The sequence below is a fragment of the Streptomyces sp. NPDC031474 genome (assembly GCF_055581185.1).
In genome coordinates, this window is the sequence record NZ_JBVIJX010000010.1 from 292,404 (window position 1) to 350,074 (window position 57,671).

Genomic DNA, 57,671 nt, shown 5'->3' on the forward strand with positions numbered 1-57,671 from the left:
CGGGTCGCGCCCTGTCTCCAGACCTGGGCCGAGCGGCGGGCCGCGCTCCGTCCCGGGGCCGCGCCCCGGCCCGAGCCCGGGGCTGAGACCCGGGCCGGACCCCGGCCCGCGCTCCGTCCCGGGGCCGCGCCCCGGCCCGAGCCCGGGGCTGAGACCCGGGCCGGACCCCGGCCCGCGCCCCGGCTGGACCCCGGCCCGCGCCCCGGCCTGAGACCGGCCCGCGCCCCGGCCTGAGATCGGGGCGGACCCCGGCCTGAGGCCCGGGCCGGACCCTCCCCCCGGTTCTGGGCCGCGGCCCGGGCGTAGAACGTCCTGCTCGCCCCCCGTGCCGGGTTCCGGGGCCTACGTTGGGTTTGCCAGTTCTTGTGCTGTTGTTTCTCGTAGTTCTCCGTCCAGGAGCAGCCACCGGGTGATGCCGATGGACTCCAGGAACGGCAGGTCGTGTGAGGCCACGATCAGGGCGCCCTCGTACGACTCCAGGGCTGTGGTGAGCTGGCGGACGCTGGCCATGTCGAGGTTGTTGGTCGGCTCGTCCAGCATCAGCAGCTGTGGCGCCGGCTCGGCCAGCATCAGGGCCGCCAGGGTCGCCCGGAAACGCTCCCCGCCGGACAGTGTGGCCGCCTTCTGGTCGGCGCGGGCGCCCCGGAACAGGAAGCGGGCCAGCCGGGCCCGGACCCGGTTGTTGGTGGCGCCCGGCGCGAACCGGGCCACGTTCTCGGCGACCGTGAGCTCGCCGTCGAGGACGTCCAGGCGCTGCGGCAGAAAACGCAGCGGCACGTGCGCGTGCGCCTCGCCCGCCTGGGGCGCCAGTTCCCCGGCGATCGTGCGCAGCAGCGTCGTCTTGCCCGCGCCGTTGCGCCCGACCAGCGCCACCCGCTCGGGGCCGCGCAGGTCGAACCCGCCCGCCACGCGCGCGCCGTAGGCGAGCCGCAGGTCCATGAGCGTGAGGACGTCCCGGCCGGGCGGGACGGCCGTGTACGGCAGGTCGACGCGGATCTCGTCGTCGTCCCGGACGGCCTCCACCGCGTCGTCGAGCCGCTCCCTGGCCTCGGCGAGCCTCTCCTCGTGCATGATCCGGTGCTTGCCCGCGGACTCCTGCGCCGCGCGCTTGCGCGCCCCCATGACGATCTTCGGTTCGCGTTTCTGATCGAACATCTTCTGTCCGTACCGCTTGCGGCGGGCCAACTTCACCTGGGCGTCGACCAGTTCGCGTTTCTGTTTCTTCAGGTCGGCCTCCGCGACGCGCACCATCCGCTCGGCGGCCTCCTGCTCGGTGGCCAGGGCCTCCTCGTAGGCGGAGAAGTTGCCGCCGTACCAGGTGACCTCCCCGGACCGCAGGTCGGCGATCTGGTCGACGAGGTCCAGCAACTCCCGGTCGTGGCTGACCACGACCAGTACGCCCGGCCAGGACGCGACGGCCGCGTACAGGCGACGCCGCGCGTACAGGTCGAGGTTGTTGGTCGGCTCGTCCAGCAGCAGGACGTCGGGGCGACGCAGCAGCAGGGCCGCCAGCCGCAGCAGGACGGACTCGCCGCCCGACACCTCGCCGATGGTGCGGTTCAGGTCGACATGGCCGAGCCCGAGCTCGCCGAGGGTGGCCAGGGCGCGCTCCTCGACGTCCCAGTCGTCGCCGACGATCTCGAAGTGGGCCTCGGACACGTCGCCGGCCTCGATGGCGTGCAGGGCGGCCCGCTGTGCGGCGATGCCGAGCGCTTCGTCGACCTTGAGCGCCGTGTCCAGGGCGACGTTCTGCGGGAGGTGGCCGACCTCGCCGGTGAGGCGCACGGCGCCGTCGAGGGGGGTGAGTTCTCCGGCGATCAGCTTCAGCAGGGTCGACTTGCCGGAGCCGTTGACGCCGACCAGTCCGGTCCGGCCGGGGCCGAAGGCGACGTCCAGCCCCTCGAAGACGGGGGTGCCGTCCGGCCAGGAGAAGGCGAGGGAGGAACAGGTGATGGAATGAGTCAAAGCGGGCCTCGCGGTTGCGTGTGCGGTCAGGGCAACGCGTGTCGAGACACCGGAAGGCGGCGACCACCGCAGCAGCGGGGAGCGCGGAGGCAGGGAGAAGGTCCCGTTCCGCAGGGACGGCTCGCAGGCCGAGGTCGCACGCGGCATCCACACGCAAGACGTGTGGCGCGGTGTCTCAAGACCTCAGACGAGCAACGTCCTTCTCCAATCGGCGGCAACAGAACCGTTGAACACCGTAGGAGGGCCCGGGAGGAGTGTCAAAGGATTAAAACGGCCTCAGCAGGCGTCCCGCATCAGCTCTGCCAGGTCGTGGTCGAGGTCGAGCTGCCGGTACTCCGTGCCGGCGGGCACCAGGTCGCTCGTGGCCTGGAGGAAGCGGCGGATCTCCGCCGAGTGGACGTGCACGACGGCGGTGCCCTCGGGCGCGTGGAACTCCAGCACCGTACGGTCGTACCCGTAGGGGCGGACCCGGACGTCGCCGTGGCCCTCTGCCTCGTGCAGGCCGGCGGCGAGCAGGTCGCGGGCGAACGTCCAGCAGACCTCGACGCCCTCCAGGGTGGCCGGGGCGGGGAAGGTCATGCGCACGGCGAAGGGGTCGTGACGGTCGTAGCGCAGCGTGGCGGGGATGCTCGGCATCCGGGGCGCAGCGGCGACCAGACGGGCCTCTACGGGCTGCTCGATGACGGTGGACATCGCCTTGCTCCCTCGTGACGGCGGGACGAACTTCCGGGCGGTGCGTCCGGACACTGCTAGAGACGCCGGAACCGGCCGATCCGTGCACACCGATTTCGAGTGACCTCGGTCACCGCTTTTCATGCACGGGAGTGACTCAGCTCTCCTCCCGTGCCGTATAAGGCGGTTGAGGTGATCGCGGGCCTCTGGACGGCACCGAAAGCCGTGGACTAGTTTCGCCCGCCATGAGGCGCTTGGGGAACACGCGACGCACGGTATGGACAGCACGTAGAGGCGGCCGCGCGGCCGCGGCGGTCTGCGGGGCGGCGCTCGCCGTCCTGACCGCCCTGCCGGCCCAGGCGCACACACCGGGCCCGGCGGCGCCACGCTGGGACCTCAAGGACACCGGCGCCACCGCCGTACGGTTCCGTGGCCTCGCGGCGGTCGACCGCCGCACCGCGTGGGTCGCCGGCACCCAGGGCACCGTCCTGCGCACCGCCGACGGCGGCGAGAGCTGGCGCAACGTTTCGCCGCCCGGCGCGGCCGACCTGCAGTTCCGGGACATCGAGGCGTTCGACACGCGCCGCGCCGTGGTGCTCGCCATCGGCGAGGGCGAGGCCTCGCGCGTCTACCGCACCGAGGACGGCGGGACGACCTGGACGGAGTCCTTCCGCAACACCGACGCGCACGCCTTCTACGACTGCATGACCTTCTTCGACCGTCGCCACGGCCTCGCCATGAGCGACCCGGTCGACGGCAAGTTCCGCATCCTGTCGACCGACGACGGCGGCCGCTCCTGGAAGGTGCTGCCCAACGAGGGCATGCCGGCCGCCCAGGACGGCGAGGCGGGCTTCGCCGCCAGTGGCCAGTGCCTGGTCGCCTCCGGGGCCCACGACGTGTGGCTGGCGACCGGCGGAGCCGCACGCGCGCGGGTGCTGCACTCGTCCGACCGGGGGAGGACCTGGACGGCCACCGACACCCCCATCCCCGCGGGGGATCCCGCGCGCGGGGTCTTCGCCCTCGCCTTCCGCGACCGCACCCACGGCCTCGCCGTCGGCGGAGACTACCGCGCGGACCAGCCCTCCCCGCTCGCCGCCGCCACGACCGGCGACGCGGGGCGCACCTGGCGGCCCGCCGCCACACCCCCGCCCGCCTACCGCTCGGGCGTCGCCTGGCTCCCGCACAGCCGCACCGCCGCCCTCGCGGTCGGCCCCACCGGCACCGACCTGACCACCGACGCCGGCCGCACCTGGCGCACCCTCGACACGGGCTCGTACGACACCGTGGACTGCACCCCCGACCTCGGCTGCTGGGCCGCCGGCGAACAGGGGCGCGTGGCCCGTCTGGAGGGCTGAGCGGCTTTTCGGGGTACCCGTTGGGCGCGAACACGAAGGGAGTGAGCGCCCATGCCACGCGGGTCCAGCCCCAAGCGGGAGCGCCAGTACGAGCACATCAAGAAGAGCGCGCAGGACCGGGGCGAGAGCACCGGCCGTGCGGAGGAGATCGCCGCCCGGACGGTCAACAAGGAGCGCGCCCGGTCCGGCGAGTCGAAGACCGCCAGCCGCACCTCCACGCAGGACATGTCGTCCGGCAGGCGCGGCGGCCAGCGGTCCGGCAAGGGCTCCCAGGGGCCCACCTACGACCAGCTCTACGAGGAGGCCAAGCGGCGCGGCGTCAAGGGCCGCTCGGACATGAACAAGAGTCAGTTGGAGCGCGCGCTCGGCGGCAAGAGCTGAGTCGGCAGCCGCTTCGGGACACGATCGCGGGCCGGACCCCGGGAGCCGTACGCTCGTCCTCACCATGACGACCGTAGACATTCCCGCGGGCTGGCCCGCGACCGAGGAAGAGGCCCGCGCCGTCCAGGACGGACTGCGCGCGCGGGTGGTGCTCGACGAGCCGGGCCCGCCGCCCGGGACGGGGTACGTCACGGGGGTCGACGTGGCCTACGACGACGAGCGGGACGTCGTCGCGGCGGCGGCCGTCGTCCTCGACGCGGCGAGCCTCGAAGTCGTCGCCGAGGCCACCGCCGTCGGGCGGATCTCCTTCCCGTACGTGCCCGGACTGCTCGCCTTCCGCGAGATGCCCACCGTGCTCGCCGCCCTCGACGCCCTGCCCCGCCCGCCGGGGCTGGTCGTCTGCGACGGCTACGGCCTGGCCCACCCGCGCCGCTTCGGCCTCGCCAGCCACCTCGGGGTCCTCACCGGCCTGCCCACGATCGGCGTCGCCAAGAACCCGTTCACCTTCACGTACGACGACCCGGGAGCCCCTCGCGGTGCGGCGTCCCCGCTGCTGGCGGGCGACGACGAAGTGGGTCGGGCGCTGCGCACGCGGGCGGGCGTGAAGCCGGTCTTCGTGTCCGTCGGCCACCGCGTCACCCTGGACGTCGCCTGCGCGCACACGCTCGCCCTCACCCCGCAGTTCCGCCTCCCGGAGACGACCCGCCGCGCGGACTCCCTCTGCCGGCGCGCGCTCCAGGAGGCGACGACGACCAGCGCCTGACCCCTCCTCATCTCCTGAGTACGTCGTTTGAGCACGTCGTCTGAGCACGTCGTCTGAGTACGTTGTCTCAGTACGTCGTCTGAGTACCTGTACGGATGTGCGCCCCGCCCCGCGCTCGGCAGGCTGGCCCGCATGACGACGCACCGTGCTCCCAAGCCCCTCGCCGACCCCGGCCGTCCTGTCGAGCGTGCCGTGAACGCCGCGCTGATCCTCGCCGTCCTGGCCGGGCTGGGCTGGATCGTCGGGATGATCTACACGCTGGTGCAGTGGCCCCTGTAGGGCGCGTTCAGCGCCGCGCCGCCACCCGGAACCGGATGCCCGCCCGGGTCAGCCGCTCGGTCAGCGCGTCGCCCATCGCCACCGCCGTCGTGACCTGCCCCGCCGTCGGCGGGAGGTCGTCGCAGGCCAGGGACAGCGCCGCCTCGGCGAGCATCTTCGCCGTCTCGTCGTAGCCGGGGTCGCCGCCCGCGACCTCGGTGCACACCCGTCGGCCGCCGCCCTCGCCGACGAACCGCACGGAGAACCAGCTCTTCGCCCGCTTCTGCGCGCTCGGCCCCTCCCCGGGCTTCAGCCGGTCCGACAGCCAGCGCCGGGCGGGCGGCAGTTGGGCCGCCGCGACGAGCGTCCCGACCGCCGCCACCGCTCCCACGGCGACGGGCAGCCGTCGTACGGCCGCGTAGTGCCGGTAGCGGAAGTCCGGCCCGTAGCGCGGCAGCGCCCGCGCCGACCGGAGCACGATCTGTGGGTCGACTGTCGGCAGCGGCAGCGCCCAGGCGCCGGCCTCCGGGGCGAACCGGGGCACGCCCACCGGTGCGGCGGCCCGGCGGCCCAGCAGCCGCGGTTCGTGCCGCCCCCGCTCCCGCGCGGCGGCCACCATCTGCCGGCCGCGCGCGAACTGGCCCAGCGCGGAGGCGAAGGTGCCGCCCGAGAAGGTGGCGTCGGCTGTCACGAAGCCGTCCACGGTCAGCGGCACGCCCTCCGGGAGCTGCCGGACGGTGAAGTACACGCCCAGGTCGTGCGGGACGGAGTCGAAGCCGCACGCGTGGATCAGGCGCGCGCCCGTCTCACGCGCGCGTGCGTCGTGCCGGACATACATCAGGTCGACGAACTCCGGCTCCCCGCTGAGGTCGAGATAGTCGGCGCCGGTGTCCGCGCAGGCGGCGACGAGTTCCTCGCCGTGCGTCACATAGGGGCCGACGGTCGTGGCCACCACGCGCGCGTGCTCCGCGAGGGCGCGCAGCGACGCCGGGTCCGAGACGTCGGCCCGTACCACCCCGACGTCCACGCCGAGCCGTTCGCGCAGCCGCTCCAGCTTCTCCGCGCCGCGGCCGGCGATCGCCCAGCGCAGTCCCGCGGGCGCGTGGGCGGCGAGATACTCCGCGGTGAGCGTTCCGGCGAAGCCCGTGGCCCCGAAGAGCACGATGTCGTACGGACGGTCCGACCTTTTCAGCCTGCTCATGACACCCCTTTGCCGTGCAGCCCGCGCCGCTGTCGGTGGCCGAGGCTAGCGTGAGGGGTACGGAGGCCAACGACAGGTGTCCCCAAACTGGCTAAGCGCTTGCTCGTTCTCCTCTTGTGTCCGCTGGAACGTGTTCTTAGCATCGCTGGTGTTACATCGGTTGTGTCACAGCAAGGGGGCTGGATGACGACGGGACGGACGGACGGCCACGGCCCGCTGGCGGGGGTGCGTGTGGTGGAACTCGCCTCGATCGGCCCCGGCCCCTTCGCGGGCATGCTCCTGGCCGACCTCGGCGCCGACGTCGTCCGCGTGGACCGCCCCGGCGGGATGTCTCTCGCCATCGACCCCGCCCACGACGTCACCAACCGAAACAAGCGCTCGGTCGTCGTCGACCTCAAGGCACCCGACGGCCCCGCGCGCGTGCTCGACCTCGCCGCCCGCGCCGACGTGCTCATCGAGGGCAACCGGCCCGGCGTGGCCGAACGGCTGGGCGTCGGACCCGAGGACTGCCACGCCCGCAACCCCCGGCTGGTCTACGGCCGGATGACCGGCTGGGGCCAGGAAGGCCCCCTCGCCCACCGCGCGGGCCACGACGTCACCTATCTGGCCCTCACCGGCGCCCTCGGCATGATCGGCGCCCCCGACCGGCCGCCGCCGCCCCCCGCCAACCTGCTCGGCGACTTCGCAGGCGGCTCCCTCTACCTCGTCGTAGGCATCCTCGCCGCGCTGCACCACGCGCACACGCACGGCACCGGCCAGGTCGTCGACGCGGCCATCGTCGACGGCGCCGCCCACCTGTCGGCGATGATCCACGGCATGCTCGCCGCCGGCGGCTGGCAGGACCGGCGCGCCGCCAACCTCCTCGACGGCGGTTGCCCGTACTACGGCGCCTACGAGACCGCCGACGGCGGGTACATGGCCGTCGGCGCCCTGGAACCGCAGTTCTACGACGAGTTCGTGGACCTGCTGGGCCTCGGGGACTTCCGCGAGGCCCGCAAGGACTGGACCCGCTGGGGAGAGCTGCGCGAGGCCGTCGCCGCCCGCTTCAGCACCCGCACCCGTCAGGAGTGGACGGCTCTCTTCGAGGGCTCCGACGCGTGCGTGGCGCCCGTCCTGTCGCTGCGCGAGGCCCCGCACCACCCGCACCTCGCGGCCCGCGGCACCTTCACCGACCACGGCGGCATCACCCAGCCGGCCCCCGCACCCCGCTTCTCCGCGACGCCCACCGCCGTCCGGACCGGACCCGCGCAACCGGGCGCCGACACGCGCGCGGTCGCCCGTGACTGGGACATACCGGGGCTCGTGACGGACCTTGAGAAGACCCCCGTGACCCCCGTGAGCACGGAAGAGACCCTCGAGAAGACCCCTGCGAAGGACTTCCCGCACCAGGGCGCCTGACCCCGCCCCGCTCGGCCCACCCTCCCGAAAGGCCTGCCAGTGAGCACCGAAGCGTACGTGTACGACGCGATCCGCACCCCGCGCGGACGCGGCAAGGCGGACGGCGCCCTGCACGGAACGAAGCCCATCGACCTCGTCGTCGGTCTCATCCACGAACTCCGCGGCCGCTTCCCCGGCCTCGACCCGGCCGCGATCGACGACATCGTGCTCGGCGTCGTGGGGCCCGTCGGCGACCAGGGCTCCGACATCGCCCGCATCGCCGCGCTCGCGGCCGGCCTGCCGGACACCGTGGCGGGCGTGCAGGAGAACCGCTTCTGTGCCTCGGGTCTGGAGGCCGTCAACCTGGCCGCCATGAAGGTCCGTTCCGGCTGGGAGGACCTGGTCCTCGCGGGCGGCGTGGAGTCGATGTCCCGGGTGCCGATGGCCTCGGACGGCGGCGCATGGTTCAACGACCCGATGACCAACCTGGCCGTCAACTTCGTGCCGCAGGGCATCGGCGCCGACCTGATCGCCACGATCGAGGGCTTCTCCCGTCGTGACGTCGACGAGTACGCGGCCCTCTCCCAGGAGCGGGCGGCGACGGCCTGGAAGGAGGGCCGCTTCGACCGGTCCGTCGTCCCGGTGAAGGACCGCGCCGGCCTCGTCGTCCTCGACCACGACGAGCACCCCCGCCCCGGCACCACCGCCGACTCCCTCGCCCGGCTGAAGCCGTCCTTCGCCGACATCGGCGAACTGGGCGGCTTCGACGCCGTGGCCCTGCAGAGGTACCACTGGGTGGAGAAGATCGACCACGTCCACCACGCGGGCAACTCCTCCGGCATCGTCGACGGCGCCTCCCTGGTCGCGATCGGCTCGAAGGAGGTCGGCGAGCGGTACGGGCTCACCCCGCGCGCGCGGATCGTCTCCGCCGCCGTCTCCGGTTCCGAGCCGACCATCATGCTCACCGGGCCCGCGCCCGCCACCCGCAAGGCCCTCGCGAAGGCCGGCCTGACCATCGACGACATCGACCTCGTCGAGATCAACGAGGCGTTCGCGGCGGTCGTCCTGCGTTTCGCGCGGGACATGGGCCTGTCCCTGGACAAGATCAACGTCAACGGCGGCGCGATCGCGCTCGGTCACCCGCTCGGCGCCACCGGCGCGATGATCCTCGGCTCGCTCGTCGACGAACTGGAGCGCCAGGACAAGCGCTACGGCCTTGCCACCCTGTGCGTGGGCGGCGGCATGGGCATCGCCACCGTCGTCGAGCGCGTCTGACCACCCCAGCGCAGCCAGAGACTTCTACGGAGACCCCGTCATGACACAGAGCACCGTCATCCGCTGGGAACAGGACCGCACCGGCCTCGTCACCCTCGTCCTCGACGACCCCAACCAGTCCGCGAACACCATGAACCAGGCGTTCCGCGAGTCGCTCGCGGTCGTCACCGACCGACTGGAGGCCGAGCAGGACTCCATCCGCGGCGTCATCTTCACCTCCGCCAAGAAAACCTTCTTCGCCGGCGGCGACCTGCGCGACCTGATCCGCGTGACGCCCGAGACCGCCCAGGAGCTCTTCGACGGCGGACTGGAGATCAAGCGCAACCTCCGCCGCATCGAGACCCTCGGCAAGCCGGTCGTCGCCGCCCTCAACGGCGCGGCCCTCGGCGGCGGGTACGAGCTCGCGCTCGCCTGCCACCACCGTGTCGCCCTCGACGCCCCCGGCTCGAAGATCGGCTGCCCCGAGGTGACCCTCGGCCTGCTCCCCGGAGGCGGCGGCGTCGTGCGCACCGTCCGCCTCCTGGGCATCGCCGACGCCCTCCTCAAGGTCCTCCTCAAGGGCACCCAGTACAGCCCGCAGCGCGCCCTGGAGCACGGCCTGATCCACGAGGTCGCCGCCACCCCCGACGAGCTCCTCGCCAAGGCCCGCGCCTTCATCGACGCCAACCCCGAGTCGCAGCAGCCCTGGGACAGGCCCGGCTACCGCATCCCCGGCGGCACTCCCGCCAACCCCCGGTTCGCCGCCAACCTGCCCGCCTTCCCGGCCTCCCTGCGCAAGGAGACCAACGGCGCCCCCTACCCGGCCCCGCGCAACATCCTCGCCGCGGCCGTCGAGGGCGCCCAGGTCGACTTCGAGACCGCGCAGGTCATCGAGGCCCGCTACTTCGTCGAACTGGCCGCCGGACAGACGTCGAAGAACATGATCCAGGCGTTCTTCTTCGACCTCCAGGCCGTCAACTCCGGCGTCAGCCGCCCCCAGGGCATCGAGCCCCGCCCGGTCCGCAGGGTGGCGGTCCTGGGCGCCGGGATGATGGGCGCCGGCATCGCCTACTCGTGCGCCCGCGCGGGCATCGACGTCGTCCTCAAGGACGTGTCCGCCGAGGCCGCCGCCCGCGGCAAGGGCTACTCCGAGAAGCTGTGCGCCAAGGCCGTCTCCCGGGGCCGCAGCACGCGGGAGAAGGCGGACGCGTTGCTCGCCCGTATCACGCCCACCGCGGACCCGGCCGACCTGGACGGCTGCGACGCGGTCATCGAGGCCGTGTTCGAGGACACCTCCTTGAAGCACAAGGTGTTCCAGGAGATCGAGCAGATCGTCGCCCCCGACGCCCTGCTGTGTTCCAACACCTCCACCCTCCCCATCACCGTCCTCGCCGAAGGCGTCGAGCGGCAGAGCGACTTCATCGGCCTGCACTTCTTCTCGCCCGTCGACAAGATGCCCCTCGTCGAGATCATCAAGGGCGAGCGCACCGGCGACGAGGCGCTCGCGCGCGCCTTCGACCTGGTCCGGCAGATCAGGAAGACGCCGATCGTCGTCAACGACTCGCGCGGCTTCTTCACCTCACGGGTGATCGGCCACTTCATCAACGAGGGCGTCGCCATGGTCGGCGAGGGCATGGAGCCCGCCTCCGTCGAACAGGCGGCGGCGCAGGCGGGCTACCCGGGCAAGGTGCTCGCCCTGATGGACGACCTGACGCTCACCCTGCCGCAGAAGATCCGGGCCGAGTCGAAGCGGGCCGTTCTGGAGGCGGGCGGCACGTGGCCCGGGCACCCCGCCGAGACCGTCATCGACCGCATGGTCGACGAGTTCGGCCGGACCGGCCGCAGCGGGGGAGCGGGCTTCTACGAGTACGGGGAGGACGGCAAGCGCGGCGCACTCTGGCCGGGGCTGCGCGAGCACTTCACGCGCGCGGGCGGCGAGATCCCGTTCGAGGACATGCAGGAGCGCATGCTCTTCTCCGAGGCCCTCGACACGGTCAGGCTCCTCGAAGAGGGCGTGCTGACGTCCGTCGCGGACGCCAACATCGGCTCCCTCTTCGGCATCGGCTTCCCCGGCTGGACCGGCGGAGTGCTCCAGTACATCAACGGCTACCAGGGCGGGCTGCCCGGCTTCGTGGCACGCGCGCGTGAGCTCGCCGAACGCTACGGCGACCGCTTCGCGCCGCCCGCTCTGCTGGTGGCGAAGGCGGAACGGGGGGAGACCTTCACCGACGCACGCTGAGCCACCGGCCCGTCAGAGCTCACCAGGGCTCATCAGGCCTTATCTGGGCTCATCAGGCCTCATCAAGGGGAGCCGTCCGCGGGCGGCTCCCCGAGCCACTCCCGCAGCTCCGAGGTGAGCGACCGCTGGAAGGCCGTCAGCAGGGCCTGGACCACCAGGGGCTGCATGTGCACCGACAGCGACCGCACCGCCTGCGCGTCACGCTCCGGCACCTCCTCACGCAGCAGCCGCGACAGCTCGTGGGCCGCGGCGCGCGCATGATCGAGCAGGACGCTCCTGGCCGCGAGGATCGCCTCCTGCGACAGCGGTACGTCGAGCAGGCGGACGCCCAGCCTCAGCAGCCCGAGGTCGACCCCGTACGCGTCCTGGTCACGCCGGACCACGCCCATCGCGACGAGCCGCTCCACGTCCTCCTCGCCGAGCGCCCGCCCCGCCTTCCGCGCGAGCTCCTCCCGGCTCACCGTCTCCACGGCGTCCGGCGCCCAGGAGGCGACCACGGCCCGGTGCACGGCGAGGTCGTGGGCGTCGAGTCCGGGCGGCAGCCGGTCCAGGTAGCGCTCGATCGCCGCCAGCGTCAGGCCCTGCTGTTGCAGCTCCTCGATCAGCGCGAGACGCGCGAGATGCCCGGGGCCGTAGTGGCCCACCCGACGCGGACCGATGACGGGCGGGGGCAGGAGCCCCTTGGCGCTGTAGAAGCGCACCGTCCGCACCGTGATCCCCGCCCGGGCGGCCAGTTCATCGACCGTGAGGTCCGGCTCCTCGGTCTCGATTGTCATGTGCAGCAGTATCGCTGTGCCACCAGTGCTGTGAAACCCGCGCGGCCCGCAGCAGGGGTGTTCCGCAAGAACTGGGCGAAGGACGCCGTACGCAGACCGCGGCACGGTGAACGAGCAGCGCGAATACGACCCGCCCGAGCCGCCTCCCGTAACCTGACGCGAGCGGCAGATCTCTGGGTACGTCCTCCGCTGGTCCGCCGATCCCCTGGGTATGTCAGGAGTCCCCTTCCCTGGCCCCGCACACGTTCGCGACCGGCGCGCCCGGACGGCTCCGTTCCGCAGGTCTCACTCCGCCACGGGCAGGCACTCGGCGAGCAGGCCCACGACATCGCGCCAAGCGCGCTGGGCGTGCCGAGGGTGGTAGCCGACTCCGGGGACCACCACCTGGTCGACGGGAGGATGGTGGAAGGCGTGCACCGCGCCCCCGTACAGCACGAGACGCCAGTCGACACCCGCGCCCTGTATCTCGGCGACGAACGCCTCGCGCTGCGCCGGCGGCATGATCGGGTCCTCCGACCCGACCCCGGCCCACACCGGGCACCGGATGCGCGCCGCCTCGCCCGGTCGGCCGGTGGTGAGTGCGTTGACCGTGCCGATTGCACGCAGGTCGGCGCCGTCACGGCCGAGTTCCAGCGCGATCGCACCTCCGGTGCCGTATCCGACGGCGGCGATCCGGTCGGGGTCGGTGCGCGGTTCGGCGAGCAGGACGTCGAGTGCCGCGTGGCCGATGTCCCGCATACGCAGGGGGTCGCGGAGTAGCGGGGTGATGCGGGCCAGCATCTCTTCGGGGTCGGTGAACCAGCGCCCTCCATTGATGTCGAAGGCCAAGGCGACGTAGCCGAGTTCGGCCAGTGCGTCGGCCCGGCGCCGTTGGAAGTCGTTCAGCCCTGGTCCCTCGGGCCCGATGAGAACCGCAGGCAGACGGCCGCTACCAGCCGGGAGCGCAAGGTGACCGACCATGGTCAGGCCGTCGGCCGGATAGGTGACCGTGCGTGTAGTAACCGTCGTCATGCACACGGACTGTAATGACTACACAACTGCTCCCGGCGTCCACACGCCGACGCCAACGGAATCTTGGTGTGCGCCTGAGGTGCAGTCTTCTCCCGCCGACCATCGTGACGGGCACTACTTCTGTGCGGGTCTCGAGATCATGAAGTCGTCGTTGGTGAACGTTTGGCGCGCTAGATCCCGAGAGACGCGACGGTGTGCGTCCGGATCCGGGGAAAGCGCGCCGGGAGCTACACCCGAGAGGTCACCACGTGGGGGTCGATGACCAGCCAGGTGCCGAAGCTGCGTGACTTCCTGCTCGAACTGTAGGTCTCACTGGTCGTCATGGAGGCAGTCGGCGACTACTGGAACCAGTTCCACTACCTGCTGGAGGACATGCTCCCGGTGCAGTTGGTCAGGGCCGGCCCCCGGATCAAACCAATCCGGGCCGAGAGCCAAACCCGCCAGGACCCGCCAGGACCAGCCACGGCAACACCTACCTCAAAGGCGCCCTCGGCATCGCCGCCATGTCCGTCTCACGGTCCCGGGGCACCTTCCTCGTCGCCCGCTACGCCGGGATCAGCTGCCACACCCGCTCGAGCGAGGTCCCGTCCCCTCCGGGAAGCGCACGGCGGGCCGCTCGGGCTCCTGCCAGCCGGGGCCCGCCCGGGTGCCGCGCGTGGATGTCCTCGGCGTACACGGCCTGGTAGGGGAAGTGCGGCTCCTCGAACTCCCATGCCCCGTCGCGCCGGTGGGCGAGGAAGAGCCCCTTCCTGGTGCTCGCCGGCAGCAGGGTCGCGGTCATGACGATCGCCTCTCTCCTGCCCGGTGCGTGACGCCTCTGTCGCAGCACTGCGGACAGTGTGGACCCCTCACTGACAGTCCCCGCTGACCTGCACGAACGGCGTGCCACGACCGCTCACCCGCCCGTCAGCGCGCCCGCGGCGGGCGTATCACCACCGCACCGGCAGGCTCCGCCTCCCCCGGATCAGCATCCCCGGCAGCCATTCCCCCGGTTCCCCGTCCGCCGTCAGATCCGGGCAGCGCTCCAACAGCGCGCGCAGCGCCAGCTCGCCCTCGAGGCGGGCGAGGGGGGCGCCCAGGCAGAAGTGGATCCCGTGTCCGAAGGAGAGATGGCCCCGGGCCTCGGGGCGCCGTACGTCGAAGCGTTCCGGATCGGGGAAGCGCGCCGGGTCGTGGTCCGCGCCGGCCATGGCGATCAGCACGATGGCACCGCGCGGCACCCGTACGCCGCCGACCTCGGTCTCCTCCAGGGCGATGCGCGGCGTGGTGGTCGCCACCGGCCCGTCGTAGCGCAGCGTCTCCTCCACCAGCCCCGCCGCCAGCCCCGCCGGATCGGCCCGTACGGCCGCCAGCTGCTCGGGGTGCGCGAGGAGCGCGCGCACCGCGTTGCCGATCGTGTTGACCGTCGTCTCGTGCCCGGCGACGAGCAGCAGGAAGGCCAACGAGACCAGCTCGTCCTCGGTGAGCCGGTCGCCGCCCTCGTCGACGGTGTGGACGAGGGCGCTGAGCAGGTCTTCTCCGGGGCTCTCGCGCTTGGCGGCGATGAGCCCTGTGAGATACGGCATGACGTGCTCGTACGCGTCCTTCTCCGCCTCGGGGCTGGTGGGCGCGAGGGTCTCGTTGGACCAGGCGTGGAAGGAGGCGCGGTCCAGGCCGGGGACGCCGAGCAGTTCGGAGATGACGATCATGGGGAGCGGGGAGGCGAACGCCTCGATGAGGTCGGCGCGGCGTGCTCCGTCCGCCGTCATGCGGTCCAGCAGCTCGTCGGTGATCTCCTGGACGCGCCCTCGCATCCCCTCGACCCGCCGGGCCGTGAACTCCCCCGCGACCAGCTTCCGCAGCCGGGTGTGGTGGGGCGGGTCGCTCATCAGCATGTTGGAGTTGCCGAGCATGTTCAGGGCATACGGCGGGCTCCAGCCGGTCTGCCGCCATTCGCGATGCCAGTCCCGGCTGAGCTGCGGGGCGGTGAAGGCCTCGCGCGCGGCCTCGTACCCGACCACGAGCCACACCACGCCCCTGTCGGGCGTCACTACCTGGTGCACCGGACCGCGCTCGCGCAGCCGGCGGAAGGCGACGTACGGGTCGGCTTCGAAGTCGGGGCTGAGCGAGGCGAGCACCTCGATCCCGCCGACGCTGTCGGGCCGGTCTGTTCTGTCGGTTATCGCGGGATCGGCGGCGGCTTTCTCGGTCTCGGTCACGACGGAATTCCCTTCCTTCAGGCCCGGGTTACCGGCCCCCGCCGACCACTCCGAGCACAGCCGCTCACTCTAATCTCGCACCCCCACCCACACAACTACGCGCTCTCCTTGCTAACTTCGGGATTTCATGAGGTGGGCTGTCCGAAAAGTGGGCTGTCCGAACGGTGATCGAAAACCAGATGAATGCTTCTGACCTGCAACGATGGGACTTCTCTAGGGTCTTGTCGGCTACACGGAAAGAAGTGCATCTGACGCGAAAATGACGGCGAGCACTCCGGGGAGTTGTGGGAGGGCGATCAGTAAGATCATGTCGCCACACCGTTCTGCAGGACACGATCTCGGATCTTCGGGCGTGAGATATTTTCAGACAGAATCTAATTGGAATTCGGCCCGTTCTCGACAGTCGGACCTCGCTGAACAAGGGGTTACGTGGTCCGTGCATCGCGCGATTCGCGCCACCGGTGGAGGTGGGAGTCCTGCGATCTCTTGTGTGATTGCTGCATTTGAAGTTAGGTCTGTGGTTGTGAGTGTCAACCACGTGAGCGGCCGTGGCGAAACCTTCCATTCATGTCGATGTCGCTCCACGGGGCGGGCCCCGTGTGCGTAGCGCCGAGCCGGGGCGAACGGCCGCAGCTTCGCGTGACCTGTGTTCCCACTTCGGGTCCTTGAAGTTGTGCGGTGCACGCTGCCGGTCGACCGTCGAACGCCGCCGTCGCGGCACTGCTGCGGGCCCCGCCGGGCCGGGCCGGAAGCCGTCAGGACGACCAGCCGTCGCCCTGACGTGACCACGCCCTACCGCGGAACAACTTGACTACTCCATGGCCGAAAGCAATTGCTCGCGACCTGCAAGAAACGTGGAGGGCAAACTATGAAGGAATCTTCGGAGACGGCCTTGGACGAGCTGTGGAAGCTGGTGTACACCAGCTTCAGGTTCCCGTTCATGCACGCCGCTCTGCGTCTTGAACTCTTCACCCTGCTCAAGAACCGGCCGGGCAGCAGCCTTGACGAGATCACCGCCGAGCTCGGGCTGCAGGAACGTGCCGGACACGTGCTGCTCCTCGGGTGCTGTGCGTTCGACCTCGTACGCAAGGAGGGCAACGGCTACCACAACACCGCGGCCACCGACCTGCTGGCCGGCGATCAGGGCGCGTTCATGCCGGTGATCGTCCGCTACACCCACGAGATGCTGTACCAGCCGATGGGCTGGCTCCACGAGTCGCTGGTGAACAACGAGAACGAGGGGCTGCATCGCGAACTCCTCGCCGACTCCCCGGCGACCACGCTCTACGAGCTCCTCGGCCAGGACAAGAACCTGGAGCAGGTCTTCACGGCCATGATGGAACACCAGAGTCGCTCGGTGGTCGAGGACCTCGTCAACGCCGTGGACTTCTCGTCGTACAAGAAGGTGCTCGACGTCGGCGGAGGCACCGGGACCAACTCCATCGGTTTCGTGCAGCGCTGGCCGCATCTTCGGGCAACCATCCTCGAACTGCCCAACGTGGCGGAGATGGCCGCCGCCCGCATCGCCGAGGCGGGCCTCTCCGAGCGCATCAACGCGGTCGGGACCGACATCTGGAAGGACGAGTTCCCCTCGTCCCACGACTGCGTCGTCTACTCCCGTTTCCTTGAGATCTGGTCGCCCGATCAGGTCCGCGACCTCTTCGCGAAGACGTACCGCGCGCTGGAGCCGGGCGGTCACATGGTGATCGTCGCGTGTGCCCAGGACGACGACGAGACCGGGCCCGCCCACGCCGCGTTCATGGCGGGGTACGTCCAGACGATCGCGTCACCCGAGGGCCGTATCTACACGGCGCAGGAATTCGAGCAGTGGTACACCGAAGCGGGCTTCGAGTCGATGGACCGCCAGTACCCGGGCCGCTTCGACGTCATCCTGCGTGCCCGCAAGCCCATGGCCCGGTGAGTGCGGTCCGTTCCCTGCCGCCCTGCCGATCCGTCAGGCGGGCGACTCCGACCGTCTGACACGGGGCGGCCCGCCCGTCGGGGCGCGGCCGGATCGGCCGGATCACCTCGACGGGGCCCTGCGCCCGTGTGACGCACCCTTCGGGTCCTCATGTCCCTGCACCCATGCGTTCCCGCATCCCTCACCCGGGCGCCGTGCGCCAACCCACAGGCCCGTCCCATCCCTCCACGCGGCACGCGTGTGTGTGAGTTGGACGCATCGCATCCGTGCGGCTCCGCGCGCGGCCGCGCAACGGCGCTGAGCGCGGCCCGCCCGCGCTGCCGACACCTGATCCGGACCGCATCGCCGTCACCCCTGTCGTCACCCCACCCGCCTTCCCGCCTCCTCGGTGTCGGCGCGGGGCGGCGTGCCCTGTTCGCGTCCTCGGCGCCGCATCCAAGAAAGGGAGCTTGAGTGAATTCGCCTGACAGGCTTGCCATCGTTACCGGCGGAACCAAGGGAATTGGTCTCGCTTTCAGTCACCGTCTGACCCGGATGGGATTCCGGGTGGTCGCCACGTATCGCAGTGACGAAGAGTCGGCGAACCTTGCTCTGCAACAGGTGGAGAAGGGGCTGTCTGTCGTGCGGTCGAATGTGTCCGACCCGGACGAAGTCGCCGAACTCGCTGAACTCGTACGGACCGAGCACGGAGTCCCGCAGGTCCTGGTGAACAACGCCGGTCTCAATATCGACGGTCCGGTGCTTGAGATGTCCGACTCCGACTGGCGTCGGGTACTGGACACCAATCTGTCCGGCCCGTTCTATATGACGCGGGCCTTCGCCCCGGTCATGCTGGAGGCCGGCGGCGGTTCCATCGTCAACATCGGCGCGACCACAGCGATTCGGCCCCGGATGAACGGCGCCAACTACTGTTCGAGCAAAGCCGGGATGCTTCATCTCACCAAGTGCCTGGCCATGGAACTCGCTCCGAGTATCCGCGTGAACTGCCTCATTCCGGGAATGATCGACACGGAAGAAATGCGTACGCGCTACCGCTTGGCCGAGCCGGAGTACATGGATGCGTTGCTGAATGAGATACCACAGCGCCGGATAGGCGCCACCGACGAGATGGCGGACGCGCTGGAATTCCTGGTGGGCGAGGGGGCCAGGTACGTCACGGGGCAGAAACTGATTGTGGACGGCGGCCAGTTCATGTGGTGAAGCACTCGACGCACAACCGGGGCGCACGCTCGCTCCTGCTGGAATCGCCAGCACTCCATTGACTTCAAGGAAGAGGAATACTCATGCGATCACGCCTTGAGCGTTACCAGGAGTTCCTGGAGCAGGAGTACCGCACAGGGTTCACCAAGTTCGACGAGTATGACATTTCCGGCATCTCTTCCGACCTCCTGAAGAGGATGAAGGACGGTCACTTCACGCGCATCGTCTTCAGCGGAATGGGCTGCTCGGCCATCGTGTCGGACGTGATAAAGGCGTTCTTCAACTCGATCCGCAGCGACCTCGAAGTGTATGTCTTCAACGACTACGACTTCGAGTACCTTGTTCCGCGCGCGGTGATCGAGGACGAGCGCACGCTCATCATCCTGAGTTCGTACAGCGGCCACTCCAACGAGCCGGTCCGTGCCTTCCACGCGCTGCGCCCCATGCACGACCGGGTGCTGCTGCTCACCTCGGGCGGCCGGCTCGGCGAGCTGGGCGAGGAGCACGGCGTATCCATCGCGCGCTGGACGCTGAGCAAGCCGGACCGCGAGTACCCGCTGTTCCACGTGGGCCAGTACTTCTCGATCCTGGTTGGCATGTTCCTGCGGCTCGGTCTGCTGGACAAGGACTACGGGCCCGAGGTCCGTTCCCTGGCCGAGGACCTGCGGACCGACTTCACCCCGGAGTTGCGTGCCCTGGCCGCGGACGCCGCCGCGCGCAGCGAGAACGCCAACGTCATCATGCTCGGGTCGCCCAAGTGGCACGAGAGCCTGCTGAAGTTGGCCAAGATGCACTTCAACGAAATCGCCATGGTGCCGGCGACGCGCAATTATTTCCACGAGTTCTGCCACAGCGAGGTGGCCACGCTCACCGACCCTGAGCGCAGGCACAGCATCCTCGTCTTCGCTGACCCGGAAGAGGACGAATACACCCGGGCCAAGCGGAAGAATCTGGTGTCGTTGCTGACTGCACCGATCCCGCAGAACGCAAAGGTCACCGTCACCGAGATCGAACTCGACCAGCCGACTTTCATCCGGCAGTACTTCACCGCTCTGGAGTTCGTCCAGTACCTCACTCTCGATCTGGGCAAGGCGCGGGAGACGAAGTCGCGCAACCTCATATCCGAGGCTGCGGGAAACCCCTGGTACCACGGCAGCACCATCGCCGCGGAGAACGACGGCTGATACGTAGGCACGGCGTCGGCCACGGCGAGCGTAGGGCATTGGAGAAGACAGCCGAACAGCTCAGGAAATGAAGGCAAGAGCCGAGGAAAATGGAGCGATCGTGAATCGACGGGAGCGTAACTCCCTCACGGCCTACCAGCAGGATATTTGGGCTGCGAACTCTATCTTTCCAGATCTCCCGCAGTTCAACTGCTTCATCACCGACCGGTTCACCGGTGACGTGGACGTCGACCTCCTCAAGGCGTGCCTGCGCCGTGCGGTCGACCGCAACGATGCGTTCCGGATCCGGATCGACCCGGAGGAGGGAACTCCGCGCCAGTGGGCCGAGGATGAGGCTTACGGCATCCCGACGATCGACCTTTCCGACGCCCCATCGCCGCGGGATTCCTGCGAGGCGTGGATCAAAGACGCGTTCGACGTGCCATTCGAGGTGGAACGCAGCCGGCTGTTTAGGCTCGCGGTCCTCAAGGAGGGCGAGGGAGTCTTTCATTCCTACGTCAAGGTGCACCACGTCGTCGCGGACGCCTGGGGCCTGAACCTCTTCATGTCCCAAGTCCGCGCCGAATATGACCGGATACGAAGGACCGGGCGGTTCGAAGAGCCGTCCGTGCCGTCGTACCTGGAATTCACAGAGGACGAGCGCCGCTACCGTGCCTCGGACGACTACGCGGATGACCGGGCCTATTTCCAGAAGCAGTTGCGGGGTGTCTCCCCGACCCTCTTCCGCCGCTCGGCCCCGGCCGGCTCCCGCAGCAGTGCCCGCCACAGCTTCATGATCGAACGCGGTGTCATCGAGAGCATCCGTGAACGCGGCCATTCGGTCTTCGCGTTCGTCGCGGGCGCCTTCGCCGTCTACCTGTCGCGGGTGCACGGCAGCGACGAAGTCGTCCTGGGCGTACCGCTGCTGAACCGGCCCACCGCTCGGCAGAAGCAGACCGTAGGCCACTTCGCGAACACCCTGCCGCTGCGGGTGACGGTCGGCGAGGACCGTACGATGAGCGAGCTCGTCGCCGAGGTGCAGGCATCGACCCGGGAGCTCAAGCCTCACGAGCGCTTCTCCCTGGGCGACCTGCTGCGCTGCGTACCGCTCCAGGAGAGCGGCCCCAAGCGGCTGTTCGACACCACCGTCGCCTATCTGCGCTGGCCCAGTCCACTCGCGGTCCAGGGCGTGGAGTACGAGACCGTCGTGCAGGCGCGTGCCCACGACGACGATGTGCTGGCAGTGGTCGTCAACGAACTGGACGACGTCGGTGACGTCCTGGTCGACATGGACTACGCCCTCGATGTGTTCGACGCCGACTTCCCCGTGGAGTCGGTGGCCGCCCACATTGAGGAGATCCTCAAGGGCGCTCTCGCGGGGGCCGCCCTGACGCTGTCGCAGATCCCCATGGTCGGCGAAGCCGAACGTGCCGCCCTGATCGCGACGGGCACCGGCCCGGTGAACGCGTTCAGCGAGGACGCGACCGTCCACGCGCTCTTCGAGCGGCAGGCGGCAAGGACTCCCGACCGGCTGGCCGTCGTCACCGACGACCCCGCCCAGTCGCTGACCTTCGGCCGCCTCGACGGGTGGGCCAACCACATCGCGCACCAGTTGCGCGAGGACGGCGTGCGCACGGGCGACCGGGTCGCCGTGCTGGCCGAGCGCGGCCCGCAGCTCGTCGCCGCGGTCCTGGGCGTCCTCAAGGCAGGCGCCGCGTACGTCCCGGTCGACCCGGACCATCCCGAGGAGCGCGTCCGGTTCGTGCTGGCCGACAGCGGGGTCGCGGCAGTGCTGCTGGGCAGCACCGTGCCCGCCGCGCCGGTGGGCGACGCCGTGTCCGTACGGCGCCTCGAGGCGACTGCGTCCGCCGTACCCGCCGTACCCGCCGTACCCGCCGTACCCGCCGTACCCGCCGGACCCGTCGCTCTCGGCGGGCCGCACGACCTCGCGTACGTCATCTACACCTCCGGGTCCACAGGACGGCCCAAGGGCGTGCAGGTCGAGCATCGCTCCGTGGTGAACCGGCTGGAGTGGATGCAGCGCCGCTACCCGGTCGGCGAGGAGGACGTCCTGCTGCAGAAGACGCCGGCCACCTTCGACGTCTCGGTGTGGGAGCTGTTCTGGTGGGCGATCACCGGGGCCGGCCTGGCGCTGCTGCCGCCCCGGGGCGAACGCGACCCCGAAGTCATCCTCGGTACGGTGCGGGCGCACCGCGTGACCGTGGCCCACTTCGTGCCGTCGATGCTCGGCCCGTTCCTCGACCTGATCGAGGAGAACCCGGCCCGGGTGGCGGACGCGGCCTCCCTGCGCCAGGTGTTCTGCAGCGGAGAAGCGTTGACGCCCGCTCATGTGGCGCGGTTCAACCAGGTGTTCGCCGACGCCGGCGCCGCGGCTCCCCGGCTGGTCAACCTCTACGGCCCGACCGAGGCCACGGTCGACGTCACCCACTACGAATGCCCCGGCGGCACGGACGGCGAAGTGGGCCGGGTGCCGATCGGGCGGCCGATCGACAACATCCGGCTGTACGTGGTCGGCGCTCACGGGCACCTCCAGCCCGCAGGTGTGGCCGGCGAGCTGTGCATCGCGGGCGTCGGCGTGGCGCGCGGCTACCTGGACCGGCCCGAGCTGGACGCCGCCGTGTTCGTGGCGGACCCGTTCACGTCGGGCGGGCGCATGTACCGGACCGGGGACCGGGCGCGCTGGCTGTCGGACGGCGCCTTGGAGTACCTGGGGCGCCTTGACGACCAGGTCAAGATCCGCGGCAACCGGGTCGAACCGGGCGAGGTGCGCAATCACCTGGCGGAGTGTCCGGGCGTCCGGGACGCCCTCGTCGTGGACCGGACCGAGCCGGGCCGCGGCGTGCACCTGGTGGGTTACTACGTGGCCGACGAAGAAGTGGGGGCGGCCCGGTTGCGCGCCCAACTCCTCGAAACCCTGCCGCAGTTCATGATCCCTGCGTATTTCGTGCGGATCGACCGGATACCGCTCACGGCGAACGGCAAGGCCGACCGGCGACAGCTGCCCGCCCCCGCGGTGGAGACGGGCGCCGGGTTGCGGGCGCCGTCCACCGAGATCGAGGTCAAGGTGGCGGCGGCCTGGGCGGCCGTCCTGGGGACCGACACGATCGGGACCGACCAGGACTACTACTCCCTGGGCGGGGACTCGATCCAGATGCTCCGCATCCAGGCGGAGGCACGGCGTGCGGGCGTCCACTTCACCCTGGCCGACATGGTCCGCAACCCCACGGTCGCCGCGCTCGCCGCGGTCGCGACGACCGTGTCGCAGGACGGGACGGACACACCGCTGGAACCGTTCGCCCTGGTCCCGGGAGTCGACCGGGTACGGCTGACCGGCCTCGAGGACGCCTACCCGGCCACCCGGCTGCACCTGGGCCTGCTGTACCACAGCGGGGAGCACGAGAGGTCGGCCGTCTACCACGACGTCTTCCGCTACTCGCTGAAGTCGCCGTGGGACGAGCAGGCGCTGCGTCGCGCCTTCGACGGGCTGGTCCGGCGGCACCCGGTGCTGCGCTCCGCCTTCGACCTCGGCGGCTACTCCGAGCCGCTACAGCTCGTGTACCGGGAGGCCGACGGCGGGCTGCAGATCGCGGACCTGCGCGGTCTGGGCGAGCAGGAGGCGCAGGACGAGCTGGACCGGCACGTCCAGGAACGGCGGTACCACGAGTACCGTCTGGACCGGCCGCCGCTGTACCTGTTCCGCATGCACGTCCTGCGCGACTCCCTGGAGCTGGTGTTCAGCTTCCACCACGCGATCCTGGACGGCTGGAGTGTGGCCACGCTGGTGCGCGAACTGCTCCAGGACTTCCTCCACCACGCCGGGCAGCCCGTCGCCGCCGTCCCGGCGCAGGCACTGCCCTCGCCGGCCCTGTACGTGCGCGAGGAGCGCAGGGCCCTGGCCTCCCAGGAGAGCAAGCGGTACTGGCAGCGGCTGCTCGACGGTGCCGAACTGGCCCAGATCGACGGTCTCAGGCCGTACGAGCCGGTGGGCGACACGGGGCTCATCGTGCACCGGCTGGAGCTTCCGGACGGCCTGGCCGACCGGGTGGGCCGTCTGGCACGCACCCACAACCTGCCGGTCAAGTCCCTGCTGCTCGCGGCGCACTGCCTGACGCTGCGGCTGTTCTCCGACACGCACGACATCACGACCGGGCTTGTCACCGGCGGACGGCCGGAGCAGGCCGACGCCGAACGGATCACCGGACTGTTCCTGGAGACGTTGCCGCTGCGGCTGAACGTTCAGCCGCGTTCCTGGCTGGACTCGGCGCGCGAGGTGTACGAACAGGAGCGGGCCGGCCATCCCCACCGTCGCTATCCGCTCAGCGCGATCCAGGAGGACCGCGGTGGGAACGCCGTCTTCGACACCGCCTTCAACTACGTCCATCCGCACGTGCTCACCTCGCTGTTCGAGGGCACCGGCATGAAGCTGACCGACTTCAGGACCTGGGAGGAGACGAACTTCAAGCTCCTGGTCAACGCCGTGGTCGACCCGGTGGACGAACGCCTGTGGCTGCGGATCGACTGCGACGGACGCACGTTCTCGCGCTCTCAGGTGGAGAGCATCGGACAGACGTACGTGGCCGTCCTCCAGCGGATCGTCGAGCACCCCGAAGCGGACGTGGACTTCGCCTTCCTGAGCGACGGGCTCACGCAGGCCGCGCCGCGGACCGTCCCCGGCGCGGGCGGCGGGGCCGACGCGCCCGCGCACGTCATCCGTCTGATCGGCGAGCACGTCGCCCGCACGCCCGAGGCGGTGGCCGTCAGCTGCGGCGCGCGCTGCTGGACGTACGCCCAGCTCGACGCCGCGGCGAACCGGATAGCCCACGCCCTGATCGAAGCCGGAGTGCGCACCGGCACCGCCATCGGCATCGCCATGGACCGTTCGCCCGAGACACTGGCCACCGTACTGGGGGTCGGGAAGGCCGGAGCCACCTGCGTCCCCCTCGACGCCGGCTACCCACGGGCCAGGCTGGCGGCGATGATCGCCCAGGCCGAACCGCTGTGGATCGTCACCAACGAGACGCACGTACCGCTCTTCGACGACCCCTCCCGACTGCTGTACGTGGATGAGCTGCTGGAGACGGAACCCGACCCGGCAGGTGTCGCGGAACTGCCGGAGATCACCGGTGAGACCGTCGCCTACCTGCTGTTCACCTCCGGGTCCAGCGGCGAGCCCAAGGGCGTCGAACTCCCGCACCGGGTGCTCGCCAACTACATGCGGTGGCAGGTGCCCTCGGCCAGCGGCGCGGCGGGCGGCAAGACCCTTCAGTTCGCACCCCTGAGCTTCGACGTGGCGTTCCAGGAGATCTTCTCCACGCTGTGCGGCGGCGGCACCCTGCAACTGCTCGCCGAGGACGAGCGGCGGGACATGCCGGCCCTGCTGCGGCTCCTGGACCGCGAGGAGGTGGAGCGCGTCTTCATGCCCTACGTGGCGCTCCAGCAGCTCGCGGAGACGTCCCAGGCGCTGGGCATCCGTCCGGGTGCCCTGCGGGTGGTCATCTCCTCCGGTGAGCAGCTGAGGATCACCGACGAGATCCGCAAGTTCTGTGCCGCGCGGCCGGACACCGTACTGGAGAACCAGTACGGGCCGACCGAGACCCACCTGCTGACCCACCACACCATGACCGGTGACCCGGCCCGCTTCCCCGACCTGCCGCCCGTCGGCGTCCCCGTGGACGGCATCGAGCTGCACCTGCTCGACGGCCTCATGCGGCCGGTCCCGGCGGGCGCCAAGGGAGAGATCTACGTCGGCGGAGTGTGCCTGGCCCACGGCTACCGCAACCGGCCCGACCTGACCGAGCAGCGGTTCGTACCGCACCCGTCCGGAGAGCCGGGCGCCCGCCTCTACCGCACAGGCGACCTCGCCAGGGTCATGCCCGACGGCAACCTCGCATGGCTGGGCCGCGCCGACTCCCAGGTGAAGGTGCGTGGCTTCCGCGTCGAGCCGGCCGAGGTCGAACTGGCCATCGCCAAGCTCGCCGAGGAGCAGTCCATGTCCGGTATCCGCGAGGCGGCGGTGGTGTCGCGGCGCCGGGAGGGCGGCGACGCGTTCCTCGCGGCGTTCCTTGTCGGCGACCCCGAGGCCGTGGACCTGGACGAGGTGCGCAGCCGGTTGCGGGCGGTGCTGCCGGACTACATGATGCCCTCGCACCTTCAGTGGCTGGCGAGCCTGCCCCTGACGCCCAGCGGCAAGCGGGACGACGCGCTGCTGCGCCGCATGCCGCTGGCCGCGCCGTCGTCGGACGCCACCGAACCCGCCGACGAGCACGAGAGGGTGCTGGTGGGCATTCTGGCGGAACTGCTGGAACTGCCCGCGGTGGGCGTGCGGGACAACTTCTTCGACATCGGGGGCACCTCACTGACCGCGATGCGGCTGGTGATGACGATCGAGAAGCGCTACGGCGTCAGCGTTCCGCTCTCGGCGTTCGTCGCCGCCCCGACCGTCGCCGGGCTGGCCCAACGCCTGCGGGGCGGCGACGCGGCCGCCCGGTTCGACCCGGTCGTGCCGATCCGCACCGAGGGGGACAAGCCGCCGCTGATCCTGGTCCATCCGCTGGGCGGCCACGTGCTGTGCTACGTACGTCTCGCCCGTCACCTACCGCAGGACCAGCCGGTCTACGCGCTTCAGGCGTGGGGGACCGTGCCGGGCACGGAGCCGCTCAGCTCGATCCAAGAGATGGCGGCGGGCTACCTGGAGGCCGTGCGGGGCGCGTGTCCCGAAGGGCCGTATGTGATCGGAGGATGGTCCTTCGGCGGCTTCGTCGCCTTCGAGATGGCGCGCCAGCTGCGCCGCAGTGACCCGGGCGCCCTGCACGGCACCGTGCTGATCGACCCGATCGCCGTCAAGCGGGGGGAGCGGCCCGACATCGCCGACCACTCGCTGCTGGAGTGGTTCTTCTGGGAGCTGCTGTGGATGGAGCGCGGTGGCACCGCACCGGTGGTCTCGCTGCCGGACGGTCTGGAGGAGGAGGCGAAGTTCGACTTCATCGTCGGACACGCCACGCAGGCAGGCGTCCTGCCCGCAGGCAGCTCGCGCACCACCGTGCGGCGCCTGTTCCAGATGTTCAAGGCGCACTGGCGGGCGATCCTCACCTACCAGCCCGAACCGGGCGACGAGGACGTGGTGCTGCTGCGCGCGACCTCGGAGCTGCCGGAGATCCTCCAGCCGATGCACGGAGCAGCACAGAGCCTGCATACGGACCCCACCAACGGCTGGGGCGACCTGACCACGGGCCGGCTCCAGGTGGTCGACGTCCCCGGTGACCACCTGGTGCTCCTGGACGAACCGCACGTGAACGTCGTTGCCGAGAAGCTGGCACAGGCGGTGGCCGGCCGACCGGGCCGACGACTGTCGGAGAGGAGTGGGAAATGACGCAGTCCCCCCCGCGCAAGGCCCTCATCATCGGAGCGGGCGTCGGCGGCCTCGCCGCCGCCGCGACGCTGCGCCGTGTGGGCGTCGAGGTACAGGTCTTCGAGCGGGCTCCCGAGCTGCGGCCGGGTACCACGGCGGTGTCGCTGATGTGCAACGCGGTCCTGGCGCTGCGCAGCCTCGACATCGACATCGCCTCGGGCCTGGAGAAGCGTGGTGCGGTGTTCGACGAGCTCAAGTTCCTCACCCGGCGGGGCCGTCCGATCAGGGCGCTGCCGTTCCGGGAAGTCTCGGACCGGCTGGGGGCGTCGAACTACGCCGTCCACCGGGCCGATCTCCAGCAGACGCTGCTGGACGCCCTCGGGGACGGGAGCGTCATCGAACTCGGTGCCGCGGCAGCGGAGTTCGTCAGCGGCGAGGACCGGGTCGAGGTCACCTTCGAGGACGGCAGGACCGCCTCGGGCGACGTCCTGATCGGGGCGGACGGCTTCAACTCGGCGATCCGCAGGCAGGTGGCGGGCGCCGACGAACCGCGGCCCGGCAACTACGCGTGCTGGCTGGCCACGGTGCCTTTCACCCACCCGCGGATGAGCAAGGGCTACGCGGCGCACTACTGGGGGAGGGGCCAGCGCTTCGGCCTTGCCGACATCGGGCACGGCCGCGCCTACTGGTGGGCGACGAAGAACGTGCCCCCGGGCGCCTCCGGACACCTGCGGCGCGGCAAGGAGGGGCTCGCGGGCCTCTTCGCGGGCTGGGCCGACGAGGTGCGGGAGGCGATCCGTACCACCCCCGAGGAATCGATCGTCCGCCTCACCGCCCAGGACCGCCCGTTCCTCCAGCGGTGGGGCACCGGACGCACGACCCTGCTCGGGGACGCGGCCCACCCGATGCTCGTGAGCCTGGGCCAGGGGGCGGCGCTGGCCATCGAGGACGCCGTCGTCCTCGCCCAGCACCTGCGCGCGAGCGCGGACCCGGTCGCGGCGCTGCGCGGCTACGAGGACGAGCGCAGGCCGCGGACGGAGGGACTGGTCGCCGCGGCCCGAGCGCTGAGCGAGACCGAGCAGCTGGAGTCCTTCGGTCCCGCCCTGGCGCGCGACCTCTACTTTCGGTTCACGCCGCTGTCCAAGCTCACCAGCCAGAACGAAGCGGTTCTCACCTGGCCCCCACTGGGCTGACCACACCCCATGACCGCTGATGGCCGACCCGCGGGTGGGCATACGCGTGCCCGCCCACGGCCGCACCGGTATCCCCGCTCTTCGTAGGAGCACATCACCGTGCTCGTCGTCACCCGGATATCGCGCTGATAAGCTGTCAAAGGAATGGATGTTGTCACGGACTGCCCTCAGCTCCCGGAGTCGGCGGCCGTTCGGCGGTGATGAACTCTGCCCGGTATGTTGGGCGCCATCCATAAATTCCGCAGCCTGGTAGCCCCGATACCAGCCACCGTAATTCCGCTGACCACATACCGGCTTGAGTGCTTCCCGTCGGCGGCATAAAATCCGCGGACTTTTTTCCGAGCGGCCGTAAACGGAATACTCGCGGAGCCTCCATGGACGAGTTATTGGCCGTCGTCACCGAGGCGGCGGAGCCGGATGACTTCGCCGCACTGCCAGTTCCCGATTCGTGCCGTGCCGTTACAAAGACCCGCGCAAGTCCCTGCATCTTGCCGAGGTGCCGGTACCGGTGCCCGAGCCGGGGCCGGGCGAGGTGCTGGTCGCCGTGATGGCCAGTTCCGTCAACTGCAACACCGTGTGGAGCGCCATCTTCGAGCCGGTGCCCACGTTCGCCTTCCTGGAGTGTTACTGCCGGACTTCGCCGCTCGCGCGTCGCCACGATCTGCCGTACCACGTCATCGGTTCCGACCTGGCGGGATTCGTGCTGCGTACTGGACCGGGCGGGCGCGCGTGGCGGCCCGGCGACAAGATCGTCGCGCACTGCCTGTCCGTGGAACTGGTCAACTCCACCGCCTACCGTCAGCTGGTCAGCCGCACGGCGCCGACCTGAAACAGGGCGACAACGTACTGGTCTGGGGGCGGCCGGGGGGGGCTGGGCTCGTACGCGACCCAACTCGCCCTGGCCGGCGGCGCGCCCGACCGGTGTGCGTGGTGTCCGACCGGGCGAAGGCGGATCTGTGCCGCACGATGGGCGCGGACGCGGCGATCGACCGCAGCGCCGAGGACGTCGACATCGTGCTGGAACACCCCGGCCGGGACACCTTCGGAGCCTCCGGCCACGTCATCCGGCGGGGCGGCACGGTGGCGACCTGCGCATTCACCACCGGTTACCCGTACGAGTACGACAACCGCTACCTGTGGATGTCCCTGAAGCGGATCATCGGGTCCCATTTCGCCAACTACCGCGAGCCGTGGGAGGCGAACCGCGTCATCTGCAAGGCACGAATCGGAGCTTCGAGCACAACACATTTCAGCCATCACTCGATTCCGGGACACCGTCGAGTCCGCTGCCTGATGGTCTTCTGCTGTCAGCTAAGCGGCTGCCGAATCGAGGACACGTCCCGGCTGCCGTGTTAGCGTGGGGACGGTATCCGCGGTTAACCAACAGGCCGACACATTCGGCATTTTGAGACAGCGGATATAAAGGCAAGGGAAAGACTCCGGGCGGCTGCCACAAGCGCCGCCTCCATTACTCTGGGGGTTCAGTGACCTTAGCGCGCGACTATTCGTCTGCCTCGCAGATGCCGCGGAGCGAAGGCGGCATCAGCGGCATGGCAATGGGTGACCAAGTATTCAGCCGACTCCTGAGCGACCGCATCGTCTTCCTCGGCAAGGAAGTCGATGACGACATCGCCAACAAGCTCACGGCTCAGTTGCTGATGCTCGCCGCGGAATCCAGTGAGGACATCTACCTCTACATCAACTCTCCTGGTGGTTCGGTCACTGCGGGTATGGCCGTGTACGACACCATGCACTACATCAAGAACGACGTGGTGACGATCGCCATGGGCTTCTGTGCATCCATGGGCCAGTTCCTGCTGACCGCCGGCGCAAAGGGCAAGCGGTACGCCCTGCCCAACACCAAGATCCTCATGCACCAGCCGTCGGCCGGACTCGGCGGCTCGGCCAGTGACATCAAGATCTACGCCGAACAACTGCTGCGCACCAAGCAGGAGATGGCGGCGCTGATCGCCGAGCATTCCGGACAGGACGTCGACACGATCACCAGGGACTCGGACCGCGACAAGTGGTTCACGGCCCAGGAAGCCGCGGAGTACGGGCTCATTGACTCGGTGATGAAGTCCGCCTCCGGTGTCTCGGGGGCCGGTGGCACGCTCGTGTCCTGAACGGGCAACGGCCCGGCAAGGACCCCCTCACCCATCAGGGACCGAGCCGGGCCGACCGCGTCCGGCCACCGCAGTCACACCCGACCCCAAGAGGAACCGAGACCATGGCCCTGCACAATCGTCCGGCCTCTGCATTCGGCGGTACGCCACCGCAGGCCCGGTACATAGTGCCCCGCTTCGTCGAACGCACGGCACAGGGAACGCGCGAGTACGACCCGTACTCCAAGCTCTTCGAGGAGCGCATCGTGTTCCTCGGAGCGGAGATCGACGACACATCCGCCAACGACGTCATGGCGCAGCTCCTCTGTCTCGAATCCATGGACCCGGATCGGGACATCGCCTTCTACATAAACTCGCCGGGCGGCTCCCACACCGCCATGACAGCGATCTACGACACGATGCAGTTCGTGAAGCCCGACATCCAGACAGTCTGCATCGGTCAGGCCGCCTCCGCCGCCGCTGTCCTCCTGGCCGCCGGCACTCCCGGAAAACGCGCTGCGCTGCCGGGGGCACGCGTACTGCTGCACCAACCCCACAGCGGGGGACAGCGCGGACAGATCTCCGATCTGGAGATCCAGGCCCGCGAGATGCAGCGTGTGCGCACGCTGGTGGAGACCGTCCTGGCCCGTCACTCCGGCCGGCCGGTGGAGCAGATAGAGCAGGACATCGAGCGGGACAAGATCCTCACGGCCGAACAGGCGGCTGAATACGGCCTGATCGACCACGTACTGACCAGCCGCAACAACGTACTGAACGATCGGAACAACGGAACGTCATGACAGACCGCAAGGATCGGATCCCCGCCGACTTCGGAGCCGCGGGAGTGTTGTAAACCGCGCCCAACAGGACCACGGGGACGTCGTGCGTTTCCCTGTCGGCCCTCCAGGGCTGCGCGCCTGTCTGTCGCGGTGTTCTCCCCGGACGGAGTACAGCAGATCCTGGGCACCCAGGCGGCCGGATTCCGTAGGGAGAACTCCGTCCACGGCGAGATCCGGCCACTGTCAGTGGCATCGCCTACGGTGGCGTCATGTCGGGGATCACATACGTCCGTGGCGACGCCACCGTGCCGTCGGTGAAGGGCGTCAAGGTCATCGCCCATGTCTGCAACGACATCGGGGGATGGGGGAAGGGCTTCGTGCTGGCGCTGTCACGCCGCTGGCCGGAGCCGGAAGCGGCCTACCGCGCCTGGCACCGCGAGCGCGCCGCCAACGACTTCGGCCTGGGCGCGCTCCAACTCGTCCAGGTCGAGCCGTACATATGGGTCGCCAACATGATCGGCCAGCGCGGCGTGCGCACGGGCAGCAAGGGCGTCCCGGTGCGCTACGACGCCATCGACACCGCCCTGGCCCGCCTGGCCGACCGCGCGACAGAACTCGGCGCGTCGGTGCACATGCCGCGGATAGGCTGCGGCCTGGCCGGGGGGAAGTGGTCCCGGGTGGAACCGCTCGTCTCCGGGCGGCTGGTGCAGCGGGGCGTCGCGGTGACGGTGTACGACCACGGGGAGGGGTAGTGCGGATGGGCGCCGACAGGGCGGGCGAGGACAGGGGCATCGACGTCCTGGTCCTGGGCGGGGCGGGGGTGGACACCGTCGTCCAGGTACCGGAGCTGCCGCTCCCGTACGCCGACAGCTACATGATCGACAGCGGGATCCGCACCCGCGCCGGACAGACCGGCGACTTCGTCGCGCTGGGGCTCGCCGCCCTCGGCCTGCGCACCCACCACCTCGACTTCCTGGGCGACGATCCGGAGGGCGCCCTGGTCCGCGCCCTGCACGAGAAGCACGGCATCGCCCTGACCGCCGTCCCGCAGCCGGCCGGCACCAAGCGCGCGGTCAACCTGGTGAGCCCGGACGGGCGGCGGCTGTCGCTGTACGACACCAGCCGCGGGCGACCGGAGGACCGCTTCCCGCAGGACACCCTGTGGGCGCTGGCCACGGCGAGCCGGCACGTGCATGTGGCGATCACCCCCGGTTGCGCCGACGCGCTGCCGCTCCTGCGCGCGGCGGGCGCCCGCATCTCCACCGACCTGCACAACTGGGACGGCGAGAACCCGTACCACGAGGCCTTCGCCTTCGCCGCGGACGTGGTCTTCCTCTCGGCCGCCGCGCTCACCGACCCCGCGGCCACGATGCGACGGATCGCCGCGCGGGGCCGTGCCGAGGCGGTCGTCGTCACCGCCGGCGCCGAGGGCGCGTACCTGCTGTCCGAGGGCGAGCTGACCCATATACCGGCCGTCGCCCCTCCCGCGCCGGTGGTCGACTCCAACGGCGCGGGAGACGCCTTCGCGTCCGCGTTCCTCTACGGCCGCCTCAGCGGCGAACAGCCCCTGAGATGCGCCCGGTTCGGTGTGACGGCCGGCGCGTACGCGTGCACCGTCCCGGCCACCGGAAGTGCCGCCGTCTCGCGTGACGAGCTCCTGGCGGCGGCCCCCCGGTAGCGCAGGACGGCGGGCGCGCCGCGCACTCAGTTCTCGTGCACGGAGTTCGTCGCCGCGATCTTCTTCCAGGACTTCGGCCGCACGGGAGTGGCCGACGACTTCGCGATCGACGCGGTCCGCGCAGCGGGCGCCGCCGGCTTCGTCGGCTGGAGAAGCCAGGTGTCCAACAGCGCGCCCAGCCGCTTGCCGGAGACCTGCTCGGCGTACGCCTGGAAGTCGGCGATCGTCGCGTTGCCGTACGCGTACTTCTGCGGCCAGCCCTTCAGGATCGCGAAGAACGCGTCATCGCCGACCTCGTTGCGCAGCGCCTGCACGGCCAGCGCGCCCCGGTCGTAGACGGCGATGTCGAACTGGTTCGCCGCGCCCGGGTCGCCCGGCTTCACCGTCCAGAACGCGTCGTCGGCCGGGTGCGAGGCGTACACGTAGTCCGCGAGTTCCTGCGCCGTGCCCTCGCCCTCGTGCTCGGACCACAGCCACTGCGCGTACCGGGCGAAGCCCTCGTTGAGCCAGATGTCCTTCCAGCCCTTGAGGGACACCGAGTCCCCGTACCACTGGTGCGCCAACTCGTGTACCACCACTGAGGTGTTGGAGCCGTTCGCGAACTGCTTGGGGCTGTAGTAGACGCGGCTCTGCGTCTCCAGCGCGAACGAGGTGGTGGTGTTGGGGACGTATCCGCCGGCCGTACTGAACGGGTACGGCCCGAAGTAGTTGCTCAGCCAGTCGACGATCTCACCGGTGCGCTCCACGCTCGCCCGTGCCGCCCCGTCGTTGTCCCCGAGGTCCTTGCTGTAGGCGTTGATCACCGGCACGCCGCCCTCGGACGTGCTCGTCGTGACGTCGAACTTCCCCAGCGCCAGCGTGGCCAGATAGGTCGCCTGCGGCTTGTTCTGGCGCCAGTTGTAGCGGGTCCAGCCGAGGCGTGAAGTCGTCGACTGGAGCGTGCCGTTGGAGATGGCCTGGGTGCCGTCCGGCACGGCCACCGAGACGTCGTAGGTCGCCTTGTCGAGCGGATGGTCGTTGCTCGGGAACCACCACCACGCCGACTCGGGCTCGTCCGCCGCGACCGCGCCGTCGGGCGTGCGGTGCCAGGTGGAGAAGCCGTACGCGCTCTTCGTCGACGGCACCCCGCGGTAGCGGACGACGACCGTGGCCGATGTGCCCTTGGCCAGCGGCTGCTTCGGCGTGACCACCAACTCGTGCTCGCCGGAGGTGGTGAAGGCGGCCGCGGCGCCGTTGACCCGGACCTCCTGGACGTCCAGCAGGAAGTCCAGGTCGAAGCTCGACAGGTCCTGCGTGGTCTTTGCGAGGATCGTCGCCGTGCCCTGCAACTCGTCCGTCGCCGGCTGGTACGTCAGCCGCAGGTCGTAGTGCGAGACGTCGTATCCGCCGTTGCCGTAGGCCGGGTAGTACGGGTCGCCGATGCCCGACGCGCCGGGGGAGTAGCCCGCGGCGGATGCCGGGATCGCCAGCAGTACGGACGCGGCAGCGAGTGCGCCCGGCGCGATGAGTCTGCGGTGCACGAAAGCTCCAAGTAGTGGGGGTACAAAGGCTGTTCGAAGCCTATTCAGTCCCTGTGCCCAGAAGGTGTCCACCGTCACCCCTGTCACACGATCGCCATTCGGCCGTCATCAGCGCCCGCCTCCACCGGCGTGTTTCGGCCATCGGCGACCCACCACAGGGGGCCCCGCCGTCTCCCATCTGCCCTCTTCTGCACAGGAGTTGACCGGGGTACCGTCCGGCGCATGTCGACACGCATGCGCTTCACGAGCTGGAGACCGCTCGCCACTGCCGCCATCACCCTTCTGGTGGCCGCCTTCCTCACCCCGGCCACCGCCCAGGGCGCCCCGCGCGAGAGCAGGCCCGTCTACTCCTACGAGCACGCCATCCGCGAGGCCGTCTGGGTCGACACCGGACTCGACGGCGACGGCGACGGAAGGACGGACCGCGTCGCCGTCGACATCGTCCGCCCCCGCGAACTCGCCGCGCAGGGGCGCAAGGTGCCCGTCATCATGGACGCCAGTCCCTACTACTCCTGCTGCGGCCGCGGCAACGAGAGCCAGCTCAAGACGTACGACACGGCCGGGAACGTCGTCCAGATGCCGCTGTTCTACGACAACTACTTCGTGCCGCGCGGCTACGCCTTCGTCGGCGTCGACCTCGCCGGCACCAACCGCTCCGACGGCTGCGTGGACGTCGGCGGGCGCTCCGACATCCAGTCCGCGAAGGCCGTCGTCGACTGGCTGAACGGGCGGGCCAAGGCCTACACCACCCGCACCGGCGCCACGGCCGCCAAGGCGGGCTGGACCAACGGCAGAACCGGCATGATCGGCAAGAGCTGGGACGGCACCATAGCCAACGGCGTCGCCGCCACCGGCGTGCGAGGCCTCAAGACCATCGTCCCGATCAGCGCCATATCCTCCTGGTACGACTACTACTTCGCCCAGGGCGCCCCGCTCTACGACTCGGGCCCCGACTGGCTCTCGAACTACGTCGACAGCCCCGACGCCCGCGCCAAGTGCGCCGCGGTCCAGCAGAAGATCGTCGACGGGGCTCCGCGCACCGGCGACTGGACATCTCTGTGGACCGAACGCGACTACGTCAAGGACGCGCGCAAGGTGAAGGCGAGCGTCTTCCTCGTCCACGGCATGCAGGACCTCAACGTCCGCACCAAGCACTTCGGTCAGTGGTGGGACGCCCTCGCGAAGAACGGCGTCGAGCGCAAGATCTGGCTCTCGCAGACCGGCCATGTCGACCCGTTCGACTTCCGCCGCTCCGCCTGGGTGGACACCCTTCACCGCTGGTTCGACCACGAACTCCTCGGCTACGACAACGGCGTCGACCGTGAGCCCATGGCCGATATCGAGCGCCACCCCGACCAGTGGGTCACCTCCGCCGTCTGGCCGCCCCGCGGCACCCGGACGGCGACCCTGCACCCGGCCGCCGCGGCCCAGCCCGGCGTCGGCACGCTCGGTCTGCGCAAGGGCGCCGGCACCGCGGCCTTCACCGACGACCCGCAGCTGAGCGAGACCGACTGGGCCGCGCGGATCGACACCCCGACCCCCGACAAGGCCGGCTTCAGCACCGGTCCCCTCACCCGCGACCTGCGGCTGTCCGGCTCCTCGAAGGTCACCGTCACCGCCACGCCCACGACCGCTACCGCCCACCTCACGGCCGTCCTCGTCGACCTCGGCCCCGACACGATCCGCGACTACGCGGCGGGCGGCGAGGGCATCACCACGCTCACCGACCGCACCTGCTGGGGTGCGAGCACGGCGGGCGACAGCGCCTGCTTCAAGGAGACCGGGGCGAACACGGCCGACGTCGACTACACGGTCGTCAGCCGCGGCTGGGCCGACCTCGGCACCTTTGCGAACCCCGGCAAGGGCGTCCCGCTCACCCCGGGCAAGGCCTACACGATCACCCTCGACCTGGCCGCCACCGACCATGTCGTCCCGGCCGGTCACCGGCTGGCGCTGATCGTCGCGGGCACCGACAGGGACCTCATCGACCCGCCCGCCGACACCCCGACCCTCACCCTGGACCTGTCCCGCACCTCGGCGCGGGTCCCGCTCGTCGGAGGCGCCGACGCCTTCGCCCGCGCCACGTCCGCGGCGGCGGCCACAGCGGTCACGCCCGGCGCCGGCGCCCTGGACGGCGTAAGGACCCCGCACAACGCCCAGCGGATCCCGTAGGCCCGCAGACCGGTCAGGAGGAGGCGGCCGAGAGCACCAGTTCGGCCGCCTCCTGCGCGCATCCCCACGCCACGGTCACACCCGCCCCGCCGTGCCCGTAGTGGTGCACCACCGGCCGCCCGTCCGGCAGCTCCGCCCGCTCCAGCCGTACCGTGTCCCGAACCGGCCGCAGCCCCACCCGGTGCCCGAGGATCCGCGCCCCGGCGACCTCCGGCCGCAACGCCGCACAGCGTCGGACGATCGCCTCGGCCACCTTCGGGTCCGGCTCCAGCGACCACGCGTCGTCCTCGGCCGTGCCGCCCAGCAGCAGCCGCCCGGGCTGCGGGAAGAGGTAGACCGGCGAGCCGTCCGGGGCCGTGGTGACGAGCCAGGTGTCGACGCCGGGGTTCTCCACGACGACGAGCTGCCCCCGCACCGGCCGCACCGACGGGTCCGCGGCCAGCTCCCGGGCGGCCAGCCCCGCGCAGTTGACCACGACGGGCGCCTCGGCCTGCGCCAGATCGGTCACCGTGCGCTCCTCGACCCTGCCGCCCGCCCGCAGCAGCCGCTCCCGCAGCCACGGCAGATACATCGACATGTCGATCAGCGGCAGTCGCACCCGCACGCCCGGCCCGGCGCCGTACTCGCGTGCCGTGGTCCGGCGCAGCCCGGTCAGCCGACCGGCCGCCCAGGCCTCGACGCGGGCCGGCTCCTGCTCGCCCATCACACCGTCGACGAGGCGCACGCCGGTCTCCTCGGGCCGCCCGGCGAGGCGCTCGTAGACGTCCAGGGAACGCAGCGCCCAGGCCCGCGCCGACACCTTCGGTTCGATGTGGTACGGCCACCACAGCGCACCGGCGACGGCGGACGTGGTCCGCTCGACCGGGTCGCGCGTCCACAGACGCACCCGCAGCCCGCGCTCGGCGAGTACCACGGCCGTCGACAGCCCGATGACCCCGCCGCCGACCACGATCGCGTCGCCGTTCACCCGAGTGTCCATGCCCGGACGGTAACCGACCGTGCCGACGGTCGGCGAGATCGCCGAAGAAGGGGTGCGACGACGTCCGCGGACGACCACTAGGATCTACGACCTGATGACTGCCACTCTCGTCGCCAAGAACCTCGCCGCCGGGCACGGCGACCGCTCCCTCTTCTCCGGGCTCGACCTCGTCGTCGCCCCCGGGGACGTGATCGGGCTGGTCGGCGCCAACGGCGCGGGCAAGTCCACCCTGCTGAGGCTGCTCGCCGGGCTCACCGCGCCCGAACAGGGCGAGCTCAGGCTCTCCCCGCCGACCGCGACCGTCGGGCATCTGCCCCAGGAACCGGAGCGCCGCGCCGGTGAGAGCGTGCGGGAGTTCCTCGCCCGCCGCACCGGCGTCGCCGAGGCACAGCGCACGATGGACGAGGCCACCCAGGCCCTGGTCGACGGGGCGCCCGGCGCCGACGACGCCTACGCCACGAGCCTGGAGCGGTGGCTCGACCTGGGCGGCGCCGACCTCGACGAGCGCGCCGAGGAGGTCGCCGACTCGCTGGGCCTCGGCGTCGGCCTCGACCAGCTGATGACGTCCCTGTCCGGCGGGCAGGCCGCCCGCGCGGGCCTCGCCTCCCTCCTCCTCTCGCGCTACGACGTGTTCCTCCTCGACGAGCCGACGAACGACCTCGACCTCGACGGCCTGGAGCGCCTCGAACGCTTCGTGACCGGACTGCGCGCCGGAACCGTCGTCGTCAGCCACGACCGCGAGTTCCTCACCCGCACGGTCACCAAGGTCCTCGAACTCGACCTCGCCCAGCAGCAGATCAACCTCTACGGCGGCGGCTACGACGCCTACCTGGAGGAACGGGACGTGGCCCGCCGGCACGCCCGCGATGACTACGAGGAGTACGCCGACAAGAAGGCGGCGCTCCACGACCGCGCGCAGACCCAGCGCTCCTGGATGGACAAGGGCGTGAAGAACGCGCGCCGCAAGGCGGGCAACGACAACGACAAGATCGGCCGCAAGTTCCGCAGCGAGGCCAGCGAGAAGCAGGCCGCGAAGGCCCGGCAGACCCAGCGCATGATCGAACGCCTGGACGTCGTCGAGGAGCCGCGCAAGGAGTGGGAGCTGCGCATGGAGATCGCGGCCGCACCGCGCTCCGGCGCGGTGGTCGCCACCCTGCGCGAGGCCGAGGTACGCCGCGGTGACTTCCGCCTCGGGCCGGTGTCCCTGCAGATCGACTGGGCCGACCGGGTCGCGGTGACCGGCGCGAACGGCGCGGGCAAGTCGACGCTGCTGGGCGCGCTCCTCGGCCGCGTCCCGCTGGACGCGGGCCACGCGGCGCTCGGCTCGGGCGTCCTGGTCGGCGAGGTCGACCAGGCGCGGCAGCTGTTCCACGGCTCCGAGCCGCTGCTCGACACGTTCCGCGCGGCCGTTCCCGACACCGAACCGGTCGAGGCGCGCACCCTGCTGGCCAAGTTCGGCCTGAAGTCGGACCATGTGATGCGGGCGGCGGGCACCCTGTCACCCGGGGAGCGCACCCGCGCCGCCCTCGCGCTGCTCCAGGGCCGGGGCGTCAACCTCCTCGTCCTCGACGAGCCGACGAACCACCTCGACCTCCCGGCCATCGAGCAGCTGGAGTCGGCCCTCGACGCCTACGAGGGCACGCTGCTCCTGGTCACCCACGACCGGCGCATGCTGGACGCGGTCCAGGTGACGCGTCGGCTGGAGGTGGCGGACGGCAAGGTGACGGAGCGGTAGCCGGTAGCCGCTGCTCTGGACCGCCCGCTTCCCACGCCGTCGGCAACCGCTCCTCACCGGCCTTGGTCCCGCGGGGTGGGGAGCGGAGGATTGAACGGGGACGGTGCGGCCAGGGCCCATCGGAGGGCCGTCGCACGGCGGATCTCGACCACGCGCTCGACGTCGAACTCGACGAGCTTCAACGCGCCGGGCAACGCCGCGCTGCGCTGCGGATCCCAGTCGAGCCGGGCCCGGCCGGTCAGCTGGAGCGTGTGGCCCTGCTCCCAGTCCAGGAAGAGCAGCCCGCAGGACGGGTTGAGATGAAGGTTTCCCAACGTCATGTAGAAGGAGTTCCCGACGTAGTCCGGCCAGGAGAGCCGGCGGGCGCCGTGGACGGTCACGAAGCCCGGCTCGCCACCGCGATGCGAGGCGTCGGCCCCGTGATCGGGGGAGTGGCTGGCGATGAAGAAGGTGTCCGCCTGTGAGATCCATCGCCGCTGGCGCTCGGTGAGATCCGCGCGGACCTCGGCCACGGGCTGTCCGGGGTCCGCGGCGTCCTCCAGAGGGACCCGCTGCTGAATGTACTTGGGGCAGTTGCCGAGAACCTGTTCGGCGCGGACGTGGAGAGCGCCCTCTCGCCGTTGCGCCACGCCGTTCAGCCTGATGCGGCGCACGGTGCGTGGTTCGATCGCGAGCATCCCGACGGCGCGCTCGGTGTCGAAGGCCTGCTCGAGGGGGTCGCCGGTCACCGGCACGGCGGCGACCCTGAGGTGGTGCCGGTCGACGGTGTCGGCGAAGCCGACGCCTCCTGTGACGGCGGAGGCCCACACGGCGCCCTCGGCGTCGGACGCGCCGAGCAGGAGCAGCCGTTGCTGCCTCAGGAACTGGGCGAACGGGGGCTGGATCACATCGTCGAACATGGGTGAGCCCCACCCCGAGTGGCCCTCGCCCGCCCTCCTCTGTACGGCCTGTTCACCCTGGTGCTGGAGCGGCTTGGTCACGCTGGTCTCCTTGTGTTCCGCGGTTCTCCCCGACCCCGCCCGCTGCCCTCGGCCCCGGCCGGTGATCGAGACGCTAGTGAGGGCGCGACGCCTCTGGTTGTCGAATCGCGCACCGCGCATGGAGGGGACGCGTCCAGTTCGTCGAGCGCCCCGGCGGCTCCGTGCGGCCGTGGTGTGCCGCATCGGCGCAGACAGGGCCGGGTGCGGGCAGTACTCGTGGGGTCACAGAGGGCCATGTGGTTGATCGAGAAACTACTGGTCGCTGTAGAAAACCAGCAACAGGGTATGTTCCAATGGCTCGCGGCGGGACGGATGCAGGGGTGACACCAGCCCATCGGGGTGCGGCGGCCGCAATGGCGCGGCTGTGGTGAGGCGACGAAGCACCCCGCTGATTCCTGCTCGACAGACGGGGGTTAGTCGATGGCACATGTCGGTGTTCGGAGTTCGGCTCGGACCGTTGTCCATCTCGATGCGGACATGCAGTCCCATGGCTGCGTACAAATTGTTCGCGGGCATGACGAAGAGCCTCGAGGGACCAGGGCGACAAAACGGTTCGGTGAAGTGCGGGCGCATTTCGTGGAGGGCGGTCCGCGGGAAATGATCCGGCCCAGCAGACTGCTCGAACCGGGTCTGGACGGGTATTTGAGCGTATGTCGCCCGCTGGCCGGCGAGGTGCTGGTGTTCCAGGACGGACGCCATGCGTCGGCCCGTGGGGCACAGCTCGTCTGCTACGACAGTTCACGGCCTTACAAGATCATCATGCCGGAGCGGTTCCGTATGGTGATCCTGGTGCTGCCGCACCGTCTGATGGGGCTCACCGCCAAGGACACCGGGACGCTCACGGCGAGGGCGTGGCACGGGTCGCACGGTCTCGGGGCGCTGATGTCCGACCTGCTCGTCGGACTTGAACAGCACGGTGAGCAGGTCGACACGGGGATCGAACTCCTGGGCGGCAGCGTGGCGGGACTGGCCGCCGCACTGTTCGCCGAGCAGTTGCGCTCGATGGCCGAGGAAACCAGCGTGGCCAGACCGACCCTGATGCTGAGCATCCAGGCGTTCATCCGCGAGCGGCTGGCCGACCCCGAGCTCAGCCCGTCGACGGTGGCCCAGCGGCACAACGTCTCGCTTCGCTATCTGCAGAAGATATTCCACGAGCACAAAACGAGTCCCGCGCGCTGGATCCGGGACGAAAGGCTCGCTCGGTGCCGGTCCGAGCTGGCCGATCCCAGGTTCGATCACCTCTCCATCGCGGTGATCGGCGAACGCTCCGGGTTTTACGGGGCTTCCCACTTCAGCCGCCTCTTCCGGGACCGGTACGGCGTCACGCCCCGGGAATTCAGGAAAATGCGCGAGGCGGCTCTCGGTAATTGACGCACGGTGCGCGTGTTCCATGGTCCGGACCGTTGACAACAGTCATGGAAAGGTAATGCGTTGACCAGTTTTGAGTTTCCCGGAGAGTACTACGAGATCATGCGCAGGGGCTTTCGGGACCTCGCTGCCGAAACGGAGTTCCTCGCCTCCCTCGCACCTGCGGGCGCCCGCGTGCTCGATCTCGGCTGCGGAACGGGCACCAACCTTCGCGAGCTCGGCGCACGGGGCTTCTCCTGCCTGGGAGTGGACCAGAGTGCACGTTTCATCGACTATGCGCGCAACGCCGGCGGCGAGGGCGTCGAGTACGTGCACGACAGGGCCGAGGCCTTCGCCTGCGATGACCGGTTCGATCTCGTCTACAGCCTCTTCATGACGCTGAACTACCTGCCGCGAGCCGAGCTGCGGCCGGTTCTCAGGAAGCTGCGGGACCTGCTGCGGCCCGGCGGCCATCTCGTCCTGGAATTCGGTCACCTGCTGAACTTCGTGGAGAGCTACCAGCAGCACACGGTGGCCCACCACCGCGGTGACGGGGTGCTCATCACCCGGCTCGCCCGCCAGTCGATCAACCCGCACGCGGCGAGCTGGCGGAACGAGGAGACCCTGCTCGTCCGTGAGACGGACGGCCGGGTGGCCATGTACGACAACTTCTTCGACCAGGCCGTCCTCACCGGGCCGGAGGTGCGAGAGCTGTTGGCCGACGTAGGACTGACGATAACCGCCGAGTACGGCGGTTTCCGGAAGGAGCCGGCGCCCGGCCACGGACGCGGCCCGCTGGTGATCGTGGCGACCGCGGCGGGGGAGAGCTCCAAATGAAAACCCCCGACATCTCGTTCCTCGACGGCGGCCCCGCCGTCGAGCCGAACGTGGCCCACCTCGGTGAGGCGCTCGTCCGCGCGGCGCACGACCACGGCGCCGAGGAACGCATCCGGTTCATCCGGCCGGACGGCAGCGAAACCGCAAGCACGTACCGGCACCTGCTGGACCGGGCCGCACGCATCCTCGCCGGCATCCGCGCCGCGGGCGTCCTCCCCGGCGAAACGATCATTCTCCAGGTGGGCGACGACCCGGAACTGCTGGCCGCCTTCTGGGCCTGTGTCCTGGGCGGGTTCGTCCCCATGCCCGTCAACGCCGGCGCCACCGCCGACCAGCGCGCGGCCGCTCCCGAGCTGCTGCGGCGGGTCTGGCACGGCTACGGCAGGCCGAGGGTGATCACCGGCGCCGGTCAGGAGCTGTCGCCCGAGGTCACCGCCGATCCCGGCTGGGGCGGCGCATGGCTGGGAAGCACGCCCGAACTGCTCTCGCACACACCGGATATGACATGGCATCAGGCCGATCCGGACGACCCGGCCGTGCGGCTGCTCACCTCGGGCAGCACCGGTGTGCCCAAGGCGGTGGTGCTCAGCCATCGGAACGTGCTGAGCCGGACGGCGGCCACCGTCCAGGTGAACGGGCTGAGCGACCGGACCCGCACCTTCAACTGGATGCCCCTGGACCATGTGGGCGGCCTGGTCATGTTCCACGCCCGTGACGTCTACCTGGGCTGCCACCAGGTGCACGCCCGCTTCGCGTGGGTGCTCGGCGATCCGCTGCGCTGGATCGGCGCGATGGACCGGCACCGTTCGGACACCACCTGGGCGCCCAACTTCGCCTTCGGGCTCATCAACGACCAGGCGGACCGGCTCAAGGAGCAGTCCTGGGACCTGGGATGCCTGCGCTACATCATGAACGGCGGCGAAGCCGTCCGCAGCGGTGTGGTCCGTCGGTTCCTGGAACTGCTCGCCCCCTTCGGGCTTCCGTCGGACGCCATGTACCCGGGTTGGGGCATGTCGGAGACCTCCGCCGGAGTGGCCGACTGCGAGTTCTCCGTCGCCAGCGCCGGGGACGAGCGCTATGTGCCCGTGGGGCGGCCGCAACCGGGCACCCGCCTGCGGGTGGTGGACGAGCGCAACGAGCTCGTCCCCGTCGGCGTCACCGGCAGACTCCAGGTCACCGGCGCTTCCGTGACCGCGGGCTACTACCGCAACGCCGAGCAGAACCGGCAGTCGTTCACCGCCGACGGCTGGTTCAAGTCCGGTGATCTCGCCTACATCCAGAACGGAATCCTCACGGTGACCGGCCGGGCGGACGACGTCATCCAGCTCGACGACGTCACCTACCACGGCCACGAGATCGAGGCCCGGGTGGAGGAGCTCGACGTCGTCGTGCCGTCGTACACCGTGGCCTGCCTGGTGAGCGGGGAGGACGCGGAGCGCGAAGAACTCGCGGTCTTCTTCCATCCGCGCGACGGCGTGGACGTCCGCGAGGCGGAACGTCTGGTCCGCGGCCGGGTGGCGGACGCGTTCGAGGTCGACCTGGCACACGTCGTGGCGGTCACCAAGAAGGACGTCCCCAAGACCGGCATCGGCAAGCTGCGCAGGGCCCAGCTGCGGGAGCGGTTCGAGGCCTCACGCGGCGCGGACCGTGCCGACGCCCTGGCGCGGCGCTCCTGACCGGTCCCTGGAAAGGTGCGACATGCAGACGGTGGCGCCAGGGGAGGGCCCCCTGGCGCCACCGGCCTGTTTCCGGGGCAGGTTCAGCGCCCGCCCCACCGACCGGGTGGGGCCGCGGCGGGGACGGTCGCCGGGAGCTTGCGGCCCAGGAACTCCCTGACCAGGTCGGCCGTCTCCGCGCAGTGCGTCTCCAGGGGGAAGTGCCCGGTGGGCAGCAGATGCACTTCCGCGTCGGGCAGGTCACGCCGGAAGGCCCGGGCGCCCTCGGGGCCGAAGATCTCGTCGTGGGCTCCCCAGACGGCGAGCAACGGAACCCGGCTGCTGCGGAAGTACTTCTGGAAGAGCGGATACGCCTCCAGGTTAGAGGCGTAGTCACGGATGAGCCGGAGCTGGATCGCGATGCTGCCGGGGCGCCGCAGCGCGGCCGAGTCGAGGTGCCAGGCGTCCGGGTCCAGCAGACTCTCGTCGGACACCCCGTGGGTGTACTGCCACCGGATCCCCTCCGGGCTCAGGGCCTGGCGCAGGGGGGCCTCGGTCGTGGGGTTCGGGTCGGCGAGGTAGGCGTGGACCGGGGCCCAGAACTGCGGACGCAGGCCTTCCCGGTAGGCGTTGCCGTTCTGCGTGACGATCGCGGTGACCCGCTCGGGGTGGGCCGTGGCCAGCCGCCAGCCGATCGGCGCACCGTAGTCGTGGACGTGGAGGGCGAAGCGCGACAGCCCCAGCCGCTGCGTGAAGTCGCTCGTGATCGTGGCCAGGTTGGCGAAGGTGTAGTCGAAGTCGTCGGCGGACGGCCGGGCGGAGTGACCGAAGCCGATGTGGTCGGGAGCGATCACCCGGTAGCTCCCGGCCAGGCGGCTCATGAGGTCGCGGAACGAGCGGGAGCTCGCCGGAAAGCCGTGCAGCAGGAGCAGGACCGGCGAGTCGGGGGAACCGGCCTCGCGGTAGAACACGTCGAGCCCGCGCACGCTGACGGTGCGATGACGGATATGCGGATCCATGGAACCCCTTCGCTGTGACCCTGCCCTGTCGCGGCCTGCCTGCCGTGCCTGCCATGCCTGCCGTGCGCTGTCGGCGGTCGTGCGCCGGCGCTCCTCGGGCACGTCGTACAGGTGCCGGCGGCCCGTTCAGACTCCGGTGTGGCGGGTCCGCGCGTAATGCCGGGCCGCCTTGGCGCGGTTGCCGCACAGCGCCATGGAGCACCAGCGACGGCCGCCGTTGCGGGAGGTGTCGAAGAAGTACCGGATGCAGTCCGGCTGATCGCACAGGCGGATCCGGTCCGCGGCCGTGGTGAGCAGACGCAGGTAGTCGCGGGCCGCGGTCCACGCCGCGCCCCAGGCCGGATCCTCGAACTCGGTCGCCTCGCCGGGCCCTTCGGCGGTCAGCGTGGGCCTGATTCGGCCGTGCGCCAGGACGTCGTCGACCTGCCGGGCCGCGCTCGCGGAGCCCGGCGCGGTGACGGCGGCCGACAGCGCCTCGCGGGCGAGGAGAACCGCCTCCAGTGACGCGGTGTCAGCGGGGAAACGGTCGGCCAGGCCATGGCCGGCCAGCCAGACGTGCAGGCCGCTGGGCGAGTCGAGCAGGTCCTCGTCGTGACCGTGCTCCTTCCAACGGGTGTTCAGCAGGTCGAGAGCCAGGGGCTCGCCGACGAACGGACGCGGGTCGGTCTCGGTCATCGCACCATCCTCCATCCGAACCGTTCTAACCCCTCAAGCATACGTGACTGGTTGCAAGGAGAGATTCCTAACCTGTAAAGTCGCTTTCGTTGGTTAGTCGGATCGGTGTGTGCGGACGTACCAAATCGCGTGCGCGTTCACACGAGAAGCGAGCGGCCACCGTCCATAGCGTGAGGACGGCGCGAGATCGGCCGACGGCCCCTCGACGCGCCCCGACTCAGACGAGCACGCAGGCACAGGAGGGTTTCCATGACTGTTACCGAGACTCCGAGTCCGGCCATCGGCGGCGAGCAGGCCCCTGTCTCCGCACAGGAGATCCTGGCGCGGGCGCGGGCCGCGGCCCCGCTGCTGCGCGAGCGCTCCGAGGAAATAGCACGCACCCGGCGGCTTCCGGACGACGTCGTCCGGCTGGTGCGCGACACGGGCGTCTTCCGCATCGGAATGCCGAAGGAATGGGGCGGCCCGGAACTCACCTTCGCGCAGCAGACCGAAGTGATCGAGGCGCTCTCCTACGGTGACTCCGCCGCCGGCTGGTGCGCCATGATCGGCATGGACACCTGGATCTACGCGGGCTACCTGGACGACCTGGTGCTCAAGGAGATGCTCGCCAACCCGGACGCGATCACCGCCGGTCTGATCTTCCCGGTCGGTCGTGCCGACCGGGTTCCCGGTGGCTACCGGGTCAACGGCCGCTGGCCGTTCGGCAGCGGTGTCACCCACGCCGACTGGGTCGTCGGCGGCTGCGTCGTCCACTCCGACGGCGAGCCGGAGCCGGGTCCGGACGGCGCGCCGGTGAACTGGCGGCTGATGCTGGCCCGTCGCGAGGAATTCGAGACGGTGGACACCTGGCACACCCACGGTCTGGCCGGCAGCGGCAGCATGGACTACCAGGCCACCGACCTCTTCGTCCCCGAAGAGCGCTCGTTCGACTTCACGAATCCGCGGGGATCCGGGCCGCTGTCCGCCCCCGACGCCTTCCTGGGCAATGTGCCCGGGGTGCCGCTGGGCGTCGCCCGCGCGGCACTGGACCATGTACGCGAGCTGGCGGCCGACCGCGTCGAGCGGGCCACGGGCACCCCCTGGTCGGACAGTTACCGCGTGCAGACGGCCATCGGTCAGGCCGAGATGGAGCTCTCCGCGGCCCGCTACGCGGTCTACGGCACGCTGAACGAGCTGTGGAGCCGGCTGGAGGAGGGTGTGCAGCCGACGCGCGACCAGCAGGTCTCCTCGGCGCTGGCCCGCGTCAACGCGTTCCGCACGGCCCGCTCGATCGTCTCGCGGCTCTCCGACCTCGTCGGAACGGCCTCCATCTACCAGACCTCTCCGCTGGACCGCTGGCTGCGCGACCTCCACACCATGTGCCAGCACATTCTCGCCCAGGAGCAGATCGTGCAGTCGGCAGGAGCCCATCTCCTCGGCGGCACCCCGCAGGCGCCCTTCCCCCTCGGGCTCAAGGGATAACCCGGACACGGTGACGGCGGTCGGTGCAGCGGGGCGAACGTCCCGCTCACCGGCCGCACCGCCGGCATCGGACGCAAAATGACCGGCAATTGACTAGATGAGGACAGTTCATGGCAACTTCCAGCGAAGTAGAAGTCGACGCAGTAGGCACAGGCGGAGGAAAACCGGACGGAACCAGGCCCTGGGGATTCCGCGAGTGGGGCCTGCTCGTCAGCGTCTGTGCGGCATTCTTCCTGGACGCCCTCGACAACATCATGGTCGGCATAGCGGTTCCGCCGATCCAGTCCGACCTGGGCATGAGCACCCAGTCCGTGCAGTGGGTCGTGAGTTCCTACGTCCTGGGATTCGGCGGTTTCCTGCTGCTCGGCGGACGCATGGCGGACATGCTGGGCCGGCGCCGCATGTTCCTGATGGGCGTCGCCATCTTCGCCGTCGGATCGCTCGTCGGCGGGGTGACCAATGACGGTCTCGTCGTGATCGTCGCCCGGTTCATCATGGGCATCGGGGCCGCGTTCACCGCCCCGGCCAGCCTGTCCATCATCATCACCAACTTCGCCGAAGGCCCGCAGCGCAACCGCGCCGTCGGCATCTACACCGCCTGCGGCGCGGTCGGCTACTCCACCGGCGTCATCGTCGGCGGCGCGCTCACCGAGATCAGCTGGCGCTGGACCTTCCTGCTCCCGGTGGTCGTGGCCCTCATCGCGTTCGGCGGGGCGCTCGCACTGGTGCCGCGCGACCCCAGCACCGACCGAAGCGGGAGCACCTTCGACGTCACAGGCGCCGTCACCGTCACCGCGGCGATGCTGCTCCTCGTCTACAGCATCGTCGAGGCGCCCGACGCGGGCTGGGCCTCCCCGCGCACACTGGGAACGTTCGCCGCCTCGGTGGTCCTCCTCGCCGTCTTCGTGGCCGTCGAACGCCGGGCCGCCCAGCCCCTGCTGCGTCTGGGCCTGCTGCGCAACCGTGCCCTGGTGGGGGCCAGCCTGGTCGCCGCGGCGATCCTCGGCACCTACATGAGTTTCCAGTTCATCGGCGGTCTCTACCTGCAGACCCTGCGCGACTGGTCGCCGATGCAGATGGCTCTGGCCTTCCTGCCCATCGGTCTGCTCATCATGACGATCGCCCCCCGGGCCGGGAAGCTGATCGCGCGGTTCGGCGTCCAGTGGATGATCTTCGCCGGCTTCGTCGCCTACACCGCTTCGTACCTGCTCTTCCTGCGGATCGACGAGACGTCCTCCTACCTGTGGGTGATCCTGCCGAGCATCCTGCTCATCGGCGTGGCGTTCCCCTTCTCCTTCCCCGCCGCGAACGTCCAGGCGACCACGGGCGTCGACGACTCCGAGCAGGGGCTGGCGGCCGGCGTGCTGCAGACGGGCTACCAGGTGGGCGCGGCGATCGTCCTCGCGATCGTGACCGCCACGATGTCGGTCGAGGAAGGCGCGAAGGACACGACCGCGACACTGGACGGCTACCACTCCGGTCTCTACGTCGTCACCGCCATCTCCGTCCTCACCACCCTCCTCACGCTCGGCGCGGCGCTGCGTGCCTCGGCGCGACGCCGGCCGGAAAGCGCGGCGGCGATCCAGTAGGCGCACGCCCGCCGTCGGACGGGCCGGAGTTCCGCCCCACCCCTTCGCGGAGAACGGGGTGGAATTCCGGCCCTCCTCGCGGAACCGAAAACCCTCAGCGGGCAGTGATCGAATCCGGCAGAGTTCACTTTCCCGGGCGGATGGGACCGCCCCGGTGAGACCTGGAGATGACCGATGGACCGTAGTGGGCTGTGCCCCTTCGTAATGGACGCCGGCGGGCGCGACATCCATGGTGAGATCGCCCGGATACGCAGCCTGGGACGCGCGGTGCAGGTGGAACTCCCGGGCGGGGTGGTGGCCTGGTCGGTCACGGACTACGACCTGATCCGCAGTCTTCTCCTGGATCCGCGCGTCTCCAAGGACGCCTACCAGCACTGGCCTTCCTGGATCAACGGCGAGATACCCCAGGACTGGCCCCTGGCCATCTGGGTGTCCGTCCAGAACATGGTGACGGCCTACGGCGCCGACCACACCCGTCTGCGCAAGCCGGTGGCCACGGCCTTCACACAACGCCGGGTCGCCGCACTGCGCCCGCGTATCCAGCAGATCACCGACGAACTCCTCGACGCCCTGGCCGCCGAGCCGCCGGGCCGACCGCTGGACCTGCGCGAGAAGTTCGCGCATCCGCTGCCCAACCAGGTGATGTGCGAGCTGTTCGGCATTCCCGACGAGTACCGCTCCGAACTGCACGGGATCATCAAAGGCTTCTTCCGCACGTCCGCGTCCGCACAGGAGGCGCAGGCCAACGGCCATGCCCTGTACGCCACCCTGTCCGACGTCCTCGCGTACAAGCGCGAGAACCCGGGGGACGACCTCACCTGCGACCTGATCGCCGTGCGGGACGAGGACGGCGCGAGTCTCACCGAGAAGGAACTGGCGGACAACCTCATCCTGCTGTTCACGGCCGGCTACGAGACCACCGTCAATCTGCTCGACCACGCCGTGCACGCCCTGCTGCGCCACCCCGAACAGCTCCGCCTCGTACAGCAGGGGGACGTCGGCTGGGACGACGTCATCGAGGAGACACTGCGCTACGAAGCCCCCGGCGCCCACTCGATCCTGCGCTACGCCGTCGAGGACCTCGACCTCGGCGACGTGGTGATCCCCAAGGGCGACGCGATCATGATCTCCTATGCCGGGGCGGGCCGGGACCCCGCACGGCACGGCGACACCGCGGACCGCTTCGACAGCACCAGGCCCGGCCGCCGCGACCACGTCTCCTTCGGTCACGGCGTCCACTACTGCCTGGGCGCGCCGCTGGCCCGGCTGGAGGTGTCGATCGCCCTTCGCTCCCTGTTCGAGCGTTTCCCTGCACTGGCTCTCGCCCGACCCGACAGGCCGGCCGAGGCGCAGGAGTCGTTCATCTCCAACGGCCACCGGGAACTGCTGGTCCTCCTGGACCGCGAGAGCGCTGCCGTCTGACGGCTCAGCCGGCCGGCCGCGCCGTCGGCTCCGGCCCGTACCGGGCGGCCATGGCGGCCCGGTACCAGGCGGTGTACGACGCGAAGCGCTCCGGGAAACCCGGACCCGGGTCGGCCTCGACCAGCTTCCACAGGGCCGAGCTCTCGTACCAGTGGTCGACCGCGAGCAGCGACAGCCGCCGCGCCCTGGCGGGGTCGTTCCGGGCGCCGAGCAGGTCGAGCGCCCTGCCGTGGGAGACGTTCCCCTGCGGAAGCGGCAGGCGCAACGCGTCGGCCACCGTGCTGACCACGTCCCGGACCCGCACCGGGTCGGGGTGGTTGGCGTGCAGGACCCGGCCGGCCGGCAGGGCGCGGAGCCGGGCCAGGCGGGCGACGGCGTCGGCCAGATCGTCGACGGCGATCATCGAGACCTGGGCGCGGCCCTCGTCCACCCAGTGCGGGACGCGGCGCAGCATCGCCAGGAGCGAGGGCACCACCCAGGTGTCGCCCTCGCCGTAGACCATGTGCGGCCGCAGCACGAGGCCGCCCGCAGCGAGCACGCTCTCCTCCGCGGCGAGCCGCGTGATGCTGGTGGGGGACACCGGGGCGGGCCGCAGCAGCGACTCCGTCTCGCCCCGGTGAGGCCCGTCGCCGTAGACCGCGGCCGTGCTGAGGTGGATGATCCGCCGGACGCCGGCCCGGGCCGCTTCCCGGAGCAGCGCCCGAGTGCCCTCGACGTTGACGGCACGGCAGCGTTCCATGTCTGCGCCGACCTGTGCGGCGAGATGGACGAGCGTGTCCACTCCGTCGCAGACGCCTCGCAGGGAGTTCGCGTCGCACAGGTCGCCGCGGACGGTGTGCGCCGCCGCGCCGGCCGGCACCGTGACCCCCCGGTCATGGACCAGCAGCCGCACGAGGGCGCCGGGCGCGGCGCCCCCGGCGGTGAGGAGCCGGCGGACCACGTGAGCGCCGATGAATCCCGCTCCTCCGGTGATCAGCACGGTCGGCCGGGTCATGCCGACTGCCTTCCCGCGTCGGTCAGGGAGGCGGTGAAGACGGGGTGGCCGTCCTGACGTCCGGTGACCCGGACCGACCGGCCGCCGGGAACCATGGTGGGGACGGTGTGCGCCTCGATCCAGCAGGGCGTGGCGAATTCCGCGTACCGGTGGAAGTCGATGGTGAACGACGCGGGATAGAAGGGGTCCGGCGTAAGGAGGGCCGTGGCGGCCTGGTGCGCGGCCTCCACCAGAAGCATGCCGGGATAGTGGTCGGCCGCCCGGCCGAACAGGGTGACGTTCCCGGTGTCGCCCCGCAGTTGCCAGCGCCCCGGTTCGCGGGTGGGCGCCAGCGCGACGTGCACGGGCTCCGTCCGGCCGACCAGGGCCGGCGCCACGGGTATCACCGGCGCCGCCGACTCGGCCGGGGAGAACGCACCCCGGAGCCGCCGGTAGGCCTGCGGGGTGGAGATGCTGAGCCGGCCGCCGCCCGTGGCCACCGTACGGGCGCCGTGCCGGACGGTCATACGGCAGTCCGTGGCGGTCAGCCGCCGGCCGCGACGCCGTATGTCGCGGCAGACGACGTCCAACCGCAACTCGGTCGCCGTGTCCGTCACGTCGAGGTGTTCGGGGTGGGACCGGTAATGGAGGTCTCTCATCAGGAAGTGGTGGTCGAGCGGGACGGCGAACTCCGTGTGGCACAGGAGGATCGCGGCCTGCCGCAGCGTCTCGACGATCAGCACCGGGGCGTGCTTGCCCTGTAAGGGGACGAAGAACTCGTGGGCGTGCGGCCAGTTCGCCGCCACCGAGAAGCGCTCGTCGTCCAGGCGCTGCCAGTCGGTCAGCAGAACGTCGTCGACGCGGGGTCTGTGCACCAGCTCCTTGGGCAACGCGCCGGCTCCGCCCACTGCGTCGACGACCTGCCGACCGCAGGCCACAGGTGTCCAGCTCATGGCTCCCCCTCATGACACGAGCATGGAGAGGCCTGTCCCCCCTCGGGGAAAGATACGTCCTTAGCGGTATGGTTTCAATCAAGTTTGAGTCAGTAGAGGATGGTGCTCGTGGCCCAGCAGGAACGTGCGATCAGGACTCGGGAGCTGATCCTCGAGGCGGCGGGGGCGGTCTTCGCCGAGCGGGGATACGACGGCGCGACCATCTCCGACGTCTACTCACGGGCCGGGCTCACCAAAGGGGCGTTCTACTTCCACTTCTCCTCGAAGGAGGATCTGGCCGAGGCGATCCTCGAGGTCCAGGTGGACCGGGGGACCTACCCCATCGTCCGGCGTCCGCTGAAGCTTCAGGAGTTGGTGGACGCCGGGTTCGTCTTCGCGCACCGCCTCATGCACGACCAGATGCTCCAGGGCAGCGTCAGCCTGTCGTTGGAACGGGGGGCGCATCAACTGGACCGCCGACGACCGTTCCTGGCCTGGATCGAGCACAATCTGGCAGGTCTGACCGAGGCGAGCGAGCAGGGAGAGCTGTACCGGAGCGTCGACCTGCAGGAGACCGCCGAACTCCTCGTCGCCTCCTTCTCCGGGATCCAGCTGCTGTCCCATGTGCTCTCCGACCGCAGGGACATGGCGCAGCGGCTGTCCGTGCTCCTGATGCAGCTGCTGCCGACCGTCGCCGTCCCCGCCGTGCTCGCGCGGCTGGACCTGAGCGCCGATCGCGGCGCCCGGGTACTGGCCGAGGCGGAGGCCCTGGCCGCGGCCGCCGCAGAGGCCGCCGACGGCGACGGCAGCTCCGACTCCGACGGCAGCTCCGACTCCGACTCCGACTCCGGTTCAGGCACCGGCACCGAGTAGAGGGACCCGCCGGGGCACGAGCCCCAGCGCCGGTCAGAACGTGCATGGCGGTATTTTCCTTTCCCCGAGGCGCTCCCCGCTGCCTGCCGTACGGCAGCCGCGAGCCTGCTCGAGGTCAGAGCCGGCGGGCCTCCGCCGGCTCTTTTGCGTATCGGCGACGGCCCGTCGGGGCAGGCGTGTACGGGCTAATTCCTGTGCGCGCCCCCGCAAAACCGCGACCCGGCCTCTCGGTAACGTCTGACGCATCGAACCGGTGCGTATCTGAAATTCCCCGGAGAGGACCAGTCATGGGTGACCTGTCAGCAGCGAATCATCCGCCGGTTGCCGTGACGGACGATCTGCGTTCCGTCATGCGTAATTTCGCCTCCGGTGTGTGCGTGGTGAGTACTTTCTCCGACGCGGAATCGACTCGACGGCACAATGCTCTGACGGTCAACTCGCTGACCTCCGTGTCATTGACCCCGCCCCTGGTTTCGCTGAGCATTCGCCGTGACTCCACGTTTCTGGACGACCTGATGGAATCCCGGGTCTGGGCGCTCTCCATCCTCGACGGCGGCGCCGAAGACCTGGCCCGGATCTTCGCCCGCCCCGCGGAGGACCGGATGAAGGCCCTCGGCAGCCTGCCCGCCGAGCCGGGCCGGCAGACCGGTGCCCTGCTCCTCGACTCCGCGGCCTGGATGGAGTGCCGGTACCGGGACCACCTGGTGGCCGGCGACCACCTGCTGATCGTCGGAGAGGTCGTCGGAGCCGGCGTGAACGACTCCCGGTCCTCACTCATATTCCTGCACGGGGAATTTCACCGTATGGACCGGAACGCGATATGAGCGGACCGGAAGAGCTGCGGATGAGAGAGCATATGTCTGGAATATCGATCGGTGTGGTCGGAGGTGGTGCGTCCGCGGTCTGCCTCATCGACGCACTGGCCCAGGCGCAGGGCGGACCGGGCAGCATAACGGTCTTCGAGCCCTCGCCGAATTTGTGGCGAGGTCGCGCCTATCAGGTCGACGCCGAGACCATAAAGGTGAATGCGCCGCCCGACGACATGTCCGTGCGCGTGGGCGACCTCGGTCACTTCGAACGCTGGCTGGAGATTCGCGAGCGCATTGTCGAGGACTTCGACAGCGTCGACCCCTATTCCGGGGCACGCTTCGCACCGCGGACCGTCTACGGCGAATACCTGGAGCAGTCGGCCTACACGGCGCTGGGAGAGCTGCGCCGGCAGGGCTGGCGGGTCGATCTCGTCGGCGCCGCGGTCACCGGGGCCCGGCGGACCGCCGACCAGGTGCTGCTGAGCACGAGCAACGGCCACGCCGGCGCCTTCGACTACGTCGTACTGTGCGTGGGCGGTGACAGCCCCAAGGACGCCTACGGACTCACCGGTGCACCGGGGTTCATCGCGGACCCGTACCCGGTGTCGCACCGCCTGCGGGACATCGGCCCGCGGGAGGACGTGGCCGTCATCGGCAGCGGACTCACCGCCGTCGACATCGTCCTCGCTCTCGCCGCTCAGGGCCATCAGGGGCGGATCAGCCTGCTGTCCAGGCGAGGACTGCTGCCCGGGGTCCGGCAGCGCCCGGCCGCCTTCGAGCCGCGCCATCTCACGAAGGAGCGGATGCGGTCCCTCGCCGGGCGACGGAGCGAGCTGACCCTCGCGGAGTTCGCGGACCTCGTGAAAGCCGAACTGCGCGACGCCGGCGCGGCTCTCGACGCGGTGTACGCCGAGATCATGAACGCCGACCGGGAAGCGCCGGTGGACCGCCTGCGACGTCAGTTCGCCGCGGTGGACTCCCCGGACCTGGGCCTGCGCATCCTGCAGCGCGCGGTGCCCGACATCGGCCCGGACGTGTGGCCGCTGCTCAGGGAACAGGACAGGGCCGAACTCCTGCACTCCCACTACCGGACCGTCATGAGCCTGTGCTGCCCCATGCCGCCGAGCAGCGCGTCCCTGATGCTGCAACTCGTCGACGCGGGGCAACTGGACGTCCGCTGCGGCCTGCAGAAGGTCGCGGCACGCCCCGGCGGCGGCTTCGAGACGATCACCACGGACGGGACGGCCCTGGCGGCGGACAAGGTGATCAACGCGGTCAACGCTTCCGAGGGCCGGATCCCCACCCGCGCGCTGCCGCTGGTGACCACCCTGACGCGCGCTCACGCGGCCGTCCGCCACCCCCACGGCGGGCTGAACCTGGCCCGGGCGACCAGCCGCCTCATCGCGGACGGCACCCAGGACCCGCGCCTGTACGGACTCGGCAACATCGGCTCCGGCGCGCTCTTCTTCACGTTCGGAGTCCCGTCGCTGGTGGACCGCGGTGAGGACATCGTCGCCGCCATCCTGCAGCACGCAGGCGCCGCGAACACCGCCCGGCCGGCGGACGTCCTGCTGCCCGCCTAGCGCATTCCGTACCGACGATCCCCCCGTTCCCGGTCAACACCGGCCCAGAAAGAGGGAGTCCCCATGACCACCATGACCAGCCCGACCGACACGACCGACACGTCCGACCCGGCCGACACGACCACCGGGACCCGTGCCGCATACCTCGCGGACACCGCGACCGGTCTGCCGATTCCCGGTGAGCCGGTCTTCGACACGCCGGAGGAGACCAGGCGGCACCGGAAGCAGCGCCTGGCCGCGGCCCTGCGGCTGTTCGGCAAGTACGGCTTCGGAGAAGGGATTTCGGGTCACATCTCCGTGCGGGACCCGGAGTATCCCGACCAGTTCTGGGTCAATCCCTTCGGCGTCTCCTTCAAGCAGGTCCGCGTCGCCGATCTGATCTGCGTGGACGCCGAAGGCCGTGTCGTCCACGGAAAGCACCGCGTCAACCCGAGCGCCTTCGTCATCCACTCCCAGATCCACGAACTCCACCCCGGGGCGACCGCGGCCGCTCACGGCCACACGGCGCACTCCCGCGCGCTCGGAGCGCTCGGGCGGCTGCTGGAGCCCATCGACCAGGAATCGGCCGCCTTCTACGGACGGCAGACCCTGTACGAAGCCTACGAAGGACCCTCCGTCTCCCTCGAACAGGGCCGCGACATCGCGGAGCAGCTCGGGGACAACCGGGCCATTCTGCTGCGCCACCACGGCCTGATCACCGTGGGCGGCTCGCTGGACGAGGCCGTGCACTGGTTCTTCACCTACGACAGCTGCGCCCAGGTCCAGCTGCTCGCCCTCGCGGCCGGCACCCCGAAGACATTCACCCATGAACAGGCCACGGCGGCGGGCGACGGATTCGGCGACGCCCAGCTGGGCTGGTTCAGCTTCCAGCTGCTCTGGGACGAGATCGTCGCCGAGCAGCCCGATCTGCTCGACGAGTGAACGTCCGGCCGACGCCCCGGCGGATCTCGTGCCCCAGGTGGAACAGATGAAGGACACCCCATGATCTCTCGGCAGAACCCCCCGGTGCAGTCCTGGCGAGGCCTGCCCGCCGCGCAGCAGCCGACCTGGCCCGATGAGCACGCCCTCGGCACGGTGCTCTGCGACCTCGCGGCCGCACCGCCCCTCGTCTTCGCGGGCGAATGCGACCAACTGCGCACCCGGCTGGCCTCGGTGGCACGCGGGGAGGCCTTTCTCCTCCAGGGCGGTGACTGCGCCGAATCCTTCGACGCCGTCTCCGCCGACCAGGTCCGGGACAAGATCAAGACGCTGCTGCAGATGGCGGCGGTGCTCACCTACGCCTCATCCGTGCCGGTGGTCAAGGTGGGCCGCATCGCCGGCCAGTACTCCAAGCCGCGCTCGCAGCCCACGGAGCGGCGTGACGGGATCGAGCTCCCTGCCTACCGCGGCGACGCGGTCAACAGCCTGGAGTTCACCCCCGAGGGCCGCACCCCCGACCCCGAGCGCCTCAAGCGCATGTACCACGCCTCCGCCGCCACCCTGAACATCGTCCGGGCCTTCACCACCGGCGGCTACGCAGACCTGCGGCAGGTGCACGACTGGAACCAGGACTTCGTCGCCAGCTCTCCCGTCGGCGAGCGGTACGAGCGTCTCGCACGGGAGATCGACAAGGCCCTGGCGTTCCTCAAGGCCTGCGCGGCGGAGCCGAGCGAGTTCCGCTCCACCGAGTTCTTCTCCAGCCACGAGGCGCTGCTCCTCGACTACGAGTCGGCGCTCACCCGGAAGGACTCCCGTACCGGACAGTGGTACGACGTGTCCGCCCATCTGATCTGGATCGGGGAACGCACCCGGCAACTCGACGGCGCCCACGTCGAGTTCGCCTCGCGGGTCCGCAATCCCATCGCCGTGAAGCTGGGGCCGGCCGTCGGCGCGGACGAGGCGCTGGCGCTCGTCGACCGGCTGGACCCGGACCGGGAACCGGGCCGGCTGTCCTTCATCACCCGGATGGGAGCGGACAAGGTCCGTGACGTCCTTCCCGGGCTGGTGGAGAAGGTCACGGCGTCCGGCGCCCAGGTCGCCTGGATCTGCGATCCGATGCACGGCAACACGTTCACCGCCCCCAGCGGCCACAAGACACGCCGGTTCGACGACGTCCTCGACGAGGTGAAGGGCTTCTTCGAAGTCCACCGCGAACTGGGCACCCACCCGGGCGGCATCCATGTCGAGCTGACCGGCGAGGACGTCACCGAATGCGTGGGCGGCGGCGCCGAGATACGTCTGGACGACCTCGCGCAGCGCTACGAGTCCGCCTG

Annotated in this window: 43 protein-coding genes and 2 pseudogenes (1 of these 45 only partly in view); 31 read left to right on the forward strand and 14 right to left on the reverse strand. The window is 70.3% G+C overall.

Going from position 1 to position 57,671, the window contains the following annotated elements:
- A pseudogene (locus ACZ5SK_RS22815) lies at positions 1–234 on the forward strand (hypothetical protein); the annotation flags it as partial.
- Between the two features lie 108 nt (positions 235–342).
- Here ACZ5SK_RS22815 and ACZ5SK_RS22820 read toward each other — a convergent pair.
- Positions 343–1,965, reverse strand: coding sequence for an ABC-F family ATP-binding cassette domain-containing protein (locus ACZ5SK_RS22820; protein WP_468415991.1), 1,623 nt, complete (start codon positions 1,963–1,965; stop codon positions 343–345).
- A gap of 276 nt (positions 1,966–2,241) precedes the next feature.
- Positions 2,242–2,658, reverse strand: a complete 417-nt coding sequence (gene ssgD / locus ACZ5SK_RS22825) for a spore wall synthesis regulator SsgD (protein WP_334575280.1) — start codon at positions 2,656–2,658, stop codon at positions 2,242–2,244.
- 224 nt (positions 2,659–2,882) lie between these two features.
- Here ssgD and ACZ5SK_RS22830 point away from each other — a divergent pair, with 224 nt between their 5' ends.
- From ACZ5SK_RS22830 to mmpA, 4 genes are all read left to right on the forward strand, one after another.
- The gene (locus tag ACZ5SK_RS22830) at positions 2,883–3,992 is read left to right on the forward strand and encodes a WD40/YVTN/BNR-like repeat-containing protein (RefSeq protein WP_468576538.1); all 1,110 of its coding nucleotides are present in this window, start codon (positions 2,883–2,885) and stop codon (positions 3,990–3,992) included.
- 51 nt (positions 3,993–4,043) lie between these two features.
- Entirely contained in the window at positions 4,044–4,373 is a 330-nt protein-coding gene (locus ACZ5SK_RS22835) for a plasmid stabilization protein (RefSeq protein WP_334575277.1), read from the forward strand.
- Positions 4,374–4,437: 64 nt separating this feature from the next.
- A complete protein-coding gene (locus tag ACZ5SK_RS22840) occupies positions 4,438–5,136 on the forward strand; it encodes an endonuclease V (RefSeq protein WP_334575276.1) in 699 nt (232 codons plus the stop codon).
- Positions 5,137–5,268: 132 nt separating this feature from the next.
- Positions 5,269–5,415 (forward strand): morphogenic membrane protein MmpA, encoded by a 147-nt coding sequence (mmpA, locus tag ACZ5SK_RS22845; protein WP_099935490.1) that lies wholly within the window; start codon positions 5,269–5,271, stop codon positions 5,413–5,415.
- 7 nt (positions 5,416–5,422) lie between these two features.
- Here the strand turns inward: mmpA and ACZ5SK_RS22850 are convergent, their stop codons facing one another.
- A complete protein-coding gene (locus ACZ5SK_RS22850; protein ID WP_334575275.1) occupies positions 5,423–6,595 on the reverse strand; it encodes a saccharopine dehydrogenase family protein in 1,173 nt (390 codons plus the stop codon).
- A gap of 183 nt (positions 6,596–6,778) precedes the next feature.
- Between ACZ5SK_RS22850 and ACZ5SK_RS22855 the strand changes: the two genes are divergently transcribed.
- Genes ACZ5SK_RS22855 through ACZ5SK_RS22865 form a run of 3 tightly spaced genes read left to right on the forward strand, consistent with a single transcriptional unit; the run spans position 6,779 to position 11,465 of the window.
- On the forward strand, positions 6,779–7,993 hold the full coding sequence (locus ACZ5SK_RS22855; RefSeq protein WP_334575274.1) for a CaiB/BaiF CoA transferase family protein: 1,215 nt from the start codon (positions 6,779–6,781) through the stop codon (positions 7,991–7,993).
- Positions 7,994–8,032: 39 nt separating this feature from the next.
- Positions 8,033–9,247 (forward strand): acetyl-CoA C-acetyltransferase, encoded by a 1,215-nt coding sequence (locus ACZ5SK_RS22860; protein ID WP_099935489.1) that lies wholly within the window; start codon positions 8,033–8,035, stop codon positions 9,245–9,247.
- 40 nt (positions 9,248–9,287) lie between these two features.
- Positions 9,288–11,465 carry a 3-hydroxyacyl-CoA dehydrogenase NAD-binding domain-containing protein gene (locus ACZ5SK_RS22865; RefSeq protein ID WP_334575273.1) on the forward strand — a complete coding sequence of 726 codons (2,178 nt, stop codon included), beginning with the start codon at positions 9,288–9,290 and terminating at the stop codon, positions 11,463–11,465.
- A gap of 62 nt (positions 11,466–11,527) precedes the next feature.
- Here the strand turns inward: ACZ5SK_RS22865 and ACZ5SK_RS22870 are convergent, their stop codons facing one another.
- The 4 genes from ACZ5SK_RS22870 to ACZ5SK_RS22885 form a co-directional block, all read right to left on the reverse strand.
- Positions 11,528–12,241, reverse strand: a complete 714-nt coding sequence (locus ACZ5SK_RS22870; RefSeq protein WP_334575272.1) for a MerR family transcriptional regulator — start codon at positions 12,239–12,241, stop codon at positions 11,528–11,530.
- Positions 12,242–12,526: 285 nt separating this feature from the next.
- Positions 12,527–13,252: a dienelactone hydrolase family protein gene (locus tag ACZ5SK_RS22875; RefSeq protein WP_334575270.1), complete on the reverse strand. Its 726-nt coding sequence runs from the start codon at positions 13,250–13,252 to the stop codon at positions 12,527–12,529.
- A 544-nt stretch (positions 13,253–13,796) separates the two neighbouring features.
- The gene (locus ACZ5SK_RS22880; RefSeq protein WP_443041195.1) at positions 13,797–14,033 is read right to left on the reverse strand and encodes a hypothetical protein; all 237 of its coding nucleotides are present in this window, start codon (positions 14,031–14,033) and stop codon (positions 13,797–13,799) included.
- A gap of 148 nt (positions 14,034–14,181) precedes the next feature.
- A complete protein-coding gene (locus ACZ5SK_RS22885) occupies positions 14,182–15,450 on the reverse strand; it encodes a cytochrome P450 family protein (RefSeq protein ID WP_334575269.1) in 1,269 nt (422 codons plus the stop codon).
- Between the two features lie 868 nt (positions 15,451–16,318).
- Here ACZ5SK_RS22885 and ACZ5SK_RS22890 point away from each other — a divergent pair.
- The 10 genes and pseudogenes from ACZ5SK_RS22890 (at position 16,319) to ACZ5SK_RS22935 (ending at position 32,858) form a co-directional block, all read left to right on the forward strand.
- Positions 16,319–17,371, forward strand: coding sequence for a methyltransferase (locus ACZ5SK_RS22890; RefSeq protein ID WP_334575268.1), 1,053 nt, complete (start codon positions 16,319–16,321; stop codon positions 17,369–17,371).
- 453 nt (positions 17,372–17,824) lie between these two features.
- The gene (locus ACZ5SK_RS22895) at positions 17,825–18,571 is read left to right on the forward strand and encodes an SDR family NAD(P)-dependent oxidoreductase (RefSeq protein WP_334575267.1); all 747 of its coding nucleotides are present in this window, start codon (positions 17,825–17,827) and stop codon (positions 18,569–18,571) included.
- Positions 18,572–18,654: 83 nt separating this feature from the next.
- Positions 18,655–19,755, forward strand: coding sequence for an SIS domain-containing protein (locus ACZ5SK_RS22900; protein ID WP_468576541.1), 1,101 nt, complete (start codon positions 18,655–18,657; stop codon positions 19,753–19,755).
- A gap of 100 nt (positions 19,756–19,855) precedes the next feature.
- A complete protein-coding gene (locus ACZ5SK_RS22905) occupies positions 19,856–27,124 on the forward strand; it encodes an amino acid adenylation domain-containing protein (protein WP_468576543.1) in 7,269 nt (2,422 codons plus the stop codon).
- A complete protein-coding gene (locus ACZ5SK_RS22910; protein WP_334575263.1) occupies positions 27,121–28,296 on the forward strand; it encodes an FAD-dependent monooxygenase in 1,176 nt (391 codons plus the stop codon). Before ACZ5SK_RS22905 ends, ACZ5SK_RS22910 begins: the two co-directional genes overlap by 4 nt.
- A 374-nt stretch (positions 28,297–28,670) precedes the next feature.
- A pseudogene (locus tag ACZ5SK_RS22915) lies at positions 28,671–29,523 on the forward strand (zinc-binding dehydrogenase); the annotation flags it as partial.
- Between the two features lie 293 nt (positions 29,524–29,816).
- Positions 29,817–30,422, forward strand: a complete 606-nt coding sequence (locus ACZ5SK_RS22920) for an ATP-dependent Clp protease proteolytic subunit (protein ID WP_443041314.1) — start codon at positions 29,817–29,819, stop codon at positions 30,420–30,422.
- 104 nt (positions 30,423–30,526) lie between these two features.
- A complete protein-coding gene (locus ACZ5SK_RS22925; RefSeq protein WP_334575260.1) occupies positions 30,527–31,201 on the forward strand; it encodes an ATP-dependent Clp protease proteolytic subunit in 675 nt (224 codons plus the stop codon).
- Positions 31,202–31,449: 248 nt separating this feature from the next.
- Complete coding sequence (locus ACZ5SK_RS22930; protein WP_334575259.1) at positions 31,450–31,932, forward strand: macro domain-containing protein; 483 nt, start codon at positions 31,450–31,452, stop codon at positions 31,930–31,932.
- A 5-nt stretch (positions 31,933–31,937) separates the two neighbouring features.
- Positions 31,938–32,858, forward strand: coding sequence for an adenosine kinase (locus tag ACZ5SK_RS22935; protein WP_334575258.1), 921 nt, complete (start codon positions 31,938–31,940; stop codon positions 32,856–32,858).
- A gap of 26 nt (positions 32,859–32,884) precedes the next feature.
- On the opposite strand, the gene ACZ5SK_RS22940 is transcribed toward ACZ5SK_RS22935, so the two are convergent.
- Positions 32,885–34,378 carry a M1 family metallopeptidase gene (locus ACZ5SK_RS22940; RefSeq protein WP_334575256.1) on the reverse strand — a complete coding sequence of 498 codons (1,494 nt, stop codon included), beginning with the start codon at positions 34,376–34,378 and terminating at the stop codon, positions 32,885–32,887.
- Positions 34,379–34,600: 222 nt separating this feature from the next.
- On the opposite strand from ACZ5SK_RS22940, the gene ACZ5SK_RS22945 reads away from it, so the two are divergent.
- Positions 34,601–36,550, forward strand: a complete 1,950-nt coding sequence (locus ACZ5SK_RS22945; protein WP_361701992.1) for a Xaa-Pro dipeptidyl-peptidase — start codon at positions 34,601–34,603, stop codon at positions 36,548–36,550.
- 13 nt (positions 36,551–36,563) lie between these two features.
- Here the strand turns inward: ACZ5SK_RS22945 and ACZ5SK_RS22950 are convergent, their stop codons facing one another.
- Positions 36,564–37,529 carry an FAD-dependent oxidoreductase gene (locus ACZ5SK_RS22950; protein ID WP_334575254.1) on the reverse strand — a complete coding sequence of 322 codons (966 nt, stop codon included), beginning with the start codon at positions 37,527–37,529 and terminating at the stop codon, positions 36,564–36,566.
- Between the two features lie 94 nt (positions 37,530–37,623).
- Between ACZ5SK_RS22950 and ACZ5SK_RS22955 the strand changes: the two genes are divergently transcribed.
- Entirely contained in the window at positions 37,624–39,264 is a 1,641-nt protein-coding gene (locus tag ACZ5SK_RS22955; protein WP_361701994.1) for an ABC-F family ATP-binding cassette domain-containing protein, read from the forward strand.
- Positions 39,265–39,317: 53 nt separating this feature from the next.
- On the opposite strand, the gene ACZ5SK_RS22960 is transcribed toward ACZ5SK_RS22955, so the two are convergent.
- Positions 39,318–40,244 carry a pyridoxamine 5'-phosphate oxidase family protein gene (locus ACZ5SK_RS22960; protein WP_334575251.1) on the reverse strand — a complete coding sequence of 309 codons (927 nt, stop codon included), beginning with the start codon at positions 40,242–40,244 and terminating at the stop codon, positions 39,318–39,320.
- Positions 40,245–40,721: 477 nt separating this feature from the next.
- On the opposite strand from ACZ5SK_RS22960, the gene ACZ5SK_RS22965 reads away from it, so the two are divergent.
- The 3 genes from ACZ5SK_RS22965 to ACZ5SK_RS22975 are packed head-to-tail and all read left to right on the forward strand — an operon-like array spanning position 40,722 to position 44,104.
- Positions 40,722–41,615, forward strand: coding sequence for a helix-turn-helix domain-containing protein (locus ACZ5SK_RS22965; RefSeq protein WP_361701996.1), 894 nt, complete (start codon positions 40,722–40,724; stop codon positions 41,613–41,615).
- Positions 41,616–41,675: 60 nt separating this feature from the next.
- Entirely contained in the window at positions 41,676–42,428 is a 753-nt protein-coding gene (locus ACZ5SK_RS22970) for a class I SAM-dependent methyltransferase (protein WP_468576545.1), read from the forward strand.
- Positions 42,425–44,104 (forward strand): AMP-binding protein, encoded by a 1,680-nt coding sequence (locus ACZ5SK_RS22975; RefSeq protein WP_334575247.1) that lies wholly within the window; start codon positions 42,425–42,427, stop codon positions 44,102–44,104. Before ACZ5SK_RS22970 ends, ACZ5SK_RS22975 begins: the two co-directional genes overlap by 4 nt.
- A gap of 83 nt (positions 44,105–44,187) precedes the next feature.
- On the opposite strand, the gene ACZ5SK_RS22980 is transcribed toward ACZ5SK_RS22975, so the two are convergent.
- A complete protein-coding gene (locus ACZ5SK_RS22980; RefSeq protein ID WP_457494031.1) occupies positions 44,188–45,102 on the reverse strand; it encodes an alpha/beta fold hydrolase in 915 nt (304 codons plus the stop codon).
- Positions 45,103–45,228: 126 nt separating this feature from the next.
- On the reverse strand, positions 45,229–45,777 hold the full coding sequence (locus ACZ5SK_RS22985) for a CGNR zinc finger domain-containing protein (RefSeq protein WP_334575245.1): 549 nt from the start codon (positions 45,775–45,777) through the stop codon (positions 45,229–45,231).
- Positions 45,778–46,026: 249 nt separating this feature from the next.
- Between ACZ5SK_RS22985 and ACZ5SK_RS22990 the strand changes: the two genes are divergently transcribed.
- The 3 genes from ACZ5SK_RS22990 (at position 46,027) to ACZ5SK_RS23000 (ending at position 50,249) form a co-directional block, all read left to right on the forward strand.
- Positions 46,027–47,238, forward strand: coding sequence for an acyl-CoA dehydrogenase family protein (locus ACZ5SK_RS22990; protein ID WP_334575243.1), 1,212 nt, complete (start codon positions 46,027–46,029; stop codon positions 47,236–47,238).
- 110 nt (positions 47,239–47,348) lie between these two features.
- Positions 47,349–48,827 carry an MFS transporter gene (locus tag ACZ5SK_RS22995; RefSeq protein ID WP_468576546.1) on the forward strand — a complete coding sequence of 493 codons (1,479 nt, stop codon included), beginning with the start codon at positions 47,349–47,351 and terminating at the stop codon, positions 48,825–48,827.
- A 174-nt stretch (positions 48,828–49,001) separates the two neighbouring features.
- Positions 49,002–50,249, forward strand: coding sequence for a cytochrome P450 family protein (locus ACZ5SK_RS23000; RefSeq protein ID WP_334575241.1), 1,248 nt, complete (start codon positions 49,002–49,004; stop codon positions 50,247–50,249).
- A 4-nt stretch (positions 50,250–50,253) separates the two neighbouring features.
- Here the strand turns inward: ACZ5SK_RS23000 and ACZ5SK_RS23005 are convergent, their stop codons facing one another.
- Positions 50,254–51,243, reverse strand: a complete 990-nt coding sequence (locus ACZ5SK_RS23005; RefSeq protein WP_361702004.1) for an NAD-dependent epimerase/dehydratase family protein — start codon at positions 51,241–51,243, stop codon at positions 50,254–50,256.
- Positions 51,240–52,175 (reverse strand): ScbA/BarX family gamma-butyrolactone biosynthesis protein, encoded by a 936-nt coding sequence (locus ACZ5SK_RS23010; protein ID WP_334575238.1) that lies wholly within the window; start codon positions 52,173–52,175, stop codon positions 51,240–51,242. Before ACZ5SK_RS23010 ends, ACZ5SK_RS23005 begins: the two co-directional genes overlap by 4 nt.
- A gap of 108 nt (positions 52,176–52,283) precedes the next feature.
- On the opposite strand from ACZ5SK_RS23010, the gene ACZ5SK_RS23015 reads away from it, so the two are divergent.
- From ACZ5SK_RS23015 to ACZ5SK_RS23035, 5 genes are all read left to right on the forward strand, one after another.
- Positions 52,284–53,027, forward strand: a complete 744-nt coding sequence (locus ACZ5SK_RS23015) for a ScbR family autoregulator-binding transcription factor (RefSeq protein WP_334575237.1) — start codon at positions 52,284–52,286, stop codon at positions 53,025–53,027.
- Positions 53,028–53,377: 350 nt separating this feature from the next.
- The gene (locus ACZ5SK_RS23020) at positions 53,378–53,851 is read left to right on the forward strand and encodes a flavin reductase family protein (protein ID WP_468576563.1); all 474 of its coding nucleotides are present in this window, start codon (positions 53,378–53,380) and stop codon (positions 53,849–53,851) included.
- Positions 53,852–53,883: 32 nt separating this feature from the next.
- Positions 53,884–55,419 carry an FAD/NAD(P)-binding protein gene (locus ACZ5SK_RS23025; RefSeq protein WP_468156043.1) on the forward strand — a complete coding sequence of 512 codons (1,536 nt, stop codon included), beginning with the start codon at positions 53,884–53,886 and terminating at the stop codon, positions 55,417–55,419.
- A 63-nt stretch (positions 55,420–55,482) separates the two neighbouring features.
- A complete protein-coding gene (locus ACZ5SK_RS23030) occupies positions 55,483–56,340 on the forward strand; it encodes a class II aldolase/adducin family protein (RefSeq protein ID WP_334575233.1) in 858 nt (285 codons plus the stop codon).
- Positions 56,341–56,400: 60 nt separating this feature from the next.
- Positions 56,401–57,671, forward strand: partial view of a class II 3-deoxy-7-phosphoheptulonate synthase gene (locus ACZ5SK_RS23035; protein WP_468156041.1) — the 5' portion only. It continues 91 nt past the right edge of the window; the window shows 1,271 of its 1,362 coding nt (coding positions 1–1,271); it begins with the start codon at positions 56,401–56,403; the stop codon falls past the right edge of the window.

What these genes read in the sequence shown, in the direction of transcription:
- ACZ5SK_RS22865 (WP_334575273.1), top strand. Translation starts at nt 9,288, where the DNA reads ATGACACAGAGCACCGTCATCCGCTGGGAACAGGACCGCACCGGCCTC.
- ACZ5SK_RS22925 (WP_334575260.1), top strand. Translation starts at nt 30,527, where the DNA reads ATGGCCCTGCACAATCGTCCGGCCTCTGCATTCGGCGGTACGCCACCG.
- ACZ5SK_RS22840 (WP_334575276.1), top strand. Translation starts at nt 4,438, where the DNA reads ATGACGACCGTAGACATTCCCGCGGGCTGGCCCGCGACCGAGGAAGAG.
- ACZ5SK_RS22850 (WP_334575275.1), bottom strand. Translation starts at nt 6,595, where the DNA reads ATGAGCAGGCTGAAAAGGTCGGACCGTCCGTACGACATCGTGCTCTTC.
- ACZ5SK_RS22920 (WP_443041314.1), top strand. Translation starts at nt 29,817, where the DNA reads ATGCCGCGGAGCGAAGGCGGCATCAGCGGCATGGCAATGGGTGACCAA.
- ACZ5SK_RS22830 (WP_468576538.1), top strand. Translation starts at nt 2,883, where the DNA reads ATGAGGCGCTTGGGGAACACGCGACGCACGGTATGGACAGCACGTAGA.
- ssgD (WP_334575280.1), bottom strand. Translation starts at nt 2,658, where the DNA reads ATGTCCACCGTCATCGAGCAGCCCGTAGAGGCCCGTCTGGTCGCCGCT.
- ACZ5SK_RS22935 (WP_334575258.1), top strand. Translation starts at nt 31,938, where the DNA reads ATGGGCGCCGACAGGGCGGGCGAGGACAGGGGCATCGACGTCCTGGTC.
- ACZ5SK_RS22910 (WP_334575263.1), top strand. Translation starts at nt 27,121, where the DNA reads ATGACGCAGTCCCCCCCGCGCAAGGCCCTCATCATCGGAGCGGGCGTC.
- ACZ5SK_RS22855 (WP_334575274.1), top strand. Translation starts at nt 6,779, where the DNA reads ATGACGACGGGACGGACGGACGGCCACGGCCCGCTGGCGGGGGTGCGT.
- ACZ5SK_RS23020 (WP_468576563.1), top strand. Translation starts at nt 53,378, where the DNA reads ATGCGTAATTTCGCCTCCGGTGTGTGCGTGGTGAGTACTTTCTCCGAC.
- ACZ5SK_RS22965 (WP_361701996.1), top strand. Translation starts at nt 40,722, where the DNA reads ATGCAGTCCCATGGCTGCGTACAAATTGTTCGCGGGCATGACGAAGAG.
- ACZ5SK_RS23005 (WP_361702004.1), bottom strand. Translation starts at nt 51,243, where the DNA reads ATGACCCGGCCGACCGTGCTGATCACCGGAGGAGCGGGATTCATCGGC.
- ACZ5SK_RS22950 (WP_334575254.1), bottom strand. Translation starts at nt 37,529, where the DNA reads ATGGACACTCGGGTGAACGGCGACGCGATCGTGGTCGGCGGCGGGGTC.
- ACZ5SK_RS22880 (WP_443041195.1), bottom strand. Translation starts at nt 14,033, where the DNA reads ATGACCGCGACCCTGCTGCCGGCGAGCACCAGGAAGGGGCTCTTCCTC.
- ACZ5SK_RS22900 (WP_468576541.1), top strand. Translation starts at nt 18,655, where the DNA reads ATGCGATCACGCCTTGAGCGTTACCAGGAGTTCCTGGAGCAGGAGTAC.
- ACZ5SK_RS22975 (WP_334575247.1), top strand. Translation starts at nt 42,425, where the DNA reads ATGAAAACCCCCGACATCTCGTTCCTCGACGGCGGCCCCGCCGTCGAG.
- ACZ5SK_RS23010 (WP_334575238.1), bottom strand. Translation starts at nt 52,175, where the DNA reads ATGAGCTGGACACCTGTGGCCTGCGGTCGGCAGGTCGTCGACGCAGTG.
- ACZ5SK_RS22875 (WP_334575270.1), bottom strand. Translation starts at nt 13,252, where the DNA reads ATGACGACGGTTACTACACGCACGGTCACCTATCCGGCCGACGGCCTG.
- ACZ5SK_RS22930 (WP_334575259.1), top strand. Translation starts at nt 31,450, where the DNA reads ATGTCGGGGATCACATACGTCCGTGGCGACGCCACCGTGCCGTCGGTG.
- ACZ5SK_RS23030 (WP_334575233.1), top strand. Translation starts at nt 55,483, where the DNA reads ATGACCACCATGACCAGCCCGACCGACACGACCGACACGTCCGACCCG.
- ACZ5SK_RS22945 (WP_361701992.1), top strand. Translation starts at nt 34,601, where the DNA reads ATGTCGACACGCATGCGCTTCACGAGCTGGAGACCGCTCGCCACTGCC.
- ACZ5SK_RS22890 (WP_334575268.1), top strand. Translation starts at nt 16,319, where the DNA reads ATGAAGGAATCTTCGGAGACGGCCTTGGACGAGCTGTGGAAGCTGGTG.
- mmpA (WP_099935490.1), top strand. Translation starts at nt 5,269, where the DNA reads ATGACGACGCACCGTGCTCCCAAGCCCCTCGCCGACCCCGGCCGTCCT.
- ACZ5SK_RS22835 (WP_334575277.1), top strand. Translation starts at nt 4,044, where the DNA reads ATGCCACGCGGGTCCAGCCCCAAGCGGGAGCGCCAGTACGAGCACATC.
- ACZ5SK_RS23000 (WP_334575241.1), top strand. Translation starts at nt 49,002, where the DNA reads ATGGACCGTAGTGGGCTGTGCCCCTTCGTAATGGACGCCGGCGGGCGC.
- ACZ5SK_RS22870 (WP_334575272.1), bottom strand. Translation starts at nt 12,241, where the DNA reads ATGACAATCGAGACCGAGGAGCCGGACCTCACGGTCGATGAACTGGCC.
- ACZ5SK_RS23025 (WP_468156043.1), top strand. Translation starts at nt 53,884, where the DNA reads ATGTCTGGAATATCGATCGGTGTGGTCGGAGGTGGTGCGTCCGCGGTC.
- ACZ5SK_RS22955 (WP_361701994.1), top strand. Translation starts at nt 37,624, where the DNA reads ATGACTGCCACTCTCGTCGCCAAGAACCTCGCCGCCGGGCACGGCGAC.
- ACZ5SK_RS22980 (WP_457494031.1), bottom strand. Translation starts at nt 45,102, where the DNA reads ATGGATCCGCATATCCGTCATCGCACCGTCAGCGTGCGCGGGCTCGAC.
- ACZ5SK_RS22990 (WP_334575243.1), top strand. Translation starts at nt 46,027, where the DNA reads ATGACTGTTACCGAGACTCCGAGTCCGGCCATCGGCGGCGAGCAGGCC.
- ACZ5SK_RS22995 (WP_468576546.1), top strand. Translation starts at nt 47,349, where the DNA reads ATGGCAACTTCCAGCGAAGTAGAAGTCGACGCAGTAGGCACAGGCGGA.
- ACZ5SK_RS22985 (WP_334575245.1), bottom strand. Translation starts at nt 45,777, where the DNA reads ATGACCGAGACCGACCCGCGTCCGTTCGTCGGCGAGCCCCTGGCTCTC.